This window comes from Providencia sp. PROV209, from assembly GCF_028479485.1.
Lineage (GTDB): Bacteria > Pseudomonadota > Gammaproteobacteria > Enterobacterales > Enterobacteriaceae > Providencia > Providencia alcalifaciens.
Genome location: NZ_JAMPNR010000006.1, coordinates 115,344 through 173,014 on the forward strand (window position 1 = coordinate 115,344; position 57,671 = coordinate 173,014).

Below are 57,671 nucleotides of genomic sequence, written 5' to 3' on the forward strand. Positions count from 1 at the left end.
GTGCATAAATATGATGTTAATCACCAATGTTAACATTAACATTGGTGGTATGTGAGGGGTGTCACAGGTTTTTTATTATCACAATCATGTGGCTATTTTTTGGTTGATATACTCCGATGAAAAGACGTTGGATAAGTCATTTCATCGCTTAAGACACATGTCGAATTTAGAGCGCAGAGGGCAAAATGGTACTCTTAAAAGATGTCGCAAAGCTGGCTGGTGTTTCAATGATGACGGTTTCAAGAGCGATTAATAATCCTGAGAAACTGAAAAAAGAGACACTGGCGCGTATTCAAAAAGCAATTAGCGAAACGGGTTATACCCCTGACCTCTCTGCACGCATGATACGCGGTACGCGTTCAGGACAAAAACCGCGAACTATTGGCGTGTTAGCACTTGATACGGCGACCTCGCCATTTTCTGTCGATATTACGCTCTCTATTGAAGAAACGGCGCGTTCACATGGTTGGAATAGTTATGTTGTGAATATGCTAGAAGGTGATGATCCTGAAGCCATCGCGAGTCTGCTTTTTTCGCATCGCCCTGATGGCATTATTTATACGACAATGGGGCTACGGCAGGTTGAAATAACCAAGCACATGATGAAAGTTCCACTGGTACTCGCCAATTGTGAAAGTTTGAATGTACAGACTGCCAGCTATGTGCCGGATGATGAAGATGGGCAATATAACGCGGTTAATGCACTATTAAATGCAGGTTATCGTCGACCATTGTGTCTATATTTACCTGCCAAACATCCAGCGACTATCCGTCGATCTCTTGGGGTTAAACGTGCTTGTGAGGAGCATGGTATTCATGCCGACACGCTCATCCATCATTTTTTGATGATGGACAATTATTCGGATATTCCTGAAATCGTGCGTCAGCAGATCCACCATGGTAAAGCGAACTTTGATTCAGTCATCTGTGGAAACGATCGGATCGCCTTTATTGTTTATCAGATCTTGCTAGAAAGTGGATTAAAGATCCCAAAAGACGTGGCGGTGGTTGGCTATGACAACATGGTTGGGATCGGTGAATTATTTATCCCACCTCTTTCAACGGTACAGCTTCCCCATTATGAGATAGGCAAGCGCAGTGCGTTGCATATCATTAATGGGGAGACACACCGAGATACTGTTTATATTTCATCGCCTTGGCTACCAAGGGATTCAATTTAATTTTTAACTATTATCTGTGGAGTAATTTATGACCGATAAAGTGTGGGTCCTTGGTGATGCTGTCATTGATCTGATCCCTGAAAGAGATGGTTGCTTATTACAGCTTCCGGGGGGAGCGCCAGCTAATGTTGCTGTTGGTGTCGCTCGCCTTGATGGGCAAAGTGGGTTTATTGGTCGTGTCGGGAACGACCCGTTTGGTCGCTTTATGCGCCGTACACTCGCGCAAGAGAATGTGGATATCGCTTATATGAAGTTAGATCCACAACATCGCACATCGACCGTGGTGGTTGAACTTGATGACGAGGGGGAGCGGACTTTTACGTTTATGGTACGCCCTGCTGCAGATCTTTTCTTAGAAATTGAAGATTTACCCATATTCCAGAAAAATGAGTGGTTACATGCTTGCTCTATTGCACTGAGTGCTGAGCCGAGTCGTAGCACAACATTTCATGCCATGGAAATGATTCGCCGTGTAGGGGGCCGAGTGAGTTTTGATCCAAATATTCGAACTGACCTATGGCAGGATGAAACCCTGTTACGTGAGTGCTTAGATAAAGCGCTGACATTTGCATCTGTGGTGAAGTTATCCGAAGAGGAACTGTTTTTTCTAAGTGGTAAAACCGATATTCAGCAAGGTATTACACATCTTTCAGCGCAATACTCTTTTGATTTACTGTTGGTCACTTTAGGTAAAAACGGCGTGATGGCGTGTTGGCAAGGCAATATACTGCATTATTCGGCTAGATCAGTCGTGGTCGTTGATACTACTGGCGCGGGAGATGCTTTTGTTGCTGGTTTATTAGCTGGATTGTCTGTCTATGGTTTGCCCCATGATGAAAACACACTTGGTATCATTATAGGGCAAGCACAAATTTGTGGTGCGTTAGCCACGACTGCGAAAGGGGCAATGACGGCATTACCTTATCGTCAAGCGCTACAAAAGAGCCTTTAGTATGATTTTGTTTTTATGGATATTGTGAAAATGCAGCAAGGACGGAACGATTTATCAACGTGATTTGCCAGAAAAGCAAAAACCCGCCACTAGGGCGGGTTCTTTAAATAGTGGTGCCCGGACTCGGAATCGAACCAAGGATACGCGTTCTATACCAAATTTTTATTGATTAACAGTCGGTTACATTTTCGCTTCGATGGGCAATGTACCATTATTCTGTACCATTTTTCAAGTTTTTTATGACCAGCTAGAGCATCTAGCTTTTCAGCAGGAATGAAATGTCCTAAGATTGATGAAATTTTTAACTCGAGTAAACATTATGGCAAAAAAGCTAGAGCAATGGAAAAATAGACTTGCCGTTGAGAAAATTGTAGAGGGCATGAATGCTGCATCATCTAATGCACGAAGGCTTCTGAACGATGCCTCTGCTTTATTTGATTTAGAACGCTATCCCTCTGCTACCTCTCTAGCAATCTTGGCTATAGAAGAAGCAGGAAAGGTGTCAATACTTCGAGAGATGTCGCTGTTGAAAGATGGCAAAGATATCAAACAGATTTGGCACAGGTATCGCTCACATACTGAAAAAAATATGATGTGGGTGTTTCTTGATGCAGTTAAAAAAGGCGCCAGGAATCTCAAGGATTTTTCACCAATTTTCAGCGATGAATCAGAACATCCCTTTGTATTGGATCAATTAAAGCAAATATCATTTTATACGGATTGTCTTGGTAAGGCACATTGGTCGATACCAGACAATGTAATCGATAGAGATACAGCTATAAGCATCATAGAAGCCGCTAAACCGTTAGTGTCGTCAAAATTACACACAGTCGAGGAGGTTGAACTCTGGGTGAAGTACTTGGGACCTGTGTGGAAAACTGATGATGCTCTTAAGCGTGAGGCATTAAAAAGTTACTTCGATGCCATGTCCGCAAAAGGATTACTTTCAAATAAAACTGCTGTCTCAGCATTCTTAAGTATCTGAATCAATATTTCTTTAGGGATATTGCTGTTGGAGCTGCGAGAGACCTGAAATGGTTGATCTGCTCCCCGTTGAACAACACGCCGCAATGTTGTTAACGTGACTGTTTGGCTACGAGATCAACTGCGAACTTCCGCTCTTCGCTCAGACCAGACAGGTTTAGTCCTATTTTTCCTACGCAACTCGACAGTCTGGTCTGAGGTATGCAACTAAATTACCTTTTTGATATTGGCGATATCTTCATCGGTTAATATTCCTTTCTGCTTTAATGGCGATAACTCAGCTAGAAATTCTAGCGAGTCCATTTTCTGCGAGATAAGTGATATTTCATAGATTAGTTCTTTCTTTTTACTGTCTAGTTCTTCTTGAGTAATCATATCGGCATCAAATAGTGCTGATAGCTTTGTTAGTGTTGATATGAACTCTTCTTGAACAAACACCCTTTCTTTGTCTTTATGCTTTTCTGTGAGGTAAATCATGCTAATAGCACCGATGATTGAAGCAATTATGACATAGATGCCCGTTGCTCCATGGTATATTAAAAAGCCTCTATAGCGTGAATATCTATCAGTATCAAACAAGTTCAGTGTTACGAATGGGTAAGCAACCAATAGTATGATGATTAATAGCGATAATACAGCATATTTGTTAGGTAAGCCTTTCCCTTTGGCTAATATCTTGATGCCGATACCAATGAATATTGGGGTTGCAATCGTTAGGACATAGAGGAGTACATCATTGATTTTGAACATGTAATATAGTGAGATTCCTATGCCAACAATGATGTACAGTATGCCATGAACTTTGCCAGTTTCTGTTTCTGACTCAATTTTATCAGCAAAGGCTGAGTAGAAGCTTGCTGATAGGATTAATGAGGTAATGAATAGTGAGATTCTGGCAAATATTGCATTACTATTTGAATAATTCGGGTCGAAGCTATGCACCCCGATTACATTTTGAGTGATGAAGATTGAGCCGATAGCCGCTAAGCAGGCAATGATTACCCAACGTTTTGATACTTTATTCATTTGGTTGACTCCTACGGATATTTTCTTGCCTTACATGGCACCCATACATTGTTATCATTTAGGAAAAACGCTGGGATCGTATGAATCATCAGTATCTTGGCAGATGTTTGACTATCAGCGAATACAAGCGTTATTCGGTCGTGTTTTTCATTTTCAGTTCTTATGATTGGTAACTTATAAATTCCCTCAATTGAAAGCAGCATGTCCTTATCTAATGTCGCATGAACACCGTTTTCACATTGCAGCCACACGTTAATCGGGGCAGGGAGTGCTAGCCCGAAGGCACTATAGAGTAAAGCTAGACTGAGTATGATTTTCTTCATCGTTTGTTTTCCAGTAAATCAGGACGGTTTGTCCTGATGATGCGGTAAATGCTTGTGACCCCAACGCCTAGCTGGCGTGATATGGCGGGTTTGGTTAACCCTTGTTCAAGCAGCTCAATAATTTCATCGGTTTTCTCTCTGGCTGTGGGCTTCCGTCCTTTGTACCTCCCTTTTAGTTTCGCCAGTGCGATACCTTCGGCTTGGCGTTCAAGCATGATTTCACGTTCGAAGGTTGCAATTGCTCCAATCATGGTTAACATGAGTTTGCCCGTAGGCGTTCCTGTATCGATCCCTAGGTTCATTATCTGTAATCGGACGTGCTTGGCATCCAAGTACTCGGAGATCTCCAGCAGGTGCTTTGTGTTACGTGCTAGGCGGTCTAACTTGGTGACCTTGACCGTGTCACCATCACGCACGTATTCCAGCATTGCTGTAAGCTCAGGACGGTCGTCTTTCGCACCGCTGATGATTTCTTTAAAAACCTTTTCGCAGTCCTGTAAAGCATTGAGCTGAGCGTCAAGGCTTTGACCACGGGTTGATACTCTGGCGTATCCGATAATTGCCATTGTTGTTCTCCATTCGACCCAATAGACCATGCTAAGCTATACGACAGACCAAATATGCCGTATTGGCTCTGTGGTAGGCTTTCAAGCTGTATTTTGCTGTTTGTTTAGATGCGTGCCCTTGATGCATGAGCAGTGGTAGGGGAAAAGTATTAGATATTTGTGTTAGTTGAACAGTAATCAGTAAACGCTTGAAAGGTTGCTGTAAGAAAGGTTATCACTGCTTGTTTTACTGCTTGAAGTAGTATAGTCCAAACCATTTGTAGTCCCCATGACCTGTAATTAGTTGAATCGTACATAATTTAACCTTGGTTGTGTGAATGTACTTTTCTTGTACCTTTATTGGTTAATTTTGTTGAAAGCTTCATTGTTTTTTTCGTTGGGAACGCTTGTGGCTGTGCAATTTTGGAGGAGAGAGAATCTTAGTGAATAGCTTGATGCCATCAACCGAATCTAAGGAAAGCATATACTTAAGAATGGGAAAATGAGTATATAATATAGATAGGGGGGTAGTTGACTATATAGCCTATATGTTTCAGTTGTAGATGTGTTGAAACGTAGAATTTTGAAGAAAGCCGCATAATGGCGGCGATCTCTTGTTATATTTAACTACGACATCTACGGTTTAGTGTTGACTGGCTTAGACTGACACTTCTTCCCCCTGAGTATTCAATTTGCAACCGATGAAGGATATCTTTGATTTCCTTCATTCGTTGTTTTGGGGAGTGGAGTAAGAAAGCGTATGGGTTATGATTGATATCATAGGCTTTTTTTGAGGATTCACTAGTGATTTTTAACCTTGATGTCGAACGTGATTCTACAGCGTAGCAGATACATTTTGCATAGAAGGTTGATAGGCTGCAAATTTCTTTTGTTTGCCTTACCGCATTTAGCCAGATGTCAGATTCGCTATGTTTGACCCGAAAATAAGTCATTTCAGGGTGATTTTGTTTAAACCAGCGGTCTCTTCTGGGGTCATTGAGTAGATAGTATGCTTTTTTGTCGTGAGCATCTTCATCAAACTCAATGACAAACTCATAAAAATCATCAGTTACTAGCTTGATATGGATATCGGTACGGTATCGCCCTATGACTTTTTGAGGTGTAATCGTACATGTGCCTTCATTAGGATAAATTTCATGAAGAACTTCAGTTAGCTGAGCACAAAACGCATCTTCGAATTTAGAGCGATACGCTTTGATTGGAAGGTATGTTTGCGTACGCTCTTCTATCTTTTCTATCGCCTTCTGATATCGACCATTTTGAGTGCTATATGTGAGTAAGACTAACGCTTCTATAGCAGTCACGGTATCATCTGACGTTAAATGGTCGAAAATTTCAGGGCGACATAGCTGTTTAATCTCGTCAGGAGCCTTAGCTGCCTGCTTTCGAAGTCTATTAATCCACTGTTGTGGGCGTTGTCTATTGAGTTCAACATACTGATAGAGATTTCTAATCTTTATTTCACCATCACAGAAGATAGGAGGGTATCTTAAATAGCCTTGTCGCATTAGTTATTTCTCCCATTCCAGATGTTAAGGGGAGAAAGGTTAAGCTTTGGCGTTCTATCAATAAGTTCTTTCTTAATTGGTGTAGTATAAGCACCGTATCCTCGTCCTACTGAGCCTTGAGCATGCCCTGTAATGCTATTCTGGACATCTTCCCTCTCTCCACGATTACGGCAGTATGTAATGAATGTATGCCTAAAGCTATGCGTTGGCTTGATATCAGGATTATCTATCCCATGTTTACGGATGTATTGACCGAACCAACGAATAAAGTTGTAAGAGTACTTACCCGCAGAATTGCGTTGACCCGAAAATAGGTAATTCTCCCGACTGTTAACGTAATCCATAAAGCCGAGTTCGATTAGATGGTCATGCAAGGGGATTATGCGAGTATTACCGGTTTTAACTGACTGGTTTTCCCCCATTTCAACCTGAATACAAGGGATGCCATTATCTTCAATGATATTCTGTCTATATAGCTGGCAGATTTCCTCAACTCGGGCACCAGTGTAATACAGGATGATAGGAACCCAATATGCCATTGCGCCATGAGGTGATTCCTCCCCTGCAAATAGAGGGAGATTGAAAATGGAAGTTACTTCACTTTCACTAAAGGTGTAATGGTTATTATTAGAACGCTGACGTTTTTTCTTGGGGATCTCAGATATTGGATTTGCTTGTAGTAAACCATTTTCAACGGCAACACGGAATATGGCTGATAATGCCATTAATAAATTTCTCACGCGTTGAGGACTAAGCTTATCACCTGTGAGTTCAGCTTGTTGTTGTAGCGTTAGCTTTTTAGTTGCCTTTGTTGGGCGAAGAGGTTGCATCTCCATTAAAGAGCGAAACTTCATGATGTCTTCTTTAGAAATTGCTTCGATGGGTTTTAACCCAATGAATTCACTAAAGCGATTAGCCGCAGTGGAGTATTCCTTGATTCGTTTTTCAGCTCTGTTTGGCTCATCTCTGAAAATTTGCTTTTTATATTCTTCAAATAGCTCACTAAATGATATTGAGGTTGTGCTTTCTTCCTGTATTTCAGTCGCTTTATACTCAGGAAAGATGCCCACCACCAGCATTTCTACTGCTTGGTTTCTATAGTCAGCTAATCGCCATGCTAACTTGATTCTCCATCTTGGTGTCAGTTCTACGGGGAAAAACTCTATTGCCTCTGCCAGTTCGTTTTTAACTAGCTGTAGGATTTCAATATCGAGTTGTTCTGATTTAATCGATGGGTATGGATCTGATAATCCCAGCATTACGCTGATATCTGGAGGAGTGTAGCTAGTACTTATGTTATTTTTTTGTCTTAAGTACTCAACAATTGTTCTACTTTCAATCGTAAGGTCTAAACCATGAGGGTAATCGAATAGATAGCGTTCTTTGATGAGCTCCGGCTTGGAAAGGATAAAAGTCGACCAGACGGATGCAATACGTTCGATATCATCATCTGTGACGGACTGTTCAGCTTTGAGGGTTTTTCTAGCGTGCTCTATTTCAGCTTGCATTAAGGCAGTAACGGCTGGAGCTCTAAGTTTTGCTTCTGCAAGATCTTTAGTTTTTAGTGAACGCTTAATCTCACCTTTTCCAAGCGTGTCTTGAAGTTCGGCAGGGACTGCCATTCTGAGGGTGTAAACCCCGTGTCGGTTCTTAGTTGGCTGTATCATCGTACTCATGAATGTACCACCATTCTGTACCACCGTGAAGCGATTACGGTGATGGGTGAAAGATGAAATTCACTGATGAACCAATAAGTTAATGATATAGAAAGCAAAAACCCCCGCCGAAGCGAGGGTTATAAATGCGTGGTGCCCGGACTCGGAATCGAACCAAGGACACGGGGATTTTCAATCCCCTGCTCTACCGACTGAGCTATCCGGGCAACGGGGCGCATTAAACCGTATTAGGCTGTTCTCGTCAATGCATTTTTAATAAAAAAAACCATTTTCGTACTGAGTGTTTTCTTTTTCGACAAAAAACGTCTGTTTAACGCGCGAGTGAGTTAAATTTAACTTAATGCGCCTTTTTTACGGCATAACGCGATAGTTAAAATATCTTCTGAAAGCTGTTGGGCAATTTCAACATCATTGACATCGCGATTAATCAACAAGCGATTCAAACAACCTTCTAAGACCAGCTCCATTTGATTGGCGACTAACTCGGCATCTTCAATATCTAATTCATCCAAGAGTTGCTTAGTAAAGTTGAATGAATTGGCTTTTTGTAGGCGGCTTAATTGGTGAATAGGATGTTCTGGGTCAGGATAGTAGTTACAGGCAGAGATAAATAAGCAGCCTGGGAAGCGTCCTTCACGGACTTTCTCTGTGAGCTGTTGATAGCGTGCCATGAGCTTTAATTGTGGGCTTAGTCGCTCATCTAATAACGTCTGACGCTGCCATACTTCAATTTGTTGTCCATGATAGCGTAGAGCGTCATAAACGAGCGCCTCATCATCAGGCCAAAATTGGCGAAGGGTCGTAAAATCAGATTCAACTTCAGTCAATAAACTCTCTGTCGATGCGGATAACCCTTGTTTTTCTAACTGGTTTAACGCATGGCTTAAAATAGTGTCGCGCTGGATACTCATTGTTATCTCCATCACAAGATTTGCTGATTTTGCCATCATAGCAATGTTCAAAGTTGATTTATAGGCGTTGATTTTGTCACAGGTATGACGGTCATTGAGGGGAATTGAGGGAGAAAAGGACTGAAAAGAGGTAGAGAGGATGGCTCCTCTCTATACCTAACAAATTGTTTAGTAGAAAGTTATTTCTAGTTAAGCAATTTTCTCTCTATATCAATATCGATATGATAAAAATCGAAAATATTTTGTAAGAACTCATCAATATCGTGCTTTTTTAACTCTAAAGCATGCAAAATTCCCAAAAGATTTTGAATAGTAATCGCATTGACACCTCGCTCATAGCGAGAAATTTGTTGTTGGCTGATGCTTAAACGAGAAGCTAATTCAGCACCCGTGAGTCCAACAACTTTACGGCGGCGTTTGAGAAATGAACCAATATAGGTAGACACTTCATGGTTATCGAATCGTTGGTTAGTTATCATGATCCCTCCATGCGAGAATGATTAAGACAATATTATTCAAAGATAATTAAATATTATTATCTTTAATGGGCTAGAGTAATCGAAAATTGACTAGGTCAATTTGGGGATATTTAACCGCTAAGTTAAATTAATTACCAATATTTATGACGGATTGATAGGCTATTTTCGATAGCTAATAGCTATTTTAAGTACGCAAATCAAGAGTGCAAAATTAAAGTTGTTTGGGTTTTTATTTTAATCATCTTCAGTTATTTAGTTTATTAAACTAGATTATTGGTTTTTTGGTGTATTTTTATTGTGATAAACACTGGCTTGTTTTTCATGGGAATAACGAGGAAAATAATAATGAAATATTAATTAAGACATGTGCTGTTACACTTATATATATGTTATTCATAAATATGTTTCGAGAGAAAGATTTATATTTACTTCGTCATAAATATATAGATTTGTTTATTGATTATCGATGTTATTTTAAATAGTTTATCAAGAATAATAATAAATATTAGAGATTGTAAATAAGGAATACAGATTAATGAAAATTATCATTGCACCTGATTCTTTCAAAGAAAGTATGAGTGCGGACATTGCAGCTCAGTCAATCATTCATGGTTTTCAACGGGTGTTTCCTGAAGCGGAATATGTGTTGTTACCTGTTGCTGATGGTGGCGAAGGAACGGTTGATGCATTAGTCGCTGCGCGGCATGGCAAAAAAGTGTCGGTGAGAGTCGCTGATCCTCTCGGTATGCCGGTGACGGCGCACTATGGATTATTAGCCGAAAGTCAAACTGCGGTCATTGAAATGGCGCAAGCCAGTGGCTTGATGTTAGTGCCTATTGAGCAGCGCAACCCGATGCTGACAAACAGCTATGGAACGGGGCAGCTGATTGCGCATGCGCTTTCCCAAGGTGTTAAGCAAATCATTTTAGGCATTGGTGGTAGTGCGACCGTGGATGGTGGCGTGGGAATGTTGCAGGCTCTCGGCGTCAAATTTTATGATGAAAATCGGCAGTTGCTTGGGACTTCCGGTAACAGTCTCCCGCAAATTGCTCATATTGATATTCAGCATCTTGATTCACGCTTGTCCCATTGCAAAATTGACGTGGCTTGTGATGTCAGTAACCCTTTAGTTGGCAAGCAAGGCTCCGCGGCAGTTTTTGGTCCGCAGAAAGGGGCGACTTCAGAAATGATTGTGGAATTAGACAAGGCTCTGGATCAGTTTGCGGGTCATCTTCAGAATTTAACAGGAACGGATTATCGTTACCTTGAGGGCGGTGGTGCCGCAGGTGGGATAGCTGTTGCTATTGCTGCATTACTCGGTGGTGAGCTTAAATCAGGTATTGAGATTGTGATGGCGGCTTTGCAGTTTGAGCAACATTTGCAGAATACGGATTTGGTGATTATTGGTGAAGGCAGTATGGATGGGCAAACCGCAGGAGGAAAAGCGCCAATAGGTATCGCGAGACTAGCAGCAAAACACCAAATTCCAGTCATTGCACTGAGCGGAGTATTAGGCGAGGGCATTGAGGCGTTGTATCAAGAAGGTGTGACGGGAGTATTCAGTATTTTACCGCGCTTAGCCCCACTCAATGAGGTTCTCAAACAGGGTGCAGAGAATTTAGAAAACGCTGCCTTTAATGTGGCTAATGTTTTGAATATTGGTCGTCATTTGAAGAATAAAAATTAAAAAATTTACTGATGGAAAATATGGCGTTTTTTCCGATATTTATTTTATATGCACTTTTTCCGATACCATGTAGCGATGTAATTTGGTAAATGATGGGTTAATAAAGCAATAAACAAAAAAGAATAGGTAAAAAGATGCTTAACCCGACTACATTTGTCCCACTGAAAATCATCGCTTCTGGCATTGCATTGCCAGCCCATAAAGTTTTATCAGTGGATTTGGATAAGCAGCTGAATAAGCCTAGCGGTTATGTTGAAAAACGCTCAGGGATCCGCTGGCGCTATCATGCATCGAATAGTGATAGCCAAGCGGAGCTCGCCGCCGAAGCCATTCATGATGCATTAATTCGCCATCATATTGACCCGTCCACTGTTGACGCTTTAATTTGTGCATCAGCCATTCCTGTGCAAGCACTGCCTTGTAGTGCCGCGCATATTTTGGCTCATAGTAAACTCTCTTCCGGTATTGCTTGCTTTGATATTAATGCCAGCTGTGTGAGTTACTTATCCGCGTTGCAAGTTGCTGGCGGATTGCTCGCGACTCACCAATATCAGCGAATTGCGATTGTCTCTGCGGATATCGCTTCTCGGGGGATCGATTGGGATCATGAAGAATCTTCCTTAATTTTTGGTGATGGCGCAGCCTGCACCCTCGTCGAACGTGGCGATGGGAAGAGCGGTATTTTAGCATTCCGTTTGGAAACCTATCCTGAAGGATTAGATCTCTGCGAGATCCGTGCAGGGGGGACACGCTGTAATCCGCGCTCAGGTATGGAGCCCAGTGACTTTTTATTTCACATGAAAGGCAAACCATTATTTAAGATGGCATCCGCCATGGTTGAGGATTTCATGCATAAAATACTCTCTCAAGCGGGAGTGAGTTTAACGCAAATTGATACAGTGGTGCCCCATCAAGCGAGTCACTTATCCTTGGAACATATGCGTAGGCGTCTTGGTGTCACCGCCGAACAGTTAGTCGATATCTATGCCACACATGGCAACCAAGTGGCGGCATCAATTCCTTCAGCGTTACATGACGCGATTATGACCGATCGTTTTTATGGAAAATCACACGTGATGTTGGTAGGAACGGCAGCAGGGCTGGCTTTATCGGCGATGGTACTTGTGCCATGAAAATTTTAGTCACCGGCGCAACCAGTGGGCTTGGACGGAATGCTGTTGAAACGTTGTTACGGGAAGGGCACGACGTGGTGGCTTGTGGGCGTGATTTAGCTGTCGGGCAGACATTGATGGATGCGGGAGCGACATTTATTCCCGTAGAGTTGGCACAGCTTACTTGTGAAGCTGCTCGCGAATTAATGGCGGGATGTCAGGGGGTTTGGCATTGTGCCGCGCTATCGGCTCCTTGGGGGGAGAAAAAAGCCTTCGAAGCAATTAATTGGTTGGCAACCAAAACATTGGCACAGACAGCGGCAAAAGAAGGAATTGAGCGGTTTGTGCATATTTCTACGCCCGCGATTTATTTTAATTTTACGCACCAAAATAATATTCGTGAATCAACGACTAACACGCAATTTGCGAACGATTACGCTCGAACTAAATTCCTTGCGGAGCAAGAGATTGCCAAGCTAGTTCCCGATTCTCCCTTGACCACTTTTGTGATCTTACGACCTCGTGGACTGTTTGGTGCTTACGATCGTGTTTTACTGCCACGTTTGATGGCTCAAGTTCGCGCTCGTCACGGCAAACTTGTCTTACCGGCGGGAGGTAAAAATGCTTTTGACCTCACCTATGTCGATAATGTTGTGCATGCCATGTTATTAGCAACAGAAAAACCGCTAAAAAGTGGCTCGATATTTAATATTACAAACCATGAACCTCTGCCATTAGCCACAACATTACAGGCACTTTTTGCACAAACTGGTACATCCTGCCAGATTAAATCTGCGCCTTATCCGTTGTTATATGCGGTGGCATTGGGTTTAGAAAAATGGGCGATGATACAGAAAAAAGAGCCGCTATTAACCCGTTATAGCCTTGGCGCTGCCTATTTCACGATGATTTTGAATAACGAACGTGCTCAAAATGAGCTCGGTTATACTCCGCGTTACTCGATGGCGGAAGGCATTGCACGTACAGCACAATGGTTGCAAGAAAATCAAGAGGGCGTTCAATGATGAATATTCGGGTATTTGAAGTTGGTTACTGTACCCATCCCGGCTGTGTTGCACTCAAAGGTGCCAGTATGAAAGCGTGCAAATTCCCTGCACGTGCATGGTTGATTGAAGGTCAAGACCAACGTTGGCTGTTCGATACGGGGTATGCTGACCATTTCTATGACCATACCCGCGAGGGGATTATGCGGTTGTACCGTGCAGTCACGCCAGTTTATTTCGATACTCAGGATGCGTTAGTGTCCCAACTTAAGGCAGATGGTATCGAGCCTGCCGACATCACTGGGGTGATTATTTCTCATTTCCATGGTGACCATATTGCGGGATTGCGAGATTTTCCCAATGTCCCTTTTATTTGTTCTGGCGATGGCTGGGAGAAAACCCGAGGATTAACGGGTTTTTCGGCATTACGTAAAGCCTTTGTGCGCGGATTGATACCCGAAGATTTCGAAGAAAGAGCGCGGTTTTATGAAGGTTTTGAGCATATTGAGCTGCCCGAAGCTTTAGCCGAATTAGGATTTGGTTATGCAATAAACCCTGAAAAAACCTTAATTGCAGTACCGCTGCCGGGTCATGCCGCGGGGCATACAGGGCTGTGTGTCGCGACGGATGACGGCTGGATCTTGCTGGCGGGGGATGCGGCATGGTCACCAACGAATTACCGAGAATTACGCGGACCAATGGCGGTAGCGAATTTAATTATGGATGACCGCCAAGCCTATTACGATACGCTCAATAAATTGCATCAGATTGATAAGCGTCACATACCGATTCAACTGTGCCATGAAGGTGATTTGTGAAGCTGCTAAAAATTCTGTGGTATTACTGGCAAGCTCGCCGACTACGTTTTACCGATCGTGGGGTGCTAGAACGATATCAACAGAGACGATTATCGCGATTTACTCAGCGTTTTTTACGTCGCAGTCCCTATTTTTCGGCGTATTGTGAGCAAGCACTCACTCAATGGCCCGTGATGGATAAAGCCTTGATGATGCGGCATTTTGATAGCATGAACACTCAAAATCTGAAGGTTGATGAGTTATTCGCTTGCGCAAAACAGAGTGAGTTTTCTCGGGATTTCTCGCCAACAGTTGGGCAATTCAGTGTGGGGTTATCATCCGGTACTTCAGGTAAGCGCGGTATTTTTGTGGTCAGCCCTGACGAACAAGCTCGCTGGTCGGGAACCATGTTAGCCAAAATGTTACCCGATGGGCTATTTGCGGGTGAACGTATTGCATTATTTCTACGTGCAAACAATAACTTATATGAGAGTGTGAATAATCGTTGGCTCTCTTTTCAGTTTTACGATCTGCTCGGGGATTTTGATGAGCATCTCGCTGCGCTTAATGAATGGCAGCCTACTATTATTGTTGCTCCTGCACAGGTGCTAGTGGAAATTACAAAGCGTCAGCTACGAGGTGAGTGCTCGCTAACTCCGAAAAAAGTGATTTCAGTGGCAGAAGTATTGGCAGCGGATGATAAGGCATTGCTCCAATCAGTGTTTCTTGATGTCGGTGAAGTGTATCAAGCCACCGAGGGCTTTCTGGGGTGCACCTGTGCCCATGGAACGTTGCATCTTAATGAGGCTTTTTTATATATCGAAAAGCGATGGATTGATGAACGTCGATTTTCACCGATTATCACGGATTTTACGCGGCAAACTCAGCCCATTGTGCGCTATCAACTGGATGATATCTTGGTTGTTAGAGAAACTCCATGCCCCTGCGGTGATGCACAACTGGCTATTGAACGCATTGAAGGGCGTAGCGATGATCAATTGGTCTTAACCAATCAACACGGTGAGCCAATAACCCTGTTTGCGGACGCCTGTAACCGAGTGATATGCAATACTCTACCAACGGAAACAGATTACCGACTTCATCAACAGGGGCAGTTATTCACCTTATCCGCGGATTGTGAAGACGCGGCGCTCTTGGCGTGTAAGCAAGCACTAACTGACTATTTTGAACTGCAAGGCGCAGTGATAGCGCATCTTCAGTGGCAATTCAACACGACCTTGCCTGTGACGACAATGGCAATCAAGCGTCGGCGGATCACGCGGGAGGCGCCATGATAACGTCGATGTCAGTATGGCAGCGTGTGGGGCATTTGTTATTAGGTTGGGGATGCGTTGGGTTTGTCTACTCCTTGACGGGGCATATTTATTCTTCCGCACATATTATTTCCCCCACCGTGATTGATGATGTCATCGGTTATTCGCCAAATTCAGTATGGCTCTATCTCTCTTTTTTCCTTTTTATTCCTTGTGGTTATCTGCTGAGTAATGCCGATAAAGTAAAGCCGTTAATGTGGCAGATGATCCTCTGTGCGGTGCTATCAGGTACGGTATACCTGATTTATCCAACTACAGCAGAATTTCCTCAAAATATAGGTAGCGGGCTGACTCAGCAGGCATTGGCTGGGTTATTGCAGGTAGATACCTCACAAAATATGTTGCCATCTTTACATGTCTCTTTGACACTCATTTCGTTAGTGGCGTTATGGCGACAAGGAAAATTGGCGCTAAATCTACTGTGGGTGTGTTGGGCGTTAGTGATTATTTTTTCAGTTTTAATGCTGAAGCGGCATCTGTTTATTGATGTGGTCGGCGGCATGATGTGTGCATGGATAGCGATAACCGTTGTTCACATACTGTCAGACAATCCGTCACGGAGAATGCAATGAATGAACTGACATTTCCCATTATTTTTATGGTGTTGATCGTGATGGTGGAGGCACTGATTATTGTCCGCCAAAAACAGGTTTCATTTAGCTGGCAAGATGTGGTGTTTAACTTAAATTCCGGTCATATCATGTTATGGCTGTTCCGTGGATTAGAGCTATTTTGCTACGGATTTGTGGTGACACATTTTTCTTTTGGCGTTGTCGATAACTGGCCGACGTGGTTGGTCTGGTTGTTCACGTTGGTGGCTTGGGATTTAGGCTTTTATTGGCTGCATCGTTTGCACCATCGTTACCGTCTTTTGTGGGCCGTGCATGTTGTCCATCACCAAGGCGAGCATTTCAATCTATCCCTTGGCGTGCGTAATTCATGGTATTCCTCATTAACGTCGATACCGTTCTTTTTGCTACTCGCATTAATGGGAGTGCCATTAGCGGTATTCATGGCAATTTCCATTTTGCATTATACGATTCAATTTTTTAACCACAGCGGTTTGATACCGCGCTTTAAATGGTTAGATGCGTGGATGGTGACGCCGCATCATCATCGAGTGCATCACATTAAAACGGGTGGGTATGCCAATCGTAATTTTGGCGGCAGTTTTATTATCTGGGATAAGTTATTTGGTACGTTCTCTGAATCCCCTGAAACACCTCATCAATATGGTATTGGAGGGGAAGCCGCGACAGAAAACCCACTGATTGACAGTAACCGTCCATTTTTACGTATGCTTGGCATTAAAAAAGGGGATAAAAGGACGCGTTCTCCCCGCTATCACATAGGAAAGATAGGCTTGGTTGGCGGCACGTTACTCTTGTTTATGCTGGTGATTGGCTATGTTTATCGCTACGGATACGGTTTTAATGGGACGACACTCGAGCAAATTGGGTTATTCCTCCTTCTGGCGAGCGGGACTGTGGCGCTGTCGGGGCTATCTAGCGGTCAGAATTGGGGAAAATGGAGCTGGTTTGTGGTTGCCAGTATGATGGTGTTGTTGATCATGATGGCAGGATGGATAACGCCATTCTGGCTGGTGGCGAGCACACTGTTATGGCTACACAGTGTGTGTGTGCTCATCGGCATTGGATCAACTGTTGTGGATAGCGATGATGTACAAGCCTAGCCCATTACCTCCGCTGGCGTTTCGTCAGAAAGATGACCTTGCTTTCCATCGTGAATTACAGCGAGCCGCTAACGGATACTTGCAAGAACGCGGGGAGCACCGCTTTGCGGATGAAAAAGCCTTCCTGAAAAGTGCGTTATTGGTTATTGCTTGTTTTAGCACTTATTTTGTCATGCTGAGTTCTCAAGGGAGTGTAGCTTTTTTTATTGGCTACCCACTGTTTATTTTCTTTGCCTTATTATTGGCGATCAATGTGGTGCATGATGCCTCTCATAATGCGGTATTTCAACGCGGATGGGCGAATCGGTGGTTGAATTTCTGGGTGACAATTCCGCTGGGATTAGACCCTGATTGTTGGCGAGTTCGTCATATTCTTTTTCATCATACTCATACGAATATCCGTCATTATGATTTAGACATTGAAGAAAATTTTTTACTGCGCCAAACCCCTTATCAACGCTGGTATCCGTTTATGCGTTGGCAGCATCTGTATTGGCCGCTGATTGCAGCAATGACGTTCCCCGCCCTGATTTGGGGATTTGATTGGTTTGATCGCTTTCATTTCACGCGGGTGGCACCCAAAATGCGCCATCAGGGCGCCAAAGGTATTGGTATATTTTTGCTAAGTAAAATGCTGCATCTTGCATTGGCATTATTATTACCGTATTGGGTGCTGTCCCCTTATGGCATCGGTATTAGCGCATTGCTGGGTGTTTATCTGCTTAGCCAAATGTTCGCGTCATTTATTTTTGTGGTGCTGATTTTGGGTACTCATTGGGCAAAAGCCACCTTTTATACGCCGCCAGAATCGGGACGAATGGCACAAGGATTTTATACTCATACATTTTCAACCACCTACGATTGGCAAACCACACCGACATGGTTGACTTATTGGCTCGGTGGGTTGAATTTACACCTAACGCACCATGTTTTTCCCAATTGGCACCATCGGCATTATCCCGCCCTTGCTAAGATTATTCAGCAAACCGCGCTGCAATTTGGTTTGGATTATCATTGTGTTGACGCCAAAACACTGTGGCGTTATCAACAACAGTTTTTGCGGCGGATGGGTGAGGGGGAAGGGGTTAGGTAAGCAAGATTCACTTACCTAAACATCGATATATTAGTTCAGTTCAGATTGAACATGTTGAATGCTGCGCACCCACGGTTTATCTTTTTGTATCCCTTTCGGCAGCGTTATCAAAGCCTGTTTTGCTGCACTCAGAGTAGGGTATTCGCCATACACGAGCACATACCATTGGCGGTTATTTCTGATGGTTTCATACACCAAATAATTACTCAATTTATGTCGGCGAGCTTGTTCATAAAGCCCTTCTGCGCTGGCAGCACTCCCTAGCTGTAGCGTGTAATGGCGAGAGGATGCAGAGCGAATATCGCCGCCTAAATTGGTGCTCACCGAGGTTTTTTTTGTCACGGGGATCGTGACTTCTATCGGCTTGCTAGGTATGTCGATTGGCATTGATTCTATCTGTTCAGTTTCACTTTTTTGTTCTGGCGGGGGCAGCACGAGGGTAATGATCACTTCCGTGGGTTCGTCAGGCACAGTTTCGTCTATCACGGGAGGTAATTGTTGCTGGAGGTGGGCGTTATGTGCCGCGGCGAGCATCAGGCGTTCACGATGCTGGGCAATAGGTTGCCATATTGTCGTCAGCGCATTTTGTAATGCCCGAATATAGGTATAAATTCGGTGCGGTTTATGGCTTTTTAATGCCTCCAGCAATGCATGATTTCCCTTGGCGGCTAACTCAAGCGTGTCAACGCGTGATTCAGGTTGCACGGGCTCAGTCATCGGAGAACGGACTAAGGAGTACGAATATTGTTGGCAACGTTGTGCATCAAACTCGTCCGCCGTGACATTCATCTCGTCCTGAATGTCATCTAATGCTTCTTGCGCCATCGCTTGCACGTCGTTATTTGCGGCGATGGCTTTTTTCAGCCACCACGTTGCACAGGCTGAGCTTTGAGGACCGCCTTCGCCGGTAAAAAACAGGATACCCAAATGGTATTGACCGAGAGGGTAACCTTGTAAAGCGGATTGCTGAATATAGTAACGCCCTTTTGCGAGGTCAACAGGGACGCCATCGCCATTGATGGATTGCACGCCGAGGTCGTGAAGTTGCTCAAGGGTGGTCGAGGGGGGTGCTGACAGTGAAGGGCGGCATAACAGCATCGGAAGCCCAATAAGCAGTAGCGTTAAAAAGCGGTGGCGGTGAGTGGCTATCATAACATTCTTATCGTTGAAGTATGTGGGCTTAGTGGTTTTTGGTGAAAACCACTAAGCGGTGAGGTGGGTTATTCCCAATCAATGGTGACGGTCGCAGAGGCAGAGGCGGCGCCTAATTTCGGTGTTATAGTGCCAAGCGCACAGAGGCTAAAACGGTAAGGGATTACATTTTGACCGACAGTCAGCTCTCCCAAGTTCACTTCGTTTGCTGGTGGGGTCGATGTACCGGGAACAAAACTAGTACCTCCATTCACACAGGGAGCAATGATTGATTTTATGGAAGCACGTACCGTGGCAGGAGCGACTGCACCGGTGGCATCCATGGTCATTCTTAAGTCGTATGTAAATCCTTGAGTAGTCCCTTTTAGCGTCAATTTAGCAGGGGAACGTTCACCACTTGCTCCATCGCAGTTGATCGTAAAATTCCCATCAATCGACCCTAAAATATCGCGAGCCTTCCCTCCTGGCCTGCCATTGGTATTCCCTTCCCACTCCCAAATATTCACTTTGCCGAAATCAATTATAGGTGGAGTATTGATAGTGCATTGCATTGGCGGAATATAGGTAATATTACCTGCATTAATTAATGTTGTCCCAGTACCAGTAGTGTGTTGTCCTCTCCCAAGGATGATTGTTTTTAGGGGATAAGTGCCTTTTTTTGCATTCGGTCCGATATAAATAAACCAGCTACCGGTGAATGATGATGAGTACTGGTGATCTTTTTTCCAATAGAGCTGGATAGGATTGCTGGTGTTAGCACCACCGCACCAGGTATAACCTGAGGCAGTCTCTGCTGCGCTACTGTCAAAGGTTCCGTCACTTTTCCAGATTCCAGTTGCGGTAACAACCGTATAATTTGTATCTCTGATTGGCGTATAATCACCCGATGCAGTACCGGTTAATCCGACAATAATATCTGGAGCAATAAGAATCCCGGTTGCTACACCATCAGACGATTTTTGTGTTAATTGAGATGGTGTGTAGTCACAGTGACTGTAGACATAGGTCTCATAGCTGATAGTAAATGCCGCTGCTGATGCAATGCCACCGCCAGTATTACTATATGTATTCTCAGACGCTGGTGCTGGTCCCAATACTGTTCCGGTTACTGTTCCCATTCGGTTAAAACCGATTTTATCAACAGTTACTGTTGAAGACACAGCCGAATATGTTGCTGTTGAGTATACAAAACTGATAAAAGCACAAACAATTTCCAAATTATACAATTTAGTCTTCATTATTTTTCTCCTACTGGTGACTGTAACCAACGCGTTTTGGATGGTGTTTGAGTGAATGGTTCGCTATTTTTCATCGGCATGGTCATCTGCTGAGCCGCTTCGGGTGTCGTCGTTGCCACAGGTTGAGCTTGCGGTTGCCCACTGACACAGCGATAAGACACTTGGCGGATGGGCATATCGGCGGAGACGTCCACATGGCGTAAATCAAAATTCACCTGACACTGCTGCGCGGCAGCATCTCCCCATTTCACCAACAATTCCCCTGTTTCAGGTAAACCCGTGAGGTACACTTGCCCTGCATCCCCCACAATGCTGCTCATGTTGTCAGCGCTGTTATCGGTTATTAAGGTGGCTATCGCCCCAAATGGCACATATTTGGCACCGTGCTTTAAAGTCATTAACACTTGGTAGCCGATACGGGTACGGAAGTCGGCTTTCACCACCGCACCTTTGGTTGGGTAAACATTGGTATTAGATTGCGGCAAATCGACATTTTCAGGCAGCGTACTGGGGTCTAAGCCAATGCTGTTTTTGTTGTAATCAGTCAAATAAGGCGCCACGGCGTAGCCTCGCCAATCGGTCACGGCAGTACCGCCATTGACGCTGACACCCTCGGCGCCCGGTGCACTAATGAGGGCAACGGAATCGCCCATCGAACGGCTTAAGGTTAGCCCTTCAGAATGTAACAATACGCCACCACTGGCGTTCATATTGATGGATTGATTATTATTGCTGTAGCTATAACCCGTGCTGATACTGCCTTTATCGCCTTGGTAGCCCGCATTCAGGTTGGTGTTGGCGATTTGTCCCTTATTTCCCCAGCTCTGTGATGCGCCATAAGACAGTTTGCCATCCATTAGGCTGCCACTGAGACCGCTGTTATTTTGCGTGCGCCCGTTTTGGTCATGGCTCAGGGAGTAGGTGGCATAAATAGACTGCACATCGCGGTCTTGGGTAAACACACTAAACGGCACGCTTAAGTTAAAGGACAGCTGGCGGTTTTCTGGCCAGTTATTGCGGCTGTCTTTCACGCGGTCGATGTTGTAGTTCACCCCGTAGCTGACACCTTTAAAACTGTTGCTGTAGCCCATGGACAAGCCCGTTAAGGTTCGGCTACTTCCCCAGTAATCATCGCGATTAGCGCGAAAATGCAGTGAACCATACTGTTGCATTTGCTGGCTCAGTTGGGTTTGGAAGCTACTGCGGCGACGCTGTAATGTCCACGGGCTAAGACCGTCCTCAAGGCGATAACCTTGGCTGTTAAATTCGCTAAAATTATAGAAATGCTCGGTGGAGTAACGTAATGCGGTTAAATCCACCGACGTGCCTGTGGCCATTAAGCTTTTTGAATAACGAATACGGTAGGATTGCCCGGTTTTTCGCTCACTGGAACTGGCGACTTGGTTAGCGTACGTAAATTTTGAGGTCGAATGGGTAACGTCCGTGGAAACCGCACCGAAGTCACCTAAAGAGACTCCTGTTCCAACACTCAGTGATTGGTAATCTTTCGCCAGCAAGGCGCCGCCATACACCGTGACATCGTTATGCAGCCCATAAACAGCAGTACCGAGAATAAAGTCAGAGCGGCGCGAACTGGTGGTTAAGTTGCCATTGTAACGACCTGACGCGACTTCATATTTCCAGCCACCGGGGCGCAGCATGACCGGTAAGGAAGAGTAGGGCACCACAAATTGACGTTCAGAACCATCGGCTTCAGTGACCGTAACGTCATAATCCCCAGATAACCCCGCTTGCTGGATATCATTGATATAAAAGGGACCCGGCGCCACATAAGCTTCATACACGATGTTGCCATTTTGGCGGATCGTGACGCGGGCATTACTGTTGGCAACGCCACTGATCGCCGGCGCATAGCCACGTAATTGGCTCGGTAGCATCTGCTCGTTGGAGGTCAGTTGCACGCCCTTAAAGGGCACGCCATCAAACACATCACTGCTGGTACTGCTTTCCCCCACTAACAATGTCGAGCGCAATGCACGAATATCCCGTGATAGCGTGGTATTGGAAAAATAGGTTTGCGTATTCGTCGTGGCGGATGAGTTATGCCCCCCACTGTATTCGAAACGGGAATGGGTGAGGTTACTGCGCAGGCGCCACGGGCCCGCATTGGCGCCCAATCGCGCGGACGCAAAGACGTTGGTATTTTGGTTTTTTTACCATCATAGCGGCTCGTTGTGCGACCGGCGCTGACGTTATAGTTCGCCATCAGGGCGGGAATACCATCATCCCATAATGACGGATCCGCATTGCGGCTGACGAGAGACTGCATCGCGACTTGCGGCACGCTGATGTTTAATCGTAAGCGTGATAAATCCAATTGGGTGGTCGCTTGGGGGATCAGTGCGCCTAAATCGGAAATCAGCTCGCCTTTCGGTAAATCTTTGAGCACCGGAATGTGCGGCACATTGACCCCGAATGTGTCGAGCTGTTCAGGGGTGAGTTCAGGCACAATGTCACCTTGGGCATTTTTGATAAAATTAAGCGCGAATTGCCCCACATCTTGTTGGTTCACAAAAACGGACACGGTGTATTCCCCTTCGGCAACGCCACTGGCTTGTGAGAAGGCGGATAAATCCACGTCGGTATTTTCACCGACCACCCCTAAAAAACTGGGGTCAAAGTAATCGTCGGCCTGTGTTGGCGCCACCGCCAATAGCAATACGCACGCCAGCGGGTGATAACGGAAAAAAGGAGTTTTTGGCTGATGCTCAGCAATTTTATGGGCTTTTTTCATGGTCTTCCTTTATCTTGCGAATGCAAGAATCCCCCCGTAGCTGTGTGCATCGGGTGAATATGTTTATCTGTTGGTTGTAGTTACATGGCTGAGAGTTGGCGTGTTCTCATTGTGTCATTTCCGCCCTTGTCATCGATGAATCGCCAATGGATATCATTCGCCGCGTGGCTGGCATTAAGGGGCCATTGCCTCTCACTAAAGGGGGCAACCATGCGTGACGGACTTAAATCCAGAGCGTTTTTCCCCACCGACAGGGATGCCAACGTGACATAAAACGGCGTGGGGTTTTTCAGCGTGAGCGTGTTTTTTGTGCGCTGAAATTGCAGTTGTTCAGCGATATGGTCGAAATTGTGTTCGGGTAATCCCGCGGGGCGGTAAAACAGTTTCAGGTTATTTTGTACCGCCAGCACCATTTGGGCACCTTCTGCCGCCTCTTTTGACTGCGCGGGGATCGCGGTCAGTGATAACTGCGCAATCGACTCTTTATCTTGCGTGAGTAAATGATGCTTTTGAAGAATACGCAATGTGAGCGTTTCACCCGGTTCGAAGCGCTGTAACGGCGGTAAAGCAATAAATGCCGTCAAATTTTCATCGGCGGCTTCGGTATTCTCGCGCTCAGTTTGACTTGATGCATTCCCTTCCCACGGTAATAGGCGCGCCTGCAATAAATACGGTATCGTCGTATTATTGGTGAGGGTGTACGTCACCCCATTTTTCGCATCCTGGGGGTAAATCACACGGGTTGAATGCAGTGTTAGCCCATTAATTTGGTCTTGGATGTTATTTGCCCATGTAGGCTGGGCAAAAAGCGTCGCCAATAAGGCAACCCCACTCATCAGGCAATACAACACCGGCTTTTTAATCTTCAATACATTAATGTTGTTCATCGTTGGTAGCTCCTGATTGGATCGTCCCCTGATACGCGGTGCTCATATCCCCATAATCCGTAATCACTCTCCACTCTGCCTGTTCAGCACCGCCTTTGACGGGGTAAGTTTGGGTGGAGAAGGGCGCAATCATGGGGCCTAGCTCTCGTACATCAACGGGGTTCTGATCCACACTCAATTGTGCCAATGTGATGTAATACGGCGTTGGGTTACTGACTTCGAGCTGTTGACCTTGATGGCGAAATGTCAGTTGGCTTGAGGCTGTTTCGACGCTCATGGGTAACCCTTTCGGGCGATAAAACAGTTTGATGACGTTGCGGATCCCCACCGAAACTTGCGCACTGGTCATTTCGCCTTCTGGCGCATTGACTTTTGTGGTGGATGGGATCGCTAATAAACTTAAATAAAACACCGATTCTCTGTCCGTAGGGAGCTCTGACGTGCCATTACGCACAATGAGCAGCGTGTTTTGGCTCTCTTTTTCTAAGCGAAACATCGGCGGCGTCACAATGAACGGCGGTGCGGGTTGGTGTGCATTGCCCTCCGGTGTATTGATGACATCGGCTTTGATTAAGTAAACTTGCGGGCTGCTGTTCTTGATAGCCAGTTTTGTATTGGGGTTCACCGCATCGAACACGACGCGAGTTTGTGCCAAGCGCAGACCGCCTTCTGTGGCGAAGGAGAGCGACGAAAAACAGCTGCATATCAATACAAGAATCAGCGCGCGATAGTCAGAGAGACGAGTCAAAAACATACGGATTACCCACTTAATCATATAAGAAACTAAAGGTGACGGTGGCAATGAGCTCACCATTTCGTAAATTGGAACCTGCCGTGCAGGTACCGCAGGAAAGAGTGGCTCTAAATCTCAGAGGTCCATTTAACGATGCGGCGTTATCGCTGCCAGCTGCAGGCCAGCTTCTGGTACTGATTACATTGTTAATGGCGGCATTCGTATTAGCATTAAAATTCGTATTACCGTTTGTCGACATTTGCACGCCGTAGCCTTTTGTGGTACTGGATGCATCGGCAAAGACTTTCACTCCGTTGGGGGTGGTTGTGGTATTACCTGTTACGGTGATCCTTGGCGTCATAAAGTAGCCTTGACAATTTGCCAGAGTGACATCGAAATCGTGCTTATACGGAGCCCCTTTAATCGAGTCATCCGGAATCGGGTTACCGTTGTTATAAGGCAGTTGCGCCGGTGCGTTAATTTCACAGCTACCACCATAAAAAAAGGCTGAAAATAAGACGGTGGTTGAGGCACTTCCTGCCTGTAATTCTCCGATGGGGAAGAGCAATCCTATCATCACTCTAAAGAAAGAAAGTGTTTGTCTCATTGTTATTAACAGCCTTAAAAATCAAATTATTACGAATATCAGCCGAGAGGCATGGGATCAGTTATAGAAAAAATTAAACGTCACTGAGGCGGTTAACTCGCCACCTTGTAAGTCATTGGCGGTGCAGTCCCCACAACTGACGGTTGCCTTGAGTGGGATTTTTCCGTTCAAGGCGGTCGCGAATGTTTTATTCCATTCCTTGGTTTTTGCGGTGATTTGTTTATCGGTAGCGAGGTTGTCACTACGTTCGAAGTTAGTATTGCCAGCCGTCGACAATAAAATGCCATAGCCTTTGCTGGTGCTGCCCGTACCGACAAACAGATCTTTTCCGGAGGTACCATCAGTCTCCCCGTCGAGGGTTATCGAGGGGGTTAATCCGTAACCGTTACAGCTTTGAATGGTGAGATCGAAAGGTTCACTGATGTCGCTGGCCGTGGTGATATCTTCCGCAGGGATCAGATCCCCATTATGAATCGCCACGTTAGCCGGTACTGTAATTTGGCAGCCACCGCCAACAATGCTGGCATTGAAGGTGGTTGTTGCGGATGTTGCCGCCATCGCAGATTGCCCCATACCGGCTGCATATAAGACGGTGGGGATCAGTAGGGAATAAAGTGATTTCTGAGTCTGTTTCATCATTGGGTTCTACTTTTATCTTTTATTGAAAAATAAGGTTAAAGGTTAAAGAGGCTGAAAACTCACCGGGGGTTGCCTCCCCATCAATGGGTCCCACTAACCCCACCAAAAACGTTTCTTCGGTTTGGTGAGCGTTATCTTGAGTCAGCGGCGTTAAGGCAATTTGCTCACCCCGTTTAAACGCTTTGCTTGGGTCGTAAAAATCACTCAAAGAGAGTGGTGTGCCATCGCTAAGGCGTAACATAAACCCCGTGCTGTTTGGGGTGCCATCTAAGAAAATGGTGCTTTCGTTATAAGGGGTGTTGCCTTGTAACGTAATTTTCGGGGTGAGATTGCCGGTTTTATCCACACAGATAAATTGCGCTTTTAAGGGCTTAATTTCATGGGTGGTAATGGCACCGGTGAAATCGGATGTCCGCTTAGGTGTAAACTGCAATACGTTTGGGATGCGGATCTCACACCCCACATCATCCGTAATAACAGCTCGGATTTCGGTTTTTTCTGCCTGCGCGATTTGCCATCCGTTCAAGAACAGAGCAAAAAAAATCGGCCATGATTTAGTGAATTTGCGCATGAAATTCGTCCTTTCCGCCATAGTCATTAATGGCCTTCCATTCCACCGTGCCTTGTCGTTGAACATGGGAATAGGTAACACTGCCAAAAGGGGCAATCATGTTATTGCCCGCGGTCGCACTCAGAGGCACCGATTTATTGGCAATTTTTAAGGAGTCTAAGGTGATGTAGTAGGGGGAAGGATTGGTCACTTTAACCCCATTATTCACACTCGAAAATGTCAGCGATTTCATCGCTTGTGGCTGGGTCATTCCCAAATTATCAGGGCGATAGAACAGCTTGATCACGTTACCCGTGGAGACTTGCACCGCGCCATCAATATTATTTTGGGGGGTATTTAGCCCTTTTTCGCTGGTCGGCATGGCAACGGTACGAAAGTAAAAGACCGACTCTTTATTTTGCGGCAGCGCCCCATTTTTCTTCATGATGCGCGCCTGATTGGTCGAGCCTGGCTCTAACCGGAATAATGACGGCGTCACCACAAACGGGGTTTCTCCATTGTCCCCATAGGGGGTTTGCAAGATTTGTGCTTTGATTAAATACGGGGTCACTGATTGACTTGAACTCGTGATGCCAACACTCTTCCCTGTTGTGTTATCACTGGCAGAAAAAATAATGCGAGTCGCGTCAATCGCCACCCCGGCTAACGATGAAGCAGATAGCAATAGCAAGCCACTGCAGATCCCTTGCATAAATCGGTTATGTCGCATATGTCTATCCTCATCTCATTCGTTATAAAAAGGTAGGTAAGACGGTGAGGCTGCCTTACCTAAGCTGATACAGTTAACTCAATCGAATTAGTTAACGATATAAGAAACTAAGATTGGCGCGCTGTAAGAGCCAGCAGCAGGTGCATCTGTCGCTGTTGCCATACCGACTTTGAAGGTGTATTGCGCAGCGGTTTCATCTGCACCAATGTCAACTTTTGTGCCACTACCGTTGGTGATGCGATTACCGTCTTTATCGTCAATCATAAAACCCACAGTTTGTGAATCTGTCGCAACAAAGAGGTCTTGTTGGTTGTTACCCACAGACGTAATGCCTTGAATGATTAAGTTACCTTCTTCACCCTTAGCACAGCCGACTAAAGTCACCGGCATATCAACGGTTGTAGAAGACATTGCGTTGACTGCTGAGAAGTCAGAGTCAGCTTCGCCAACCGATGTTTTTAAAACACCAACGTTTAATACCGATTTACCGCCATTAATGGTGACGTCACAGGTTGTGTTAGTCAGAATGCCTTGCAGAGTCACTTCCGCAGAAGGTGCCGCCAGTGCATTTAAACTTACCGCAGACAGACCCATAAATAATGCAGTAGAAAGTACCGTTGTTTTAAATGACATAATTAAGATTCCTATTTGTCCAAAGTTAAATAATCAAATTGATGATATAAAGGTCATATTCCATGTCGCAGTTTTACTATAGATATATACGTATAGAGCACGATATTATCTATTTACTTAGACTAAATTCGGGTTACATCAGTTATAAGCATTCAATTTAAAGCTAGTTAATTTCCTTTACTCTATTCCTTAGATATAAAGGGGATACTCTCTCCGTTATAAAGAGAATATTACCTTTACCCTAAGTTAATAATTTAGGGTGTTATTAATTTTATTTTTTGAAAATGTAATCCACCCTATTATTAAATTTAAAGTTTATTAATTTGAATGGATTACATTAGTGTTTTTATATGACTTTTCGGTTAATATTAATTTTTGGTTCAATAAGTATAAGTAACTATATTTGTAAATCATCTAGATAAGATGAATTATCACCATTATTTTAGATAGTATTAAATATTTTATTTATGTTTGTTCAATATAAAAAATCAAGAAAAGTATTTATTTTTTATATTAAATCAATGCACTAGATGTAATTTGAATGTAGTGTGTAATAAATAAAAGGTGTTCTTGTTATTTTACAAAGTTATTTTTTAACAATGAGATATCTTTGCTACCAATACTGTTTAGTTTAAATTTCATTATGGAAACTCGAATGATTGCACGGTCTAAAAAATCTTGAATAGGCATTTTTAGTACATTTAAAACCTGTATTAACATATCTATCGTGATGTTACAGATACCGCGTTCATAACGAGAAACTTGTTGTTGAGAAATATTCAGTAAATTAGCTAATTCTTTTCCGCTGAGTAAACGGCGCTTGCGTAATAAATAAATTTCATAACCAACAGCTTTTGTATAAATAGTTATTCCCTTCTTAGAAGAAGAGTTTTTATCATCTATTTCTATCATTGTATGCATTCCTTCCAAACAGCATCACTTAATAAAAATCGTATTTAGGTGAATACGAAGGATTGAAGAAAACATTGTATGAGAAAATCATTCCCCTTGTTTTCTTCCAACTAATTTACGTGACGTTGTTTGTAAAATCAAATAACGCAAATATAGAGTGATAGACAAAAATATTAATTTAAACTCCCTATGAGAGTAATACAAAATAATAAAGCTAGCGGTGAGCGGGTTTAAGGGGAGTAAGCTCTTTGAGACCATCGTTATTAGTTGGTGATTTATTCTTTTAAAATTAATTATTGATTAGCAAAAGAGAATATAATTCTGAATTTTACATTTATTAACAACTGGTAATCAAGCAGATCACAATTCAATCTATTGGCGTCATAAAATCATCTTTTTTAATTCATTATGCCTTATTTTTCAGTTTGTTATGAATTTATTTTTAGTGATTTTATTTGATTTTTGGTGTGTCAAAATGTTTCATTTTATTTAAATGAAAATGAACGCTCTATTTTTGATAAGTTTAACTACTTAGTTAAAATTGCTTATTCTTTCTTTATATTACAAATTTATTTCAGCTATTATCTATTTTTGACTCTCCAAATAGGGGGTGTTAGATATTTATTTAAAAGGTAATTCATCAGGTTCAGTTTGCTTATAGGGTGTATCAAGATGCAGATATAAAAAAACCGTGACTCGAAAGCCACGGTTTTGTTGCATTTACTGATTGTAAATTGACGACTACAAGACCATACCGCCGAACAGGAAGCCGAAGGTAACAGCTAATGCGACAGCGATAGTACCCGGAATGAAGAATGGGTGGTTGAAGACGAATTTACCGATGCGAGTTGTACCGGTGTCATCCATTTGTACCGCCGCAACCAGAGTTGGGTAAGTAGGCAGAATGAACAGACCAGATACTGCTGAGAATGAAGCGATAGCGGTTAATGGGCTAACGTTCAGTGCCAGTGCCATTGGCATCAACGCTTTTGCTGTTGCTGCTTGAGAGTACAGAAGTGCAGAACAGAAGAAGAAGATAACCGCTAGCATCCATGAATGTTCGTGGATTAAGTCGCCCGCAGTTTCTTTGATCCAATCAATGTTGTGCTGTACGAAAGTATCACCTAACCAAGCAACACCTAAGATACAGATACAGGCGCTCATACCTGCTTTGAAGGTACTTGAGTTCAGGATTGCATCTGTGTTTACACGGCACAGAACAGTGATTAACGTTGCGACAGTCAGCATGATAATCAGGATAGCGTTCGTGGTGTTCATCAGTGGAGTTGTCACAATGCCTAAACTTGGGCTGTTGATAATTTCGTAGCAAACTACGCCAACAACGCCGAGTAAAAACAGCAGAACAGACGCTTTAGCACCCGGTTTGATCTCTTTAACTTGGCTACCACGTAGTTCAACTAAGCCTTCTGCTAAACGTTTTTGGTAGATTGGGTCATCAGACAATTTAGAGTTAAATGTCCAAGAGATAATGAAAGACATCAGGATGATAGCTAAGAACGTTGCGGGTAATAAAATACCTAACAGCGTGATATAGCTAACGGTGTTACCTGCGCCAACCATGGCTGGGTTTTCCATGACTGATGCCATGTAAACAACCGCCGCAGAAATTGGAGAAGCTGTAATACCTATCTGTGCTGCAACAACCGCCGTAGACAGTGGACGACATGGTTTCACGCCTTGTTCTTTCGCAACTTCTGCGATAACTGGCAGAGTAGCTAATGAGATATTACCTGTACCAGCGAACAGAGTCAGGAAATAGGTCACGATAGGAGCAAGGATAGTGATGTATTTTGGGTTGCGGCGCAGTAATTTTTCTGTTTGAGCAACCAAGTAATCTAAACCACCTGCAATTTGCATTGCAGAGATGGCGGCAATAACAGCCATGATGATAGAGATTACGTCAAAAGGAATGGTTCCTGGTTTCACGCCAATTGCAGCGAGTACCAGAACACCTAGGCCACCGGCAAAACCGATACCTATCCCTCCAAGACGGGCCCCTAAAAAAATGGCCAGCAGAACAATGACAAATTCTACGGCTAACATAGTGTTTACTCCTCAAAAAAATGAAAATTATGAAACTGTTATGTTAATTATTTGTGTGTGTATTCATGAAAAAAGGCACGCTATCCGGTGGAAAGTCGTGCCCTTATTCTTAAGAATTATTTATGCTAAACATAAACAATTAGTCGTCAAATCTTTTTGCTTTATATTCTGGATGTTTTAGGTTCTCAACAGAGAAGATATCATCCAGCTCAGCTTCGGTCAGAAGTCCACGTTCTAGGACAACTTCACGTACGCTCTTACCAGTTTCCGCACAGATTTTACCCACGATATCACCGTTATGGTGACCGATGAATGGGTTCAGGTAAGTCACGATACCGATAGAGTTGAATACGAACGCTTCACAGATTTCTTTGTTCACTGTGATGCCGTTTACGCATTTCTCGACTAAGTTACGACATGCATTGCTCATCAGAGAAATGGATTCGAACATAGCTTGACCAATTGCGGGTTCCATTACGTTTAATTGTAATTGACCAGCTTCAGCAGCCATAGTTACACAGATATCATTACCGATAACTTTGAAGCATGCTTGGTTAACAACTTCAGGGATTACTGGGTTAACTTTTGCTGGCATGATAGAAGAACCTGCTTGTAATTCAGGCAGATTAATTTCTTTCAGACCGGCACGAGGACCAGAGGAAAGTAAACGTAAGTCATTACAGATTTTAGACAGTTTCATCGCCAGACGTTTTAGACCAGCGTGAACAGTGATGTAAGCACCACAGTCAGAGGTTGCTTCGATCAAGTCTTCAGCAGGAACACATGCTAAACCTGTCACTTCAGCTAATTTTTTAACTGCCAGTTCTGAATAACCTGGCGCTGTATTCAAACCAGTACCGATAGCAGTTGCACCTAAGTTAACTTCGAGCAGTAAATCGATGCTACGTTTTAAGTTTTTCTCTTCTTCTTTTAAAAGAGTTGCGAAAGCATGGAATTCCTGACCAACAGTCATTGGTACTGCGTCTTGTAACTGAGTACGACCCATTTTCAGGATGTCTTTGTACTCTTCTGCTTTTCTCTCAAAGCCTTCTTTCAGGTAAACAACAGAGTCGATTAATTTGAGGACTGAGTTGTAAACTGCGATACGGAAACCAGTAGGGTATGCATCGTTAGTAGATTGGCTTTTGTTCAGATGGTCATTTGGGTTTAAGAATTCATATTCACCTTTTTTATGACCCATCAGTTCAAGACCGATGTTTGCCAGAACTTCGTTGGTATTCATGTTCAGTGATGTGCCCGCACCACCTTGGAATACGTCAACTGGGAACTGATCCATGCATTTACCTTCGTTCAAAACAACGTCACATGCTTTGATGATGGTGTCTGCAATATTACGAGGGATAGTGTGCAGTTCTTTGTTAGCTAGAGCGGCTGCTTTTTTAACCATTACCATGCCGCGAATAAATTCTGGGACATCGTTAATGGTGCGGTCGCTGATATAAAAGTTTTCAATCGCACGCAGAGTATGAACACCATAATAGGCATCAGCTGGAACTTCTTTTTTACCTAACAGGTCTTCTTCGATACGAGTATTGTTTGACATGAGAACCTTCTTAATTAGATTACAGTTACTGTCCGTTTATGCGCTTTAAAAAATATATCCTAAAACTAAACTTCTAGGTGGTTACCACCTATTACTCCTTTATCAGTATTATGTTCTACTGACTTATGGGGTGATCATATGCCTTTTATCACCCTATACCTTGAACCTAGATCATTTTATGGATTGATTAGTGCAATAGAATTTATATTGTGTGATTTGAATCACAGATAAGCATCGTTAATGATCTTAATCCATGAGTTGAAAATCACGATAAGAGACCCAATTATTATGGCTATACTAATGAAAAAAGCGAATATGAATAGTAGTCTCTTAGAGATAGTTCACAAAGGTTTTCATTTCCCCCCGAAAAATGCAGTAGCTTATTGATATAAAGGAGTACTTGTGCGCTGGTTACCACTAATTCTGATATGTATTTTGGTGTATATAGAGTCGGTCATTTTTGTCCGAGTCGCGGCTGAAATTGGTGTATTAATGACATTAATTTTAGTGGTGCTCACATCCTGTTTAGGGGTTTCTCTTGTGAAGAACCAAGGGATGAAAAATGTCATGCAAATACAACAAAAATTAATGAGTGGTGAAAGTCCTGCCGCTGAAATGATTAAAAGTGTGGCGTTAGTGTTAGCAGGATTTTTACTTATTGTTCCTGGGTTCTTTACGGACTTTATTGGACTACTTTTATTACTACCACCAGTACAAAAATTATTTGTGATGCGTTTAATCCCACACATTAAATTTTACCAACCAGGAAGTGGTTTTCAGGGGGGAGGTTATCAAAACGGTAATACCTTTGAGGGGGAGTACCAGCGTAAACAAGACGATCCTTCTTATACTATTGATGGTGAAAGCCATCGAGTCCCAGAAGATAAATCTTCAGATTCTGACAAAGATAATCCGCACAAGTCTTAATTCCTTTTAGTTTGTAGGGAGATAAATAATAAAAAAATTTATCTCCCACCCCTTGAAGTCTGACTCACCCACCCCAATCTCCTGAAACATGGTACTGGTGAAGATCACCTTGGTATCGACCTTTTACCCGTATGGACTTTATTTGTAGGAGAACTATTAATGAAAATTCGTCCATTGCATGACCGTGTTATCGTTAAACGTAAAGAAATCGAATCTAAATCTGCTGGTGGTATCGTGTTGACTGGCAGTGCTGCGGGGAAATCAACTCGTGGTGAAGTTATCGCTGTAGGCCAAGGCCGCATCCTAGAAAATGGCGATGTGAAAGCGCTGGATGTGAAAATTGGCGATATCGTAATTTTTAACGACGGTTATGGCGTAAAAGCTGAAAAAATCGACAACGAAGAAGTGCTAATTATGTCCGAAAGCGACATTTTAGCAATCGTTGAATAAGAATTTTCACTTAAAACTTTCATCAAACGAAAAGAATTTAAAGGAAAGAGATAATGGCAGCTAAAGACGTTAGATTTGGTAATGACGCTCGTACAAAAATGCTTCGTGGTGTCAATGTTCTTGCGGATGCAGTTAAAGTAACTTTAGGTCCTAAAGGCCGTAACGTTGTTTTAGACAAATCTTTTGGATCACCCGTTATCACCAAAGACGGTGTTTCTGTTGCGCGTGAAATCGAATTAGAAGATAAATTCGAAAACATGGGTGCACAAATGGTGAAAGAAGTTGCTTCTAAAGCTAACGATGCAGCGGGTGACGGTACAACAACCGCAACCGTTTTAGCTCAAGCAATTATCACTGAAGGTTTGAAAGCCGTTGCTGCTGGCATGAACCCAATGGATCTGAAACGTGGTATCGACAAAGCCGTTGTTGCTGCTGTCGAAGAACTGAAAACTCTGTCAGTTCCATGTTCAGATACTAAATCAATCGCACAGGTTGGTACTATTTCTGCAAACTCCGACGAAACTGTTGGTAAATTAATTGCAGAAGCAATGGAGAAAGTCGGTAAAGAAGGCGTTATCACCGTTGAAGAAGGTACTGGTCTGGAAGACGAATTAGACGTGGTTGAAGGTATGCAGTTTGACCGCGGTTATTTATCTCCTTATTTCATCAACAAACCAGAAACAGGTGTTGTTGAACTGGAAAACCCATTCATTCTGTTAGTCGACAAAAAAGTGTCTAACATTCGTGAATTACTGCCAGTATTAGAAGGCGTTGCGAAAGCGAACAAACCTCTGCTGATCATCGCTGAAGATGTTGAAGGTGAAGCACTGGCAACATTAGTTGTGAACACCATGCGTGGTATCGTGAAAGTGGCTGCGGTTAAAGCACCTGGTTTCGGTGACCGTCGTAAAGCAATGCTGCAAGATATCGCTATCCTGACTAACGGTACTGTTATCTCTGAAGAGATCGGTATGGAGCTGGAAAAAGCAACGTTAGAAGATTTAGGTCAAGCTAAACGTATCGTGATCAACAAAGACACTACTATCATCATCGATGGTATTGGTGACGAAGCGGCTATCGCGGGTCGTGTTTCTCAAATCCGTCAGCAAATCGAAGAATCTTCTTCTGACTACGACCGTGAAAAACTGCAAGAGCGTGTAGCTAAATTAGCTGGCGGTGTTGCAGTAATCAAAGTGGGCGCAGCAACTGAAGTTGAAATGAAAGAAAAACGTGCTCGCGTTGACGATGCTCTGCACGCAACTCGCGCAGCGGTAGAAGAAGGTGTTGTTGCTGGTGGTGGTACTGCGTTAGTTCGCGTTGCGGCTAAACTGGAAGCACTGAAAGGCGATAACGAAGAACAAAACGTAGGTATCCGTGTTGCTCTGCGTGCGATGGAAGCGCCAATGCGTCAAATCGTCACTAACGCAGGTGAAGAAGCTTCTGTTGTTGTAAATAATGTGAAAGCAGCGACAGGCAACGATGGTTACAATGCGGCGACAGATACTTATGGCGACATGATCGAAATGGGTATTCTGGATCCAACTAAAGTAACGCGTTCTGCTCTGCAATTCGCAGCATCAATCGCGGGTCTGATGATCACGACTGAAGCGATGATTACTGACATGCCAAAACAAGATGCTCCTGATTTAGGTGCTGCTGGTATGGGTGGTATGGGCGGAATGGGCGGTATGATGTAAGCCAACAGGCACACATCATGCGCCAGTAGCCGATAATTAACGGCTACCAGCCAAAATAAGACCGGCACCATGCATTATTGAGTGGTGCCGGTTTTTTATTGGTGCTAAAAAATGTTTTTGCGCTTTGAATTTATTAGGTCTATTACTTAGTTTTGCGTTAAGGTGACCCATCGGGTTATATTTAAGCCAAGGTAAAAAATAGTTTAAATAAGTAAAGAACATCACAAGCGTATTGATTATTTTGTGATAAACTCTGAACGATTGGCAATATTTGAAACGTTTACAGGTATATTGGGTAAGCTAATTTACTGCCATAAAACAGAATTTTGAGTGATTGGAGCGATAAAGGTTCGACGACCAGCTGCAAAAACACAATGAAAAATGAGGGAAAACATGCGAATTAAAGTCTTGCTTGGTGCTGCTGCATTACTAACTTTAGCAGGTTGTACATCAACCAATGATCTGACTGCGGCAGGCTCACAAGTTCGTTTTGTTGAAAATCAACCAGGAAGCGAATGCCAACTTCTTGGTCAAGTCACTGGAACTCAAAGCAACTGGTTGAGCGGCGTTAATAATGAATCTAGCTCTATGCGCGGCGCGGCAAATGATTTACGCAACAAAGCTGCAGCAATGGGTGGTAACGTGATTTTTGGCGCATCAAGCCCAAGCGAAACTGTCCTGTCTAGCTTTGTTCCTGTTGATAGCAAGATGATTGGTCAAGTTTATAAGTGCCAATAATCATATATCAAGAAAACCCGCTTAATTAAGCGGGTTTTTTTATACTGATTCACTTTAGCTAGCTTTGGCGTAAGTTTAAATCAAGTAAGGTTTTGCTGGGTTCCCCACCTATTTCTCTTGCCAGTTTTGGCACTAAATATCCTGAAACTTGGCTTAGTAATTCGCGAATTAATTGCCTTGCTTCCAGATCACTCACTAAGAAATGCGCTGCGCCTTGAACTTTATCAAGCACATGTAAGTAATACGGTAAAATTCCTACATCAAATAACGCATTGCTCAGGTTGGCTAATGCAGTGACATTATCATTAACTTGGCGGAGCAATACGCTTTGGTTGAGTAAGGTGACTCCCGAACGTTTTAATTTCAGCATTGCTTGTGCAAACTCATCATCAATCTCATTCGCGTGATTAACATGGGTGACCATAATCACGTGTAAACGGGATTGAGTTAAGCGCTGGCAAAGGGTATCTGTAATTCTTTCTGGGATTACCACCGGTAAGCGAGAATGAATTCGCAAGCGTGTAATGTGTGGAATTTCCTCAAGTTGGCTAATTAACCAGTCGAGCTCATGGTCTTTCGCCATTAATGGATCACCACCAGAGAAGATGATTTCATTGAGTTCACTGTGGTTTTTTATATAATCCACAGCCATCAACCAGTTATTTTTATTTCCTTTGTTATCTTCATAAGGAAAATGCCGGCGAAAGCAGTATCGACAGTTCACCGCACAACCGCCTTTAACCAGCATCAATGCTCGGTTGCGGTATTTGTGAAGTAAACTTGGGATCGCATTATCCTGCTCTTCTAGTGGATCAGTAGAAAAACCTGGATGTATATCGAACTCTGCTTTTGCGGTTAATACTTGCAATAGCAGGGGGTCTAGTGGATCACCTTTTTTCATTCGTGAAATAAAAGGGCGCGGAACGCGTAAGGGGAATAACTTACGTGCTTCATGACCTTCTCGCGATGGCTGATGGTCTTCTAAGTTTAGTAATTGCAGCAATTCATCCGGATTAGTGACTGCTTCAGCAAGTTGTTGTATCCAGACTTCTCTGGATGAGGTATTTTGAGTTATAATATCGACCATTTTTTGGCTATGCCATTTTTAGTTTATAAATAGAGGATCTCCATGGCTACTTATAGTACCAATGAATTCCGCTCAGGTCTTAAAATCATGTTAGATGGTGAGCCGTGTGCAATTCTTGAAAGTGAATTCGTTAAACCGGGTAAAGGTCAAGCGTTCGCACGCGTTCGTCTGCGTAAACTGATTTCTAACAAACTGTTGGAAAAAACTTTTAAATCTACTGATTCTGTTGAAGGCGCAGATGTCATGGATATGAACTTAACTTACCTGTATAACGACGGTGAGTTCTGGCACTTCATGAACAACGAAACTTTCGAACAACTGGCAGCAGATGCGAAAGCTATCGGTGACAACGAAAAATGGCTGATCGACCAAGCAGATTGTATTTTAACGCTGTGGAACGGTCGTCCAATCGCGGTTACTCCGCCGAACTTCGTTGAGTTAGAAGTTGTTGAAACAGATCCAGGTCTGAAAGGCGATACAGCAGGTACTGGTGGTAAGCCAGCAACATTAAGCACTGGTGCAGTGGTTAAAGTTCCTCTGTTCGTTCAGATTGGCGAAGTGATCAAAGTTGACACTCGTTCAGGCGAATACGTTTCACGTGTGAAATAATTGTCGCACAGATCAAGCCCGTCATTATAGTGAGTGACGAAGTGAGATCAAGAAGAGCCGAATACAGTTTTGTACTGTATTCGGCTTTTTTATTTATAATGCTCAATGAGAACAATGATTAACAACATTTAAACCCGCCCTTGCCCTTACCGCCGTAGCGAGCATCCTGCCGTTCTTTGAAAAACTCTTCATAAGTCATCGGCGTTTGGTCAGGATGGGTACGCTGCATGTGAGCAACGTAGTTGTCATAGTCGGGAACGCCGACCATCATTTTGGCGGCTTGACCTAAGTAACGGGCCGCTTTCCCTAAGTTCCCAAACATTTTTTTCTCCTTCATATTTCGCGCTACAGCGTTGTTGACTGCTCTCGGCTACCCAAGTCACATACCGTTATGTATGCTCCTAGTTTCTCCTTCATACTTCACGCTGTTGCTGCGTTGGCTTCATTCGCTAACCCTAGTCACATACTGGGTATGCTCCTAGGGATTATCTTCTTTGTCGCCTTGCTCCAACGTGAATTATTTTGGAGAAAGAACATGTAGCTAGAACAATGAAAAGCTTTTCCGTTGAAATCAATGATGGCGGGTGTTTGCCACAATCTCTTCGTAGTTGGCTGGCATTGGCTCGTAAGGCACTTCGTTTGCAGTTGGTTCCTTAGATTTCAATGCTTTTAACGCTGTACGGATAGAGAATAGGGCGAGAACCACGACCACAATCATAAAGAAAATCGTTAAGCCAGCATCTAAACGGTTATTGAAAACCAACTGAGTTAATTGCGATTCAGTATATTGCGGTGGCAAATTTCCGCTGTCTAACATAGCTTGGAATTTATTGGCGACTGCTAAGAAGCCAACACGAGCATCTTCACTGAAGGTTTTTTCCCAGCCAGCGGTCATCGTACACACCAATAACCACGAAGTTGGTAATAGCGCGACCCATGCGTAAGCTTGGCGCTTCATCTTGAACAGAACGACCGCACACAGCATCAACGCCATACCTGCTAGCATTTGGTTTGCGATACCAAACAGTGGCCACAAGGTATTAATGCCCCCTAATGGGTCCACAACGCCTTGGTGTAAAAAATAACCCCAAGCCAGCACACATAATGCGGTCGCAATCAAGTTAGCTGGCAGAGAATCTGTTCTCTTTAACGAAGGTGAAACGACTCCCAGTAAATCTTGTAGCATAAAGCGTGCGGCTCGGGTTCCGGCATCTACCGCAGTCAGAATAAAGAGTGCTTCAAACAGGATGGCAAAGTGGTACCAAAAGGCAACATTCATTAATCCGCCTAAAGCACCATGGAGAATATACGCCATACCTACCGCCAGTGTTGGTGCACCCCCTGCGCGCGAAATAATGCTAGTTTCCCCTACATCGTTAGCAATTTGGGTAAGCTGTTCAGGGGTAATTTGGAAACCCCAGCCACTGACCACTTGCGCCGCAGAAGCGACCACATCCGTAGTACCAGCTGGTGCCAGCATTGCCATTGGGCTGTTCATCGCGAAATAAACGCCTGGGTCAATCACACAAGCCGCAACTAACGCCATGATAGCCACGAATGACTCCATCAACATCCCGCCATAGCCGATAAAACAAGCTTGGTTTTCGTTGGCGAGCATTTTCGGCGTGGTACCAGAAGAGATTAAGGCGTGGAAACCGGAAACGGCACCACAAGCAATAGTGATAAACAAGAATGGGAATAAATCACCTGCCCAAACAGGACCCGTTCCATCGATATATTTGGTTAACGACGGCATCTGAAGATTTGGATTTAAAATTAAAATACCAATCGCCAGACCAATAATCGTACCGATTTTCAGGAAGGTAGACAGGTAGTCTCGTGGCGCTAACAGTAACCATACTGGCAACACCGCAGCCACAAAACCATACCCAACCAACATCCATGTTAGCTGGACGCCGGTGTAGTCAAAGTAAGGAGCCCAAATTTCACTTTCTGCGACCCAACCACCTGAAATAATCGCAAAAACTAAAAAAATTAAACCGATAATTGATACTTCACCGATGCGACCAGGGCGAATGTAGCGAGTATAAATCCCCATAAAAATAGCCAGCGGGATGGTGAAGGCAACGGTATAGGTTCCCCACGGGCTGTGGGTCAGCGCTTTGACCACAATCATCGCGAGCACGGCAAGGATAATGACCATGATCATAAAGCAAGCAATCAGTGCAATTACCCCTGCAGTATTTCCCATCTCTTCTTTGACGAGTTCACCCAGCGAGCGCCCATCACGACGAGTCGAAACAAATAACACCATGAAATCTTGCACAGCACCCGCAAGTACAACCCCTGCTAACAGCCAGAGCATTCCGGGCAAATAGCCCATTTGCGCCGCCAGTACTGGTCCAACTAAAGGTCCCGCACCCGCAATAGCGGCAAAGTGGTGACCAAATAGCACTTTTTTATCTGTTGGAACATAATCCAGACCATCGTTATGACGAATTGCTGGTGTCATACGCGTTGAATCTACTTGCAGGACTTTTTTTGCAATAAACAGTCCATAGTAACGATATGCGATCAAATAAATACAGACCGCGGCGACCACGATCCACAAGGCGTTGATTTGTTCACCTCGGTTTAATGCAATATAACCGAGTGAAAATGCGCCGAGCAGAGCGAGAACAATCCAAATCAATTGTTTACCCATAGCCTTTCCCCATCCATTCCGTTAACGAGCTTTATTAGTTATTTATGTAAGTAAAAACTCAGGCAGGTATAGCGAAAGTTAAGTGAAAGAAAAAGTAGCTAAATCGAGACACTTAATTGAAATTGTAGATAAATTGCAATATTGCAATTGGTATCACTAAAATTGAAGCGAATATTGGATTTTATCTTGTTTTGGTCTAGCGATAATCTTTGGTTTGGTTTTATCTATTATGTAGGTGTTGATTGTTGGATTATAATTCTGAATTTTTCTAAGGGTGTTTTTCTGAGGTCTTATGAGGCGCACAAAAAATACCGGAATAAAGTTTCCGGTATTTGAAGGGGTTGGCGATTATGTTCTGATCATTTGGATGATTTTTTTACCGAATAACGTCGTAATAAGTCCGAACATAATTAAAATTAATCCAGCGATTTGTACGCCATTAATATGCTCACCAAGGAATAACGCACTACTACTTAGTCCAAAGACGGGTACCAATAAAGAGAATGGGGCGACTCGCCAAGCCTCATAGCGTCCTAGCAATACTCCCCATAAGCCGTACCCAATGAAAGTAGAAAGGTAGGCAAGATATAAAATAACGCCGAGTACCGACCAGTCAAAACCAGCTAGACCTTGCACAATGGCATCTTCACCTTCAAAAATCCAAGAGCTTAATAAGAAGGGAATAATGGGGATAAGCGCACTCCAACTCACTAAAGAAAGGGCGCTACATTTTTCCTCACCTTGGTGTTGCATAATAATACGGTTAGTGATGTTACCGCATGCCCAAGATAACCCTGCAACTAAAATAAAGATCAAGCCTAACAGAGGGATATCATCGATGCCTCCAGAGGTTGCGCCATTAGCTAAAATCCCCAACCCCGCGATGGCGATAAACATGCCAAGAAAATGGGTTGGCTGTAGGGATTCTTTCAAAATCACCGCGCCGAGTAATAAGGTGAAAAAGGCTTGTGACTGTAAAATAACAGAGGCAATCCCCGCAGGCATACCGACTCGCAACGCACAGAATAGAAACGCAAATTGCCCAAAGCTAATGGTTAAACCATAAATCAATAGTAGCTTTAAAGGGATCTTGGGGCGCTTGAATAGGAAGATGGCAGGAAATGCCACAAACACAAAACGTAAGGCACCGAGGAGTAATGGGGGTAAGGCGGTTACGCCAAGTTTAATGATCACAAAGTTGACGCCCCAAATAATCACGACACACAGGGCAAGTAATATATCTTTGATACGCATAGTGTTTTCTCGGTACAGAATTGGTGGAGGATCTCTACTTTACCTGTGCTTTGGGATTTGTGCGACGAGATTGCATCTCATGACTCAAATTCAGCATGAATAGGATAAATGTGGGTGTTAATTTAGTGTTAATTATTATTTTAAGTGACTTGAGTCTCTTAAATTGAACGTTTATAATACGGTTTCATTTCGCGTGTTCAGGACGACCTGAAATCATCACGTTTAAGTAATGGGGACGACCCCGAGAAGTTGACGGAGTACATCCACCATGGCTTGGATCATCTTATTATTCGCAGGTTTATTAGAAGTTGTTTGGGCAGTGGGTTTAAAATATACCCATGGTTTTACGCGCCTGACACCAAGTATCATCACTATCACCGCCATTATCGCCAGTATGGGCTTACTCGCTTATGCGATGCGTGACCTGCCTGCGGGAACCGCTTATGCAATTTGGACAGGAATTGGCGCTATCGGTACTGCAATTTTCGGGATTATTTTCCTTGGTGAGTCTGCCAATATGTTCCGGTTATTAAGCCTTGGCTTGATTGTGATGGGACTAATTGGGTTAAAACTTTCTAGTTAAGTCTCTGAGAATAAGAACGGGTGAGCGATGGCTTACCCGTTTTAGCAATTTCAGCATAATAGAATTCAAATAACATAATAGTTATATTATCTTGTTTTCTTAATCAATAGAGCTGGCTTCTCTCCTTTTAGGTTGATGCTGCAAATAACGAGATGGCCATATTTCGTTAGGTGCCACCTCTAAAAAATCTGCAATAATTTTCTCTCCTTTAGGCCAGCGGCGTGACAATGCATTATTCAATGTTGAGGGATTTAATCCGACAGATCTGGATATGGCGGATAATGTGGTTCCTCTTTTTCGAATGGCGGCAATAATGTCCGGAGGATGCCAATCTTCTTTCATGTCATCTCCAATAATTATTAAATAATTAATCTTTAAATTTAATTAAATGCTTTTTAATTAAATTCACCATATGGTTTATTTGAAATGTTAAATTAGAAAAATAAATTACCTTTTTAAATATCAATTAAATTAATCTTTGATATGAGAAATTTCTATGTTAAAGATATTGGCGGTTTTTAATGTTGTTATTTTACAGTGATATTTAAAAGGAAATTAAATGAATATTGAAAGTAATTTTTTGGAAAAATCATGTGATGGGTTAAGAAATATATTTTCGAGTCAATTTAATTGGGATGATATGGATCTATCTTTTAGTAGGGTTGACTTAACGGAACGAAAAATACTGACAATATCCAGCAATTATGAATGGGTCTTGATCTACTGGAATGATGACTTAGATCTGTTAATCAGTGAAAGATTGTCTTCGGGAATTCAATACTGGGATAATTACTCCAAAGCATATTCAGATACATTGTTAAAAGTAAATAGTAGTGAGGTTAAGATCGATCTTTGTACGAAATATGGGAATGTTTTTGAATTGGCATCAATTAATTCAAAGAAGAAATTGTCAATGAAAGAAATTAATGCAATCTATAAATATAGGCCTATTATTTCAGATTATGCACAAAGTATTTGGCAGAAAGATAATGATGCTTTTCTACCACAAAGAGAAAATATTATTTTACCCGCTGAAAACCATAGTGAAAAAAATGAATTAGATAATGATATGCTTGATATACACCAATATATGCGTTTTGGTAATATTCGTTTTACTCGCAAAGAAATGATCACCATTCGTTTATTACTTTCCCACTGCAAAGTAAAAGAAATTAGTTATATCCAAGGTTGTGCAGAAGCCAATGAGCACAAACGAATTCAACGTATTAAAGAAAAATTAGGATGTCCTCATGTTTCTTCCAGTGGTTTATTTACGGTTCTAAAAGAACATGGAATTACATTGGCGTGTTTAGAAACCCTAGTGAGCTATCCGTAATTTCCCGACATTATTTATTTAGGATAAAATTTTTACAACAAGGATGATGCAATGAAATGGAAATATCGCATTGGTGCAGCCGCAGGAAATGCGTTGGAATATTATGATATTGCCGTTTTTGCTGCAATATCAGTTTATTTGAGTACAGAGTTGGAAAAATTGGGTTACTCACAGTCCACGATAATGGTATGGGGGATTTTTGCGCTGCGTTTTTTAATTCGACCTATTGGCGGGGTTGTTATCGGGCGTTATGCAGATATTGCAGGGAAAAAAGCGGCGTTAGTCTTGACGAGCTTTATTACTGGCGTTGCAACTTTATGCATGGCGTTATTGCCTATCCAATTACTAGGAATTTATACCCCAATCGCTATTTTAATACTTCAGCTTGCTCTTGCTTTTAGCTTTGGCGGTGAGTACCCATCGGTAGTGACTTACTTATTCTCTGATACGAAAAATAACGAGCAGGCCAGAATTGCGGCGTTAATCTCTGGAAGTGTAGTGGCAGGGGTTATTCTTTCTGTAGGATTAGTCGTGTTTTTACAGAAAGTTCTTGATAAAGAAACGATGCACAGTATTGGTTGGCGGATCCCATTATTTGTAGGTTTGCTTAATATAGGGATCAGTTTTTGGTTTCGTGCGAGATTACCAGAAAAGCAGGAAAATAAAGCAGAAAGGCGAACGTTTAATTGGCAAGGGATCGTTTATCTTTTTTTGTTAACCGCACCTGCCTCAGTGGCTTTTTATTCACAAAACCTTTCTGGAACAATTATTGTTAACCATTTGAAGCATGATGCATTAAAGGATGTTTTTCCATTAATCTCTTCAGGGCTTTTGTTAGTACTGATTATTTTAACTTGCTGGTTAACAACGAAATGCAGTACACCATCGAAAGTTTACCGGATGGGGGTTACTGCGCTAGTGCTCTTATCCGTCCCTGTTTATTTTACGCTTCAGCTCGATAGCCTCATGCTAGTTGGTCTTGCTCAACTTGTCATTGCAGGGTGTTCTGCAATGATCCTTGCAAATTTACCGGCCGTTCTGGCAAGTGCGGTACATGGCAATACCGCAATGCTAGGCGCTGGCTATAATGGGGCTTCTGTGTGCATTGGGGGGATAACGCCGCTAGCCATTACCTACTTGAGCGATTTTCATTTAGGTTATGCAGGCTGCTTTATTGCATTTTGCGGGACATTATTTTTCTTGATTCGTTGGTTGCCAAAATCAAAAGCACGATAATTTAATTAACTGATTAACCCCATAGTCAATCTATGGGGCAATTTTTTTAGCCAGTAATTTTAAAAAACGCCCATACAGAAATCCACCCAAATTGCTTTGGTTGTATTCACTGGTTGTGGCGAGGTTATCCACTGCCGCATGCATTGAATGATAGAACATCGTGGCGATAAGCTCAGACGGTGCTGCATGCCAAGCTTGCTGCTGCTCACCGAGAAATAAAATCTGTTTAATTTGCTCAACGGCACGTTGTTCGTGGCTGTTAGTATGCCAGTGATATTCGTCGTGAAATAGCATGTCGTGGAGGGGCTGTTTCTCAACATGTGGTGAGGGCGATAAAACAACAGTAATAACATTATTGTTCTGTTTACCCTCGCTGGTGGTAGAATTTGAAACCCAAAAAAATACCTCATCACGCAGTGCATTGATGAGGTATTTATTAGCAATTTATATTATTAATCAGCAATTACAGAGTGAATACACCGATAATTGCGATAACGCTAATGATTGCAGAGCTGCCGTAGAACACCCATTTTGTTGCAGGGACATGCACTTTAAAATCGTGCAGGGTGTGGTGAATACGGTGCATACCACACCATACTGGCAGAATAATCATCAGTAATAAGAAAATGCGTCCAATAAAGCTTTGGCTAAATGCCATGATGCGCTCATAGCTCAGCATTTCTGGTGCGACACCTAATGGGATTAAAATACCCAGTAAAAGGATGATTGCAGGACCAATAACGGCGCTCCACATACCACCTGCACCAAATAATCCCCAGAAAATCGGCTCATCGGAACGTTTAGGCGTTAGATTCATCAGATTCTCCTTAGATTAAAATAGTAATGCGATTGCTAAAATAGCCGCAGTCACGACTATAGTGAGAGCCCAGAAGCCTTTTACGATAGGCTCATCTGGCAGTTTCTTATCTTTAACAATGATAGCCACAGCTTTTGGTGCTAGCTTGAACCATGTTGTGGTATGCAGCAGCGTTGCCGCTAATGTCACAATGTTAATGATCAGAATAATTGGATTACTTAAGAACCCAACAAAGCCCGCCCAAGATTCAGGACCATTTTTCAGTGCAAATACGCCGTACAGGACTAAAATGCTGAACCAAACCTGAAGCACAGAAGTACTTTCACGCATGATGTAAAAGCGGTAGAAACCCAGCTTTTGCCACCAGTCGCCTTTCATTTCCCTGACATAGGGTTTACGTTTAGTTGTCATGACTTCAATTCTCCTTATCGTGGCTTCAGCATGGCGATAACAAAGTCTTGCGCACTCGCAACTTTACCTTGTTGGATAGCCGCCGCCGGGTCGACATGCTTAGGACAGACTTCAGAGCAGTAACCTACAAACGTACAGCTCCATACACCGTTGTCACCATTTAATAATGGCATACGCTCTTTCGCGCCGTGGTCACGGTTATCGAGGTTGTAGCGCTCTGCTAAGGTAATTGCCGCAGGGCCTAAGAACTCAGGGTTCAGACCAAACTGTGGACACGCTGCATAGCACAGACCGCAGTTAATACAGCCAGAGAACTGATGGTATTTCTCCATCTGAGCTGGAGTTTGCTTGTTCGGACCGTCAGAAGGTTTGCGATCATTACCGATAATGTACGGTTTAATCGCTTCTAAACGCTCGATAAAGCTTGTCATATCAACAACAAGGTCACGCTCGATAGGGAAGTTACCCAGTGGCTCGATTTTAATTCCTTGTGGATAGTCACGCAGGAATGTTTTACAAGCCAGTTTAGGTACATTGTCCACCATCATGCCGCAAGAACCGCAGATAGCCATACGGCAAGACCAACGGTAAGACAGGTCTGGCGCGAGGTTATCTTTGATGTAGCCCAAAGCATCTAACAAAGAGGTTTGCTCGTCATAAGGGACATCATAAGTCACTAAATGGGGTTCATTATCCGTTTCTGGATTGAAACGCATGATCTCCATTTTTAAGTGTTTCATATCATCCATTAGCTTGCTCCTTATTCGCCTTATCTTGAGCTGCCCCTTCAGCACCATACACACGTTTCGCTGGTTGTGATTTAGTGATTTTCACATCAGAGTACTCAAGGCGTGGTGCACCTTCTGGATTATAGAACGCCAGAGTATGTTTCAGGAAGTTGACGTCATCACGCTCAGTGCAACCTTCGTCAAGACGTTGGTGCGCACCGCGAGACTCTTTACGGTTAATCGCCGAGTGAGCCATACATTCCGCCACGTCTAAGCCGAAGCCTAACTCGATGGTGTACATTAAGTCAGTGTTGAAGACGCTGCTATGGTCAGTGATTTCAACATGCTTGAAGCGCTCTTTCAGCTCTGCCAGTTTATCAACAGTTTTCTGCATTAATTCAGGTGTACGGTAGATACCGCAACCTTCTTCCATCGAAATACCCATTTCATCACGGATTTTCGACCAGCTCTCTTTACCTTTTTGGTTCAGAAGTTTTTGCAGGTCATTTTCGATATCACGAGTACGTGCTTCGATAGCGCTTGCATTTGCAGGGGTAGCTTCAGCAGCATGACGTGCCGCTTCTTCACCCGCTAAACGACCAAATACCACTAATTCTGCCAGTGAGTTAGAACCTAAACGGTTTGCGCCGTGTAAGCCAACAGACGAACATTCGCCTACTGCAAACAGGCCTTTAATACGGGTTTCTGTGCGCTGATCCGTTTCAATACCACCCATGGTGTAGTGTGCAGTTGGGCGAACAGGAATTGGTTCGTTCACTGGGTCAACACCCACGTAAGCTTTTGCTAGCTCACAAATAAATGGTAGACGCTCATGCAGTTTTTCAGCACCTAAGTGACGTAAGTCTAGGTACACAACATCACCGCGGTGAGTGCTGATAGTGCGACCTGCGCGCCATTCGTGCCAGAATGCTTGTGAAACTTTGTCACGCGGACCCAGTTCCATATATTTGTTTTCTGGTTTGCCCAGTGGAGTTTCTGGACCCATACCGTAGTCTTGCAGATAGCGATAGCCATCTTTGTTGACCAAGATACCGCCTTCACCACGGCAACCTTCAGTCATCAGAATACCGGAGCCTGGTAGACCTGTTGGGTGATACTGAACGAATTCCATATCACGCAGTGGTACGCCATGGCGCAGCGCCATACCCATACCATCACCTGTTACGATACCGCCGTTGGTGTTATAACGATAAACACGACCTGCACCACCTGTTGCCATAACGATAGCATTAGCACGAATTTGAACTTTCGTACCTTCCATCATGTTCAGAGCAACCAAACCACGTACTTGACCTTCATCCACAATAATATCGAGAACAAAGTGTTCATCGAAACGCTGAATTTGAGGGTATTTTAATGACGTTTGGAACAGGGTATGCAGCATGTGGAAGCCGGTCTTATCGGCTGCAAACCATGTACGTTCAATTTTCATTCCACCGAAACGGCGAACGTTAACTGAACCATCTGGTTTACGGCTCCAAGGGCATCCCCATTGTTCCAGTTGGGTCATTTCTGTTGGGCAGTGTTCGACGAAGTAATCGACGACATCTTGCTCACACAGCCAGTCACCACCAGAAACGGTATCATTAAAATGATAGTCAAAGGAATCATGGGCTTGAGTAACTGCGGCTGATCCCCCCTCTGCGGCCACGGTATGGCTACGCATTGGGTAAACTTTTGAGACCAGAGCAATCTTGATATTGGGATTTGCTTCAGCAGCAGCAATTGCTGCACGTAAGCCTGCGCCCCCGGCCCCGATAATCGCTAAATCGGCATTGAAGGTTTGCACTGCGCTTCTCCATTGTTCAAGTGTAAAGTGTTAAATTAATAAATTCTTTTAAATACTTTTAGTGCTTAGCTATTTCAGTTTCAGCTCACCTTTAGGCAAATCTGCAAAGAATATTTTTTTAATCGTAAATATATAATAGCTAATAACGACTTATTATGTTGGGAATTATAACGAATAGTGCCGAGGATAAATTTGATATAGAAAGGTGTTTTGGGTGATATTACCCCCAAAATGTGATCTGCGTCGTCTTTTTGCAAATTGTTTTTGGGTGCAAAGAAATTCCAGCGAAATTGGAAATAATAAAAAGGAATTTCAAATAATTATCATTAATTTTAACAGAATTATCAGAATTTAAAACCAACTAAAATCGTCAAGTTTTCCTCGCTTACAGTGGATAATCTGGTGTGCCATGAGGAAATTCTAAAATCATATCGAAGATAAAATTGCGAATGAGTTCACTGTTTCTCAGTCTGCTTCATTTCTAATGTCAAAAAACGATTTGAAATAGCATAAAGAGGGTAAGCAAAGAAAGGTAATTTTAACATTTGAATTACAAGCAATAAGAAAAAATCATGTTTCTGTTTTTTTTTAACCAAATGTTAAAAGTTAATAAGAAAGCTTTTTGCCTAATCGTATAAAGCAGGAGATAATCACATCATCTTTTTTCGCCTTGAATCATATCCCCTATCGATACTCATATAGAGCATAATTTCCACAATAATCCATTGTGTGTTAGGGGGGAGGTGAGTACACTGCACAACTAAGTTTATTTTGGAGTTATTTTAATGAGTGAAGTAGCGAATTGGCTGCCTACAGCCCCCATCGCTAACCTGTTACAGCGCGCAAAAATTGTTGCGGAAATCAGACGTTTTTTCGCTGATCGCTGTGTACTTGAGGTAGACACACCCGCAATGAGTCAGGCGACAGTGACTGACATTCATCTTGTTCCATTTGAGACACGCTTTGTGGGACCCGGTGCTGCTCAGGGCATTAATTTATATTTAATGACCAGCCCTGAATATCATATGAAACGTTTACTGGCAGCAGGAAGTGGTCCTATCTATCAAATGTGCCGTAGTTTTCGTAATGAAGAAGCAGGAAGACACCATAACCCTGAATTTACGATGCTGGAATGGTACCGCCCACACTTTGATATGTATCGCTTAATCAATGAAGTCGACGACCTTCTACAGCAAGTGTTGGAATGTGAAAGCGCTGAGCTTCTCTCTTACCAACAAGCATTTTTACGTCACTTAGATATCGATCCTTTATCTGCGGAAAAAAGTGAATTACGCGAAGTGGCTGCCCGTTTGGATTTAAGCAATGTTGCGGATCAAGAAGAAGACAGAGATACGTTACTACAATTGCTATTTACGATGGGGGTTGAACCACATATTGGTAAAGAAAAACCTGCGGTGGTGTACCATTTCCCAGCGACTCAAGCGTCATTAGCCGTTATCAGCACGGAAGATCACCGCGTTGCTGAACGTTTTGAGGTTTACTATAAAGGCATGGAGCTGGCAAATGGTTTCCATGAGCTGACCGATGTGAGCGAACAACGCCAACGTTTCGAACAGGATAACCGCAAGCGTGCCGCGATGGGATTACCCGTTCAGCCAATAGATGAAAACTTACTTGCCGCGCTTGAGCATGGTTTACCGGCATGTTCCGGTGTAGCTGTTGGTGTTGACCGCTTAATCATGCTGGCACTGAATGCCGAACGAATCAGCGATGTGATTGCGTTCCCAGTGACGATTGCTTAAAACTCAGTTTCTATCTATGACATTAAAAAGCACCTTGAACGTTGATCATTGATTAACGAAGGTGCTTTTTCTTTTCTACCCTTTCTACCAAAAACGGATTAAATGCTTTCGGATAATTCTTCTATAAGTCCCATTCCTGAAGATTATGGTTGATTTCAAGTTCATTTGCTGGTCTTCTGTTTGACTTAAGCTAAATAAAATGAACTTGGGTTGGTGACCTTTCTGCCTTTGCTTCTATTACTACTGGTTGACACGGAACAAGCCGAAAAGGAAGGCATTGCATTATCGTCATTACTACCCAATAAAGATAATGTGTTGGCGCTAAGATCTTTAAAATCGCGTTCGTCATAGGAAAAGCAAGAAATAGCGGTGCGAAATTGTCAGTACAACTTTATGATATTGATGCTATTTTAGGTAAGAGCGGAATGGCTCATCATGTAGTCGCGCTGTCGCTTGTGTGTGAATATCCACACCCCAGCCTTATTACTCAGCAAAATGAAGCACAGCTTTTATTGCAGCAAATTCAGGCTTAAAGTCTAAATAAGAGAGTCGTTATTCTGATTAAAAAGACTCTCTCGAGTTATTGACGCGCAATTGACTCGAGAGAGTGAGGGAGAGTTACTTCTGCTTTTGCTGCTCTAGAAACTTAACCCCTAAATCTGGGAAGTCAGTGAAGGCACCATCAACGTCCGCTTGGTTATAAATAATGTCATATAACTGCTGACCATCTTTCGCGTACTTAGGCAGTTTGTCCACACGGATAGTAAATGGATGTACCGCCATATGGTTAGCGTGAGCTTCTTTTACCATACCGTTTACTTTGATGTTCGTTGGTGTGGAATCTTCGCTAATGAGCATATGATAGTCAGGGCCGATACCGTCTGCGTAGGTTGCAATCTCTTTCATCGCACCCGGCTTCATCATCCAATCATAGTTATAGTTCACCCAAGTACCGTCTGGCTTCTGCTCTTGAGTCTCTTCCCAATCGGTGTAAGCAATCAGTTGGATCAGTTTTAAATCCATCCCCATTTCTGGCATCAGTTTCGTTTTGATGCGTTTTAAGTCAATCGGGTCGAAAGATTGCAGATAAACGTTAGAATCTTTGTTGGTATAGCCATACTCTTTCAGGACTTCTAAGGTTTTCTTGGTGATATCCTTGCCTTCTTGTTGATGGAACCAAGGGGCTTTAATTTCAGGGTAGATACCGATATTTTTACCCGTAGATTTGTTCAAACCTTGAATAAATTCAATCTCTTCTTGGAAGGTGTGAACACGGAAATCAGATTTACCCATAGGGAAACGGTTCGGATAGCTTTGGACTTTTTTGCCATCAACAATGTCAAAGCCTTCCGTGAATTTCAGGGATTTAATTTCTGGCAGCGTAAAGTCGATGGCGTAGTAGCGACCATCTTTACGTGCGCGATTTGGAAACTTATCCGCTACGTCAGTGACGCGATCCAGATAATGGTCATGAAGTACAACCAGCTCATTATCTTTGGTCATCACTAAATCTTGTTCGAGGAAATCCGCGCCTTGCGCATACGCCATCGCTTTCGCTGGAAGGGTATGTTCAGGTAAATAACCACTTGCACCACGATGGGCAATCACCACTTTACCTGCCGTTTCGGCAGCCGCAGAGACTGACATCACTAAGACCATACTTGCGACTAATGTTTTTAATTGAAAATTCATCAGTAAATCTCCTTGGTACTCATTGTTTGTAGGTAAAAAACTTGTAGGTAAAAAGCTTTATAGGTAAACAGTTTTTTAGGTAAATAAATTTATAAGTAAATACTTTTACAGATAAAAAATGGTGCCGATAACAAATTTTGGGTAAAAAAATGGGCTATATCCTTTTCTTGATATAACCCATCAATCTAGCGAATCAACTCAACATAAGCGGTGGCTTATTGGTTTTTAGCGAGTTCGCGTTTATGTTTACTTTCGCTCAGCATAACGATGAACAGTAAAACAACGGCCAGTGCAGAACCACCGATCATCACAGCAAAACCGCCGTTCCAACCGAAGTAGTCCACGGTATAACCGACGATAGCACTTGCGGCAACAGAACCACCAAGATAACCGAATAAACCGGTGAAGCCTGCGGCGGTACCCGCTGCTTTCTTAGGTGCAAGCTCAAGAGCGTGCAGACCAATCAGCATGACTGGACCATAGATTAAGAAACCGATAATCAACATACATGCCATATCAACGCCTGGGTTACCCGCTGGGTTCATCCAGAAGACGATAGTTGCAATAGTCACTAAGGTCATGAAGAACACGCCTGTCGCGCCACGGTTACCACGGAAGACTTTATCCGACATCCAACCGCACAGCAGTGTTCCTGGAATACCCGCATATTCATACAGGAAGTAAGCCCATGAAGATTTATCCATTGTGAAGTGTTTAACTTCGCGCAGGTAAGTTGGTGACCAGTCCAGAACACCGTAACGCAGTAAGTATACGAACACGTTAGCGATAGCGATCATCCACAGAAGTTTGTTAGGGAATACATACTTCATGAAGATAGCTTTAGCGGTTAATTCTTCTTCATCAGAGGCTTTATAGTCTGTTGGATAGTCGTTTTTGTACTCTTCAATTGGTGGCAGACCACAAGATTGCGGAGTATCACGCATTAATGCGAAGGCAATCATTGCCACTAAAATAGCGGCGAATGCTGGCATATACAGCGCAGCTTTCCAGTCGTTAAACCATGCCATACCTAACAGGAACAGTAATGGAGGCAGACCACCGCCGACGTTATGCGCACAGTTCCAAACGGAGACGATACCGCCACGTTCTTTTTGTGACCACCAGTGAACCATGGTACGTCCACAAGGAGGCCAACCCATACCTTGGAACCAACCACATAAGAATAACAGCACGAACATAACCATGATGCTAGACGTTGCCCATGGTACGAAGCCCATGAATATCATGACAAGTGAAGCGAGGATCAAACCTGCCGGTAAGAAGTACCGAGGGTTAGCACGGTCAGAAAATGAGCCCATGATAAATTTGGAGAAACCATAGGCGATTGAAATCCCAGATAATGCGAAACCAAGGTCACCTTTAGAGAAACCTTGTTCAACGAGATAAGGCATTGCGAGGGCGAAGTTCTTTCTAACTAAGTAGTATGCTGCGTAACCGAAGAAAATCCCCAGGAAAATCTGCCAACGTAATTTACGATAGACGGGATCTATCTTATCCGCTGGCAGCCTCTCGATATGAGCGGCGGGTTTAAACATGCGTAACATAAAGCCTCCGATGGCATGTCAGTAGTTATATGCTCTTCATTTCACCTATGTTGTGAAGTTGTTGAGCGTTTATTATGGGAGAAGTAACAAAAACGAAAACAATCGAGTTTCTTTAGGCGCTTTTATTTTCTAATTGCGCTAAATCTTAATCGTTAAAAAACATTTTATCTGTAATCTAACGCACAATTATTGATTTTGTTTATCTGGCTGCATAGTTAATGCGATTTGTGAATGGAATGGAACTAAAATTGTGAATTATTTTGTGAAGGTAGTCACGGTTTTGCGCTTTTTCGTACCTGAAATGTAACTATGGCTTTCGTTTTTGTTCCTTATCAAACATTCGACTCATTTTTGAGCTTATATTAACTATAGACTATAAAAATAGAAACTATACTTATCGAATAGTGAAGATTGATTAACGTGAGGAATGCGACATGAATGGCTCATCTGTGACTGAAACGGATGTCATCATTATCGGTGGTGGCGCAACAGGCGCAGGGGTCGCTCGTGACTGCGCTCGCCGTGGATTAAAGGCAGTTTTGCTGGAACGGCATGATATTGCGACAGGTGCAACAGGGCGTAACCATGGCTTATTACACAGCGGTGCTCGCTATGCTGTTACTGACAGTGAATCGGCAAGAGAGTGTATAGAAGAAAATAAAATACTGAAACGTATCGCTCATCATTGTATTGAAAAAACCGATGGGCTTTTTATTACCCTGCCAGAAGATAGTCTTGAATACCAACAGCAATTTATTACTGCATGTCAATCAGCTGGCATTGATGCTCAAGCGATTGATCCCGCGGAAGCTATTCGTTTAGAGCCTTCAGTCAACCCGCGTTTAATTGGTGCGGTTCGCGTACCGGATGGCACCGTCGATCCCTTTCGTTTGACTGCTGCCAATATGTTAGATGCTCGCGAGCACGGCGCTAAAGTTCTGACTTACCATGAAGTGATTGGCTTGATCCGCCAAGGGGATAAAGTGCGTGGTGTCACCGTTTATGATCATCAAGCGAAAAGACAGTACGATATTCATGCGCAAATTGTCGTCAATGCTGGTGGAATTTGGGGACAGAAAATTGCCGAATACGCGGATCTGAAAATCAAAATGTTCCCTGCGAAAGGGGCGCTCTTAATTTTAGGTCACCGTCTTAATAATATGGTGATTAACCGTTGTCGCAAACCTGCCGATGCGGACATTCTTGTGCCGGGTGACACTATCTCGTTGATTGGTACGACATCGACACATATCGAGTATGACCAAATCGATAATATGTATGTCACGCCAGAAGAAGTGGATATTTTGATTCGTGAAGGTTCAATGCTATCCCCTGCATTAGCGACAACGCGCATTTTACGCGCATATGCGGGTGTTCGCCCATTAGTGGCGAGTGATGATGACCCTTCTGGCCGTAACGTCAGCCGCGGTATTGTGTTACTCGACCACGCGAAACGCGATGGTTTAGAGGGTTTCATCACTATCACTGGCGGTAAGTTAATGACTTATCGCTTAATGGCGGAATGGGCGACCAATAAAGTCTGCGAAAAACTGGGTGTCACAACACCATGCACCACTGCTGAAGCGCCATTGCCAGGATCTCAACACAGCGCAGAAGAAGCGTTGCGTAATGTGGTTTCTATCCCTGCACCTATTCGCGGTTCTGCGGTCTATCGTCATGGTGATAGGGCGTCTGCGATCCTCAGCGCTAACCGTTTAGATAAAAGCTTAGTGTGTGAGTGTGAAGCGGTGACGGCAGGTGAGGTTCGCTATGCGGTGGAATCTTTAACCGTCAACAACTTGCTTGATTTACGCCGTCGTACCCGTGTGGGTATGGGGACGTGTCAAGGTGAGCTTTGTGCTTGCCGCGCGGCTGGATTACTCAATCGTTTTAACGTCACCACACCACATGAAACCGAGCAGCAACTGGGGCACTTCTTAAATGAGCGTTGGAAAGGGGTGAGACCGATTGCTTGGGGGGATGCTTTGCGTGAAAGCGAGTTCACCAGTTGGGTATATCACGGATTATGTGGCATGAATGAAAGTACATTGAGCCAGCCTGCTCAGAAGGAGGCAGAGAATGAAATATGATGCAGTAGTGATGGGCGGAGGCCTTGCTGGTCTTATCTGTGGAATTCGTCTGACTCAATCAGGGCTCTCTTGCGCTATTGTGAGTGCTGGGCAAAATGCGCTGCATTTCTCTTCAGGTTCATTGGACTTATTAACGCATCTTCCCGATGGTGTGCCGGTCGAAAAACCGCTCTCGATGTTAGAGGCATTAAAACAGCAAGCACCAAACCATCCGTACAGTTTAATCGGCGCAGATAATGTCTCTGAACTGGCTCAGCTGGCACAGAGTACATTGCAGCAAGCGGGTTTGCACTTCAAAGGTTCAAGTGAAGAAAATCATTACCGTATTACGCCATTAGGTCATAAACGAATGACTTGGCTGAGCCCTGAATCTGTACCCACGACGGCACTTCACCAACAAATGGCACTGGGTAAAATCGCCGTTGTGGGTATTGAAGGTTTCCTTGATTTCCAACCGCAAATGGTGGCGGATGAGTTAGACCGTCAAGGACTCGAAGCGGAGGCGTGCTATGTTCACTTACCGTTGCTTGACCGCTTAAGGGAAAACCCAAGCGAGTTCCGCGCGATTAATGTGGCTCGCTGGTTAGATAGACCTGAAAATATGGCGCAAATTGTGGAAGAAATTGCCCCGCTAGTCGCTAATGCGGATGCGGTGTTTATGCCTGCGTGTATTGGTCTCGACAGTGAAGAACCAATGCTAGAGTTACAGAAACACTTAGGGAAGCCGCTATTTTTACTGCCAACATTACCGCCATCTTTATTAGGTATTCGCCTTCATGAAATGCTATTACGCCAATTCCGTCGCCAAGGCGGGATTATGATGCCTGGCGATAAGGTGACATCCGTGAATTTCGTGGGCGCACGTATTGAGTCTGTTCAAACCCGTAATCACGGTAATATCTCGTTGAAAGCCAAGCATTTTGTGTTGGCAACAGGCAGTTTCTTTAATAACGGTTTAGTGGCGAAGTTCGATCAAGTTTATGAGCCTTTAATGAATTTAGATTTGTGTGAAATCGGCGATCGCGCCACATGGACAAATAAAGAGTTTTTCGCTTCTCAGCCTTATATGGCGTTCGGTGTGCAAACTGACAGCCATTTACGGGGTAAAAAACACGGTGAGACGATTGAAAATCTGCATATTGCGGGCGCTGTGTTAGGAGGTTTTGACCCACTGACTCAAGGCTGTGGTGCAGGGGTTTCGCTGATCACGGGCTTATATGCTGCGAATGAAATCGCGAATGAATTTGCTAAAGATAAAGCCATGCAGGCGGAGGTGGCGCAATGAGTATTCAAGATGCAAGCTTTGAAAGCTGTATAAAATGCACTGTTTGTACCACCTATTGCCCAGTGGCAAAAGCGAACCCACTATATCCGGGACCAAAACAAGCGGGTCCTGATGGTGAGCGTTTACGCTTAAAAGACC

General features: G+C 43.4%; 54 protein-coding genes, 1 tRNA gene and 1 pseudogene (1 of these 56 only partly in view). 24 read left to right on the forward strand and 32 right to left on the reverse strand.

The genetic code is table 11. The features are described 5' to 3' along the window. Positions 1-185 precede the first annotated feature (185 nt). From PR795_RS06535 to PR795_RS06545, 3 genes are all read left to right on the forward strand, one after another. The gene (locus PR795_RS06535) at positions 186-1,181 is read left to right on the forward strand and encodes a LacI family DNA-binding transcriptional regulator (protein ID WP_154632994.1); all 996 of its coding nucleotides are present in this window, start codon (positions 186-188) and stop codon (positions 1,179-1,181) included. A 28-nt stretch (positions 1,182-1,209) separates the two neighbouring features. Beyond that, positions 1,210-2,133 carry an aminoimidazole riboside kinase gene (locus PR795_RS06540; RefSeq protein ID WP_036978157.1) on the forward strand — a complete coding sequence of 308 codons (924 nt, stop codon included), beginning with the start codon at positions 1,210-1,212 and terminating at the stop codon, positions 2,131-2,133. 319 nt (positions 2,134-2,452) lie between these two features. Next, positions 2,453-3,118 (forward strand): AbiV family abortive infection protein, encoded by a 666-nt coding sequence (locus PR795_RS06545; RefSeq protein WP_272516742.1) that lies wholly within the window; start codon positions 2,453-2,455, stop codon positions 3,116-3,118. A gap of 206 nt (positions 3,119-3,324) precedes the next feature. On the opposite strand, the gene PR795_RS06550 is transcribed toward PR795_RS06545, so the two are convergent. From PR795_RS06550 to PR795_RS06580, 7 genes are all read right to left on the reverse strand, one after another. Beyond that, positions 3,325-4,143 (reverse strand): hypothetical protein, encoded by an 819-nt coding sequence (locus tag PR795_RS06550; protein ID WP_272516743.1) that lies wholly within the window; start codon positions 4,141-4,143, stop codon positions 3,325-3,327. A gap of 319 nt (positions 4,144-4,462) precedes the next feature. Further along, positions 4,463-5,032 carry a recombinase family protein gene (locus tag PR795_RS06555; RefSeq protein WP_213942744.1) on the reverse strand — a complete coding sequence of 190 codons (570 nt, stop codon included), beginning with the start codon at positions 5,030-5,032 and terminating at the stop codon, positions 4,463-4,465. A 602-nt stretch (positions 5,033-5,634) separates the two neighbouring features. Next, the gene (locus tag PR795_RS06560; protein WP_272516744.1) at positions 5,635-6,540 is read right to left on the reverse strand and encodes a hypothetical protein; all 906 of its coding nucleotides are present in this window, start codon (positions 6,538-6,540) and stop codon (positions 5,635-5,637) included. Further along, entirely contained in the window at positions 6,540-8,216 is a 1,677-nt protein-coding gene (locus PR795_RS06565) for a site-specific integrase (RefSeq protein ID WP_272516745.1), read from the reverse strand. The genes PR795_RS06560 and PR795_RS06565 overlap by 1 nt, the downstream gene beginning before the upstream one ends. A 130-nt stretch (positions 8,217-8,346) precedes the next feature. Further along, a tRNA-Phe gene (locus tag PR795_RS06570) sits at positions 8,347-8,422 on the reverse strand. Between the two features lie 126 nt (positions 8,423-8,548). Beyond that, entirely contained in the window at positions 8,549-9,121 is a 573-nt protein-coding gene (gene dicD, locus PR795_RS06575; protein ID WP_409371734.1) for a division control transcriptional repressor DicD, read from the reverse strand. Between the two features lie 191 nt (positions 9,122-9,312). Next, complete coding sequence (locus PR795_RS06580; protein WP_006658533.1) at positions 9,313-9,606, reverse strand: helix-turn-helix domain-containing protein; 294 nt, start codon at positions 9,604-9,606, stop codon at positions 9,313-9,315. 535 nt (positions 9,607-10,141) lie between these two features. Here PR795_RS06580 and PR795_RS06585 point away from each other — a divergent pair. The 8 genes from PR795_RS06585 (at position 10,142) to PR795_RS06620 (ending at position 18,326) form a co-directional block, all read left to right on the forward strand. Then, positions 10,142-11,293, forward strand: a complete 1,152-nt coding sequence (locus PR795_RS06585; protein WP_181480279.1) for a glycerate kinase — start codon at positions 10,142-10,144, stop codon at positions 11,291-11,293. 134 nt (positions 11,294-11,427) lie between these two features. Further along, positions 11,428-12,426, forward strand: a complete 999-nt coding sequence (locus PR795_RS06590; protein WP_181480278.1) for a 3-oxoacyl-[acyl-carrier-protein] synthase III C-terminal domain-containing protein — start codon at positions 11,428-11,430, stop codon at positions 12,424-12,426. Continuing rightward, entirely contained in the window at positions 12,423-13,430 is a 1,008-nt protein-coding gene (locus PR795_RS06595) for an NAD-dependent epimerase/dehydratase family protein (RefSeq protein ID WP_181480277.1), read from the forward strand. The genes PR795_RS06590 and PR795_RS06595 overlap by 4 nt, the downstream gene beginning before the upstream one ends. Further along, a complete protein-coding gene (locus tag PR795_RS06600) occupies positions 13,427-14,227 on the forward strand; it encodes an MBL fold metallo-hydrolase (RefSeq protein ID WP_036978147.1) in 801 nt (266 codons plus the stop codon). Before PR795_RS06595 ends, PR795_RS06600 begins: the two co-directional genes overlap by 4 nt. Continuing rightward, complete coding sequence (locus tag PR795_RS06605; RefSeq protein WP_181480276.1) at positions 14,224-15,501, forward strand: F390 synthetase-related protein; 1,278 nt, start codon at positions 14,224-14,226, stop codon at positions 15,499-15,501. Before PR795_RS06600 ends, PR795_RS06605 begins: the two co-directional genes overlap by 4 nt. Then, complete coding sequence (locus PR795_RS06610) at positions 15,498-16,112, forward strand: phosphatase PAP2 family protein (RefSeq protein WP_006662604.1); 615 nt, start codon at positions 15,498-15,500, stop codon at positions 16,110-16,112. Before PR795_RS06605 ends, PR795_RS06610 begins: the two co-directional genes overlap by 4 nt. Beyond that, a complete protein-coding gene (locus tag PR795_RS06615; RefSeq protein ID WP_181480275.1) occupies positions 16,109-17,233 on the forward strand; it encodes a sterol desaturase family protein in 1,125 nt (374 codons plus the stop codon). Before PR795_RS06610 ends, PR795_RS06615 begins: the two co-directional genes overlap by 4 nt. Further along, positions 17,220-18,326, forward strand: a complete 1,107-nt coding sequence (locus PR795_RS06620; RefSeq protein ID WP_181480929.1) for a fatty acid desaturase family protein — start codon at positions 17,220-17,222, stop codon at positions 18,324-18,326. The genes PR795_RS06615 and PR795_RS06620 overlap by 14 nt, the downstream gene beginning before the upstream one ends. 30 nt (positions 18,327-18,356) lie before the next feature. Here PR795_RS06620 and PR795_RS06625 read toward each other — a convergent pair whose 3' ends face one another. The 13 genes and pseudogenes from PR795_RS06625 to aspA form a co-directional block, all read right to left on the reverse strand. Further along, the gene (locus PR795_RS06625; protein ID WP_272516746.1) at positions 18,357-19,478 is read right to left on the reverse strand and encodes an SPOR domain-containing protein; all 1,122 of its coding nucleotides are present in this window, start codon (positions 19,476-19,478) and stop codon (positions 18,357-18,359) included. 68 nt (positions 19,479-19,546) lie between these two features. Continuing rightward, positions 19,547-20,716 carry a fimbrial protein gene (locus tag PR795_RS06630; RefSeq protein WP_272516747.1) on the reverse strand — a complete coding sequence of 390 codons (1,170 nt, stop codon included), beginning with the start codon at positions 20,714-20,716 and terminating at the stop codon, positions 19,547-19,549. Beyond that, positions 20,716-23,471 (reverse strand): annotated as a pseudogene (locus PR795_RS06635) (fimbria/pilus outer membrane usher protein). The gene PR795_RS06630 and the pseudogene PR795_RS06635 overlap by 1 nt, the downstream one beginning before the upstream one ends. An 80-nt stretch (positions 23,472-23,551) precedes the next feature. Beyond that, on the reverse strand, positions 23,552-24,358 hold the full coding sequence (locus tag PR795_RS06640) for a fimbrial biogenesis chaperone (RefSeq protein WP_181480272.1): 807 nt from the start codon (positions 24,356-24,358) through the stop codon (positions 23,552-23,554). Beyond that, entirely contained in the window at positions 24,345-25,112 is a 768-nt protein-coding gene (locus PR795_RS06645) for a fimbrial biogenesis chaperone (protein ID WP_232373716.1), read from the reverse strand. The genes PR795_RS06640 and PR795_RS06645 overlap by 14 nt, the downstream gene beginning before the upstream one ends. A 13-nt stretch (positions 25,113-25,125) precedes the next feature. Next, a complete protein-coding gene (locus tag PR795_RS06650) occupies positions 25,126-25,698 on the reverse strand; it encodes a fimbrial-like protein (RefSeq protein ID WP_181480270.1) in 573 nt (190 codons plus the stop codon). Positions 25,699-25,755: 57 nt separating this feature from the next. Continuing rightward, entirely contained in the window at positions 25,756-26,337 is a 582-nt protein-coding gene (locus PR795_RS06655) for a fimbrial protein (RefSeq protein WP_232373714.1), read from the reverse strand. A 19-nt stretch (positions 26,338-26,356) separates the two neighbouring features. Further along, positions 26,357-26,908 carry a fimbrial protein gene (locus tag PR795_RS06660; protein ID WP_272516748.1) on the reverse strand — a complete coding sequence of 184 codons (552 nt, stop codon included), beginning with the start codon at positions 26,906-26,908 and terminating at the stop codon, positions 26,357-26,359. Further along, positions 26,892-27,617, reverse strand: coding sequence for a fimbrial biogenesis chaperone (locus PR795_RS06665; protein ID WP_051459702.1), 726 nt, complete (start codon positions 27,615-27,617; stop codon positions 26,892-26,894). Before PR795_RS06665 ends, PR795_RS06660 begins: the two co-directional genes overlap by 17 nt. 87 nt (positions 27,618-27,704) lie before the next feature. Then, a complete protein-coding gene (locus PR795_RS06670; RefSeq protein WP_036976108.1) occupies positions 27,705-28,250 on the reverse strand; it encodes a fimbrial protein in 546 nt (181 codons plus the stop codon). 573 nt (positions 28,251-28,823) lie between these two features. Beyond that, positions 28,824-29,162, reverse strand: coding sequence for a helix-turn-helix domain-containing protein (locus PR795_RS06675; protein ID WP_232373711.1), 339 nt, complete (start codon positions 29,160-29,162; stop codon positions 28,824-28,826). Between the two features lie 741 nt (positions 29,163-29,903). Further along, a complete protein-coding gene (locus tag PR795_RS06680; RefSeq protein ID WP_272516749.1) occupies positions 29,904-31,226 on the reverse strand; it encodes an anaerobic C4-dicarboxylate transporter in 1,323 nt (440 codons plus the stop codon). Between the two features lie 139 nt (positions 31,227-31,365). Next, complete coding sequence (gene aspA / locus PR795_RS06685; RefSeq protein ID WP_006658988.1) at positions 31,366-32,790, reverse strand: aspartate ammonia-lyase; 1,425 nt, start codon at positions 32,788-32,790, stop codon at positions 31,366-31,368. Positions 32,791-33,192: 402 nt separating this feature from the next. On the opposite strand from aspA, the gene PR795_RS06690 reads away from it, so the two are divergent. From PR795_RS06690 to PR795_RS06705, 4 genes are all read left to right on the forward strand, one after another. Beyond that, entirely contained in the window at positions 33,193-33,717 is a 525-nt protein-coding gene (locus tag PR795_RS06690; protein WP_006662856.1) for an FxsA family protein, read from the forward strand. 159 nt (positions 33,718-33,876) lie between these two features. Continuing rightward, the gene (locus tag PR795_RS06695) at positions 33,877-34,167 is read left to right on the forward strand and encodes a co-chaperone GroES (protein WP_006658991.1); all 291 of its coding nucleotides are present in this window, start codon (positions 33,877-33,879) and stop codon (positions 34,165-34,167) included. 53 nt (positions 34,168-34,220) lie between these two features. Then, positions 34,221-35,864: a chaperonin GroEL gene (groL, locus tag PR795_RS06700; RefSeq protein WP_006658992.1), complete on the forward strand. Its 1,644-nt coding sequence runs from the start codon at positions 34,221-34,223 to the stop codon at positions 35,862-35,864. 393 nt (positions 35,865-36,257) lie between these two features. Further along, positions 36,258-36,602 (forward strand): DUF4156 domain-containing protein, encoded by a 345-nt coding sequence (locus PR795_RS06705; protein ID WP_006662858.1) that lies wholly within the window; start codon positions 36,258-36,260, stop codon positions 36,600-36,602. Between the two features lie 58 nt (positions 36,603-36,660). On the opposite strand, the gene epmB is transcribed toward PR795_RS06705, so the two are convergent. Beyond that, positions 36,661-37,689, reverse strand: a complete 1,029-nt coding sequence (gene epmB / locus PR795_RS06710) for an EF-P beta-lysylation protein EpmB (protein WP_006662859.1) — start codon at positions 37,687-37,689, stop codon at positions 36,661-36,663. 42 nt (positions 37,690-37,731) lie between these two features. Here epmB and efp point away from each other — a divergent pair, with 42 nt between their 5' ends. Next, positions 37,732-38,298, forward strand: a complete 567-nt coding sequence (gene efp, locus PR795_RS06715; RefSeq protein ID WP_006658996.1) for an elongation factor P — start codon at positions 37,732-37,734, stop codon at positions 38,296-38,298. 118 nt (positions 38,299-38,416) lie between these two features. Here the strand turns inward: efp and PR795_RS06720 are convergent, their stop codons facing one another. The 3 genes from PR795_RS06720 to PR795_RS06730 form a co-directional block, all read right to left on the reverse strand. Then, complete coding sequence (locus tag PR795_RS06720; protein ID WP_006658997.1) at positions 38,417-38,620, reverse strand: YbdD/YjiX family protein; 204 nt, start codon at positions 38,618-38,620, stop codon at positions 38,417-38,419. A 249-nt stretch (positions 38,621-38,869) separates the two neighbouring features. Beyond that, a complete protein-coding gene (gene cstA, locus PR795_RS06725) occupies positions 38,870-40,963 on the reverse strand; it encodes a pyruvate/proton symporter CstA (protein ID WP_181480268.1) in 2,094 nt (697 codons plus the stop codon). Between the two features lie 348 nt (positions 40,964-41,311). Beyond that, positions 41,312-42,217 (reverse strand): EamA family transporter, encoded by a 906-nt coding sequence (locus tag PR795_RS06730; RefSeq protein WP_006658999.1) that lies wholly within the window; start codon positions 42,215-42,217, stop codon positions 41,312-41,314. A gap of 268 nt (positions 42,218-42,485) precedes the next feature. Between PR795_RS06730 and sugE the strand changes: the two genes are divergently transcribed. Continuing rightward, the gene (gene sugE, locus PR795_RS06735) at positions 42,486-42,800 is read left to right on the forward strand and encodes a quaternary ammonium compound efflux SMR transporter SugE (RefSeq protein ID WP_006659000.1); all 315 of its coding nucleotides are present in this window, start codon (positions 42,486-42,488) and stop codon (positions 42,798-42,800) included. A gap of 99 nt (positions 42,801-42,899) precedes the next feature. Here the strand turns inward: sugE and PR795_RS06740 are convergent, their stop codons facing one another. Beyond that, a complete protein-coding gene (locus PR795_RS06740; protein ID WP_181480267.1) occupies positions 42,900-43,142 on the reverse strand; it encodes a helix-turn-helix domain-containing protein in 243 nt (80 codons plus the stop codon). 217 nt (positions 43,143-43,359) lie between these two features. Between PR795_RS06740 and PR795_RS06745 the strand changes: the two genes are divergently transcribed. Together PR795_RS06745 and PR795_RS06750 are read left to right on the forward strand one after the other, a co-directional pair. Then, positions 43,360-44,136: a hypothetical protein gene (locus tag PR795_RS06745; RefSeq protein WP_006662862.1), complete on the forward strand. Its 777-nt coding sequence runs from the start codon at positions 43,360-43,362 to the stop codon at positions 44,134-44,136. Between the two features lie 51 nt (positions 44,137-44,187). Further along, entirely contained in the window at positions 44,188-45,372 is a 1,185-nt protein-coding gene (locus PR795_RS06750) for an MFS transporter (RefSeq protein WP_181480266.1), read from the forward strand. Between the two features lie 30 nt (positions 45,373-45,402). On the opposite strand, the gene PR795_RS06755 is transcribed toward PR795_RS06750, so the two are convergent. From PR795_RS06755 to frdA, 5 genes are all read right to left on the reverse strand, one after another. Beyond that, on the reverse strand, positions 45,403-45,666 hold the full coding sequence (locus PR795_RS06755; RefSeq protein ID WP_179897098.1) for a hypothetical protein: 264 nt from the start codon (positions 45,664-45,666) through the stop codon (positions 45,403-45,405). Between the two features lie 169 nt (positions 45,667-45,835). Next, complete coding sequence (gene frdD, locus PR795_RS06760) at positions 45,836-46,189, reverse strand: fumarate reductase subunit FrdD (protein WP_006659009.1); 354 nt, start codon at positions 46,187-46,189, stop codon at positions 45,836-45,838. Positions 46,190-46,204: 15 nt separating this feature from the next. Next, a complete protein-coding gene (gene frdC, locus PR795_RS06765) occupies positions 46,205-46,600 on the reverse strand; it encodes a fumarate reductase subunit FrdC (protein ID WP_006659010.1) in 396 nt (131 codons plus the stop codon). A 14-nt stretch (positions 46,601-46,614) separates the two neighbouring features. After that, entirely contained in the window at positions 46,615-47,349 is a 735-nt protein-coding gene (locus PR795_RS06770; protein ID WP_006659011.1) for a succinate dehydrogenase/fumarate reductase iron-sulfur subunit, read from the reverse strand. Beyond that, a complete protein-coding gene (frdA, locus tag PR795_RS06775; protein ID WP_272516750.1) occupies positions 47,342-49,138 on the reverse strand; it encodes a fumarate reductase (quinol) flavoprotein subunit in 1,797 nt (598 codons plus the stop codon). Before frdA ends, PR795_RS06770 begins: the two co-directional genes overlap by 8 nt. Before the next feature lie 785 nt (positions 49,139-49,923). Between frdA and epmA the strand changes: the two genes are divergently transcribed. Both epmA and PR795_RS06785 read left to right on the forward strand, forming a co-directional pair. Continuing rightward, positions 49,924-50,901 (forward strand): elongation factor P--(R)-beta-lysine ligase, encoded by a 978-nt coding sequence (gene epmA / locus PR795_RS06780; RefSeq protein WP_006659013.1) that lies wholly within the window; start codon positions 49,924-49,926, stop codon positions 50,899-50,901. A gap of 377 nt (positions 50,902-51,278) precedes the next feature. Beyond that, on the forward strand, positions 51,279-51,434 hold the full coding sequence (locus PR795_RS06785) for a hypothetical protein (RefSeq protein WP_155250625.1): 156 nt from the start codon (positions 51,279-51,281) through the stop codon (positions 51,432-51,434). An 85-nt stretch (positions 51,435-51,519) separates the two neighbouring features. Here the strand turns inward: PR795_RS06785 and glpQ are convergent, their stop codons facing one another. Together glpQ and glpT are read right to left on the reverse strand one after the other, a co-directional pair. Then, positions 51,520-52,593, reverse strand: a complete 1,074-nt coding sequence (gene glpQ / locus PR795_RS06790) for a glycerophosphodiester phosphodiesterase (RefSeq protein WP_006659015.1) — start codon at positions 52,591-52,593, stop codon at positions 51,520-51,522. 215 nt (positions 52,594-52,808) lie between these two features. Then, the gene (gene glpT / locus PR795_RS06795; protein ID WP_006662870.1) at positions 52,809-54,158 is read right to left on the reverse strand and encodes a glycerol-3-phosphate transporter; all 1,350 of its coding nucleotides are present in this window, start codon (positions 54,156-54,158) and stop codon (positions 52,809-52,811) included. A gap of 434 nt (positions 54,159-54,592) precedes the next feature. Here glpT and glpA point away from each other — a divergent pair, with 434 nt between their 5' ends. The 3 genes in view from glpA to glpC are tightly spaced (each overlapping or abutting the next) and all read left to right on the forward strand, a layout consistent with a single transcriptional unit that may run on beyond the window. Then, the gene (gene glpA, locus PR795_RS06800; protein ID WP_036976096.1) at positions 54,593-56,248 is read left to right on the forward strand and encodes an anaerobic glycerol-3-phosphate dehydrogenase subunit A; all 1,656 of its coding nucleotides are present in this window, start codon (positions 54,593-54,595) and stop codon (positions 56,246-56,248) included. After that, the gene (gene glpB, locus PR795_RS06805) at positions 56,238-57,533 is read left to right on the forward strand and encodes a glycerol-3-phosphate dehydrogenase subunit GlpB (RefSeq protein ID WP_181480265.1); all 1,296 of its coding nucleotides are present in this window, start codon (positions 56,238-56,240) and stop codon (positions 57,531-57,533) included. Before glpA ends, glpB begins: the two co-directional genes overlap by 11 nt. Further along, a protein-coding gene (gene glpC, locus PR795_RS06810) for an anaerobic glycerol-3-phosphate dehydrogenase subunit GlpC (protein WP_006659019.1) crosses the window boundary here: on the forward strand, positions 57,530-57,671 show its start. The gene runs 1,055 nt beyond the window's last position; 142 of the gene's 1,197 nt are visible here — the first part of the coding sequence; its start codon is at positions 57,530-57,532; the stop codon falls past the right edge of the window. Before glpB ends, glpC begins: the two co-directional genes overlap by 4 nt.

What these genes read in the sequence shown, in the direction of transcription:
- PR795_RS06535 (WP_154632994.1), top strand. Translation starts at nt 186, where the DNA reads ATGGTACTCTTAAAAGATGTCGCAAAGCTGGCTGGTGTTTCAATGATG.
- PR795_RS06540 (WP_036978157.1), top strand. Translation starts at nt 1,210, where the DNA reads ATGACCGATAAAGTGTGGGTCCTTGGTGATGCTGTCATTGATCTGATC.
- PR795_RS06545 (WP_272516742.1), top strand. Translation starts at nt 2,453, where the DNA reads ATGGCAAAAAAGCTAGAGCAATGGAAAAATAGACTTGCCGTTGAGAAA.
- PR795_RS06550 (WP_272516743.1), bottom strand. Translation starts at nt 4,143, where the DNA reads ATGAATAAAGTATCAAAACGTTGGGTAATCATTGCCTGCTTAGCGGCT.
- PR795_RS06555 (WP_213942744.1), bottom strand. Translation starts at nt 5,032, where the DNA reads ATGGCAATTATCGGATACGCCAGAGTATCAACCCGTGGTCAAAGCCTT.
- PR795_RS06560 (WP_272516744.1), bottom strand. Translation starts at nt 6,540, where the DNA reads ATGCGACAAGGCTATTTAAGATACCCTCCTATCTTCTGTGATGGTGAA.
- PR795_RS06565 (WP_272516745.1), bottom strand. Translation starts at nt 8,216, where the DNA reads ATGAGTACGATGATACAGCCAACTAAGAACCGACACGGGGTTTACACC.
- PR795_RS06580 (WP_006658533.1), bottom strand. Translation starts at nt 9,606, where the DNA reads ATGATAACTAACCAACGATTCGATAACCATGAAGTGTCTACCTATATT.
- PR795_RS06585 (WP_181480279.1), top strand. Translation starts at nt 10,142, where the DNA reads ATGAAAATTATCATTGCACCTGATTCTTTCAAAGAAAGTATGAGTGCG.
- PR795_RS06590 (WP_181480278.1), top strand. Translation starts at nt 11,428, where the DNA reads ATGCTTAACCCGACTACATTTGTCCCACTGAAAATCATCGCTTCTGGC.
- PR795_RS06595 (WP_181480277.1), top strand. Translation starts at nt 12,423, where the DNA reads ATGAAAATTTTAGTCACCGGCGCAACCAGTGGGCTTGGACGGAATGCT.
- PR795_RS06600 (WP_036978147.1), top strand. Translation starts at nt 13,427, where the DNA reads ATGATGAATATTCGGGTATTTGAAGTTGGTTACTGTACCCATCCCGGC.
- PR795_RS06610 (WP_006662604.1), top strand. Translation starts at nt 15,498, where the DNA reads ATGATAACGTCGATGTCAGTATGGCAGCGTGTGGGGCATTTGTTATTA.
- PR795_RS06615 (WP_181480275.1), top strand. Translation starts at nt 16,109, where the DNA reads ATGAATGAACTGACATTTCCCATTATTTTTATGGTGTTGATCGTGATG.
- PR795_RS06620 (WP_181480929.1), top strand. Translation starts at nt 17,220, where the DNA reads ATGTACAAGCCTAGCCCATTACCTCCGCTGGCGTTTCGTCAGAAAGAT.
- PR795_RS06625 (WP_272516746.1), bottom strand. Translation starts at nt 19,478, where the DNA reads ATGATAGCCACTCACCGCCACCGCTTTTTAACGCTACTGCTTATTGGG.
- PR795_RS06630 (WP_272516747.1), bottom strand. Translation starts at nt 20,716, where the DNA reads ATGAAGACTAAATTGTATAATTTGGAAATTGTTTGTGCTTTTATCAGT.
- PR795_RS06640 (WP_181480272.1), bottom strand. Translation starts at nt 24,358, where the DNA reads ATGAACAACATTAATGTATTGAAGATTAAAAAGCCGGTGTTGTATTGC.
- PR795_RS06645 (WP_232373716.1), bottom strand. Translation starts at nt 25,112, where the DNA reads ATGTTTTTGACTCGTCTCTCTGACTATCGCGCGCTGATTCTTGTATTG.
- PR795_RS06650 (WP_181480270.1), bottom strand. Translation starts at nt 25,698, where the DNA reads ATGAGACAAACACTTTCTTTCTTTAGAGTGATGATAGGATTGCTCTTC.
- PR795_RS06655 (WP_232373714.1), bottom strand. Translation starts at nt 26,337, where the DNA reads ATGATGAAACAGACTCAGAAATCACTTTATTCCCTACTGATCCCCACC.
- PR795_RS06660 (WP_272516748.1), bottom strand. Translation starts at nt 26,908, where the DNA reads ATGCGCAAATTCACTAAATCATGGCCGATTTTTTTTGCTCTGTTCTTG.
- PR795_RS06665 (WP_051459702.1), bottom strand. Translation starts at nt 27,617, where the DNA reads ATGCGACATAACCGATTTATGCAAGGGATCTGCAGTGGCTTGCTATTG.
- PR795_RS06670 (WP_036976108.1), bottom strand. Translation starts at nt 28,250, where the DNA reads ATGTCATTTAAAACAACGGTACTTTCTACTGCATTATTTATGGGTCTG.
- PR795_RS06675 (WP_232373711.1), bottom strand. Translation starts at nt 29,162, where the DNA reads ATGATAGAAATAGATGATAAAAACTCTTCTTCTAAGAAGGGAATAACT.
- PR795_RS06680 (WP_272516749.1), bottom strand. Translation starts at nt 31,226, where the DNA reads ATGTTAGCCGTAGAATTTGTCATTGTTCTGCTGGCCATTTTTTTAGGG.
- aspA (WP_006658988.1), bottom strand. Translation starts at nt 32,790, where the DNA reads ATGTCAAACAATACTCGTATCGAAGAAGACCTGTTAGGTAAAAAAGAA.
- PR795_RS06695 (WP_006658991.1), top strand. Translation starts at nt 33,877, where the DNA reads ATGAAAATTCGTCCATTGCATGACCGTGTTATCGTTAAACGTAAAGAA.
- groL (WP_006658992.1), top strand. Translation starts at nt 34,221, where the DNA reads ATGGCAGCTAAAGACGTTAGATTTGGTAATGACGCTCGTACAAAAATG.
- PR795_RS06705 (WP_006662858.1), top strand. Translation starts at nt 36,258, where the DNA reads ATGCGAATTAAAGTCTTGCTTGGTGCTGCTGCATTACTAACTTTAGCA.
- epmB (WP_006662859.1), bottom strand. Translation starts at nt 37,689, where the DNA reads ATGGTCGATATTATAACTCAAAATACCTCATCCAGAGAAGTCTGGATA.
- efp (WP_006658996.1), top strand. Translation starts at nt 37,732, where the DNA reads ATGGCTACTTATAGTACCAATGAATTCCGCTCAGGTCTTAAAATCATG.
- PR795_RS06720 (WP_006658997.1), bottom strand. Translation starts at nt 38,620, where the DNA reads ATGTTTGGGAACTTAGGGAAAGCGGCCCGTTACTTAGGTCAAGCCGCC.
- cstA (WP_181480268.1), bottom strand. Translation starts at nt 40,963, where the DNA reads ATGGGTAAACAATTGATTTGGATTGTTCTCGCTCTGCTCGGCGCATTT.
- PR795_RS06730 (WP_006658999.1), bottom strand. Translation starts at nt 42,217, where the DNA reads ATGCGTATCAAAGATATATTACTTGCCCTGTGTGTCGTGATTATTTGG.
- sugE (WP_006659000.1), top strand. Translation starts at nt 42,486, where the DNA reads ATGGCTTGGATCATCTTATTATTCGCAGGTTTATTAGAAGTTGTTTGG.
- PR795_RS06740 (WP_181480267.1), bottom strand. Translation starts at nt 43,142, where the DNA reads ATGAAAGAAGATTGGCATCCTCCGGACATTATTGCCGCCATTCGAAAA.
- PR795_RS06745 (WP_006662862.1), top strand. Translation starts at nt 43,360, where the DNA reads ATGAATATTGAAAGTAATTTTTTGGAAAAATCATGTGATGGGTTAAGA.
- PR795_RS06750 (WP_181480266.1), top strand. Translation starts at nt 44,188, where the DNA reads ATGAAATGGAAATATCGCATTGGTGCAGCCGCAGGAAATGCGTTGGAA.
- PR795_RS06755 (WP_179897098.1), bottom strand. Translation starts at nt 45,666, where the DNA reads ATGCTATTTCACGACGAATATCACTGGCATACTAACAGCCACGAACAA.
- frdD (WP_006659009.1), bottom strand. Translation starts at nt 46,189, where the DNA reads ATGAATCTAACGCCTAAACGTTCCGATGAGCCGATTTTCTGGGGATTA.
- frdC (WP_006659010.1), bottom strand. Translation starts at nt 46,600, where the DNA reads ATGACAACTAAACGTAAACCCTATGTCAGGGAAATGAAAGGCGACTGG.
- PR795_RS06770 (WP_006659011.1), bottom strand. Translation starts at nt 47,349, where the DNA reads ATGGATGATATGAAACACTTAAAAATGGAGATCATGCGTTTCAATCCA.
- epmA (WP_006659013.1), top strand. Translation starts at nt 49,924, where the DNA reads ATGAGTGAAGTAGCGAATTGGCTGCCTACAGCCCCCATCGCTAACCTG.
- glpQ (WP_006659015.1), bottom strand. Translation starts at nt 52,593, where the DNA reads ATGAATTTTCAATTAAAAACATTAGTCGCAAGTATGGTCTTAGTGATG.
- glpT (WP_006662870.1), bottom strand. Translation starts at nt 54,158, where the DNA reads ATGTTACGCATGTTTAAACCCGCCGCTCATATCGAGAGGCTGCCAGCG.
- glpA (WP_036976096.1), top strand. Translation starts at nt 54,593, where the DNA reads ATGAATGGCTCATCTGTGACTGAAACGGATGTCATCATTATCGGTGGT.
- glpB (WP_181480265.1), top strand. Translation starts at nt 56,238, where the DNA reads ATGAAATATGATGCAGTAGTGATGGGCGGAGGCCTTGCTGGTCTTATC.